Annotated in this window: 41 protein-coding genes (2 of these 41 only partly in view); 17 read left to right on the top strand and 24 right to left on the bottom strand. The window is 40.6% G+C overall.

Translation table 11 applies throughout. The features are described 5' to 3' along the window. The 3 genes in view from ACU696_RS07475 to ACU696_RS07465 are tightly spaced (at most 13 nt apart) and all read left to right on the top strand, a layout consistent with a single transcriptional unit that may run on beyond the window. Positions 1-658, top strand: partial view of a co-chaperone YbbN gene (locus ACU696_RS07475; RefSeq protein WP_004913567.1) — the 3' portion only. It extends 200 nt beyond the left edge of the window; the window shows 658 of its 858 coding nt (coding positions 201-858); its start codon lies beyond the left edge, outside the window; it ends in the stop codon at positions 656-658. Positions 659-671: 13 nt separating this feature from the next. Then, the gene (locus ACU696_RS07470; protein ID WP_109912071.1) at positions 672-1,616 is read left to right on the top strand and encodes an SPFH domain-containing protein; all 945 of its coding nucleotides are present in this window, start codon (positions 672-674) and stop codon (positions 1,614-1,616) included. Further along, the gene (locus ACU696_RS07465; protein ID WP_447343057.1) at positions 1,613-2,092 is read left to right on the top strand and encodes an NfeD family protein; all 480 of its coding nucleotides are present in this window, start codon (positions 1,613-1,615) and stop codon (positions 2,090-2,092) included. Before ACU696_RS07470 ends, ACU696_RS07465 begins: the two co-directional genes overlap by 4 nt. Here ACU696_RS07465 and cueR read toward each other — a convergent pair. Further along, positions 2,046-2,456: a Cu(I)-responsive transcriptional regulator gene (gene cueR / locus ACU696_RS07460; protein WP_123382358.1), complete on the bottom strand. Its 411-nt coding sequence runs from the start codon at positions 2,454-2,456 to the stop codon at positions 2,046-2,048. The genes ACU696_RS07465 and cueR overlap by 47 nt on opposite strands. 119 nt (positions 2,457-2,575) lie before the next feature. Here cueR and copA point away from each other — a divergent pair, with 119 nt between their 5' ends. The 5 genes from copA to ACU696_RS07435 all read left to right on the top strand — a co-directional run bounded on the left by copA (position 2,576) and on the right by ACU696_RS07435 (position 8,039). Further along, the gene (copA, locus tag ACU696_RS07455; protein ID WP_209102418.1) at positions 2,576-5,509 is read left to right on the top strand and encodes a copper-exporting P-type ATPase CopA; all 2,934 of its coding nucleotides are present in this window, start codon (positions 2,576-2,578) and stop codon (positions 5,507-5,509) included. Between the two features lie 192 nt (positions 5,510-5,701). Further along, positions 5,702-6,283 (top strand): HdeD family acid-resistance protein, encoded by a 582-nt coding sequence (locus ACU696_RS07450; RefSeq protein ID WP_004913580.1) that lies wholly within the window; start codon positions 5,702-5,704, stop codon positions 6,281-6,283. Between the two features lie 156 nt (positions 6,284-6,439). Beyond that, a complete protein-coding gene (locus ACU696_RS07445; protein ID WP_004913582.1) occupies positions 6,440-7,243 on the top strand; it encodes a TraB/GumN family protein in 804 nt (267 codons plus the stop codon). 21 nt (positions 7,244-7,264) lie between these two features. Beyond that, positions 7,265-7,738, top strand: coding sequence for a Cys-tRNA(Pro)/Cys-tRNA(Cys) deacylase YbaK (gene ybaK, locus ACU696_RS07440; protein WP_004913586.1), 474 nt, complete (start codon positions 7,265-7,267; stop codon positions 7,736-7,738). Beyond that, positions 7,710-8,039, top strand: coding sequence for a hypothetical protein (locus tag ACU696_RS07435; protein WP_123382361.1), 330 nt, complete (start codon positions 7,710-7,712; stop codon positions 8,037-8,039). The genes ybaK and ACU696_RS07435 overlap by 29 nt, the downstream gene beginning before the upstream one ends. Positions 8,040-8,099: 60 nt before the next feature. Here the strand turns inward: ACU696_RS07435 and ushA are convergent, their stop codons facing one another. Next, positions 8,100-9,764 carry a bifunctional UDP-sugar hydrolase/5'-nucleotidase UshA gene (ushA, locus tag ACU696_RS07430; RefSeq protein WP_004913593.1) on the bottom strand — a complete coding sequence of 555 codons (1,665 nt, stop codon included), beginning with the start codon at positions 9,762-9,764 and terminating at the stop codon, positions 8,100-8,102. A 258-nt stretch (positions 9,765-10,022) separates the two neighbouring features. Between ushA and ACU696_RS07425 the strand changes: the two genes are divergently transcribed. Then, positions 10,023-11,246 (top strand): MFS transporter, encoded by a 1,224-nt coding sequence (locus tag ACU696_RS07425; protein WP_004913594.1) that lies wholly within the window; start codon positions 10,023-10,025, stop codon positions 11,244-11,246. Positions 11,247-11,532: 286 nt separating this feature from the next. Further along, entirely contained in the window at positions 11,533-13,284 is a 1,752-nt protein-coding gene (gene ybaL, locus ACU696_RS07420; RefSeq protein WP_004913598.1) for a YbaL family putative K(+) efflux transporter, read from the top strand. Between the two features lie 124 nt (positions 13,285-13,408). Here the strand turns inward: ybaL and ACU696_RS07415 are convergent, their stop codons facing one another. The 4 genes from ACU696_RS07415 to ACU696_RS07400 all read right to left on the bottom strand — a co-directional run bounded on the left by ACU696_RS07415 (position 13,409) and on the right by ACU696_RS07400 (position 17,309). After that, entirely contained in the window at positions 13,409-13,759 is a 351-nt protein-coding gene (locus tag ACU696_RS07415; protein WP_198634975.1) for a DUF1937 family protein, read from the bottom strand. Between the two features lie 111 nt (positions 13,760-13,870). Further along, positions 13,871-14,647: a DeoR/GlpR family DNA-binding transcription regulator gene (locus ACU696_RS07410; protein ID WP_004913603.1), complete on the bottom strand. Its 777-nt coding sequence runs from the start codon at positions 14,645-14,647 to the stop codon at positions 13,871-13,873. Between the two features lie 35 nt (positions 14,648-14,682). Continuing rightward, positions 14,683-15,912 carry an NAD(P)/FAD-dependent oxidoreductase gene (locus ACU696_RS07405; RefSeq protein WP_109912067.1) on the bottom strand — a complete coding sequence of 410 codons (1,230 nt, stop codon included), beginning with the start codon at positions 15,910-15,912 and terminating at the stop codon, positions 14,683-14,685. Continuing rightward, complete coding sequence (locus tag ACU696_RS07400; RefSeq protein ID WP_164528510.1) at positions 15,909-17,309, bottom strand: NAD(P)/FAD-dependent oxidoreductase; 1,401 nt, start codon at positions 17,307-17,309, stop codon at positions 15,909-15,911. The genes ACU696_RS07405 and ACU696_RS07400 overlap by 4 nt, the downstream gene beginning before the upstream one ends. Before the next feature lie 241 nt (positions 17,310-17,550). On the opposite strand from ACU696_RS07400, the gene ACU696_RS07395 reads away from it, so the two are divergent. Further along, the gene (locus ACU696_RS07395) at positions 17,551-18,990 is read left to right on the top strand and encodes an FGGY family carbohydrate kinase (RefSeq protein ID WP_110732206.1); all 1,440 of its coding nucleotides are present in this window, start codon (positions 17,551-17,553) and stop codon (positions 18,988-18,990) included. A gap of 22 nt (positions 18,991-19,012) precedes the next feature. After that, complete coding sequence (gene eutH / locus ACU696_RS07390) at positions 19,013-20,263, top strand: ethanolamine utilization protein EutH (RefSeq protein ID WP_447343056.1); 1,251 nt, start codon at positions 19,013-19,015, stop codon at positions 20,261-20,263. Between the two features lie 339 nt (positions 20,264-20,602). Here eutH and ACU696_RS07385 read toward each other — a convergent pair whose 3' ends face one another. The 9 genes from ACU696_RS07385 to apt all read right to left on the bottom strand — a co-directional run bounded on the left by ACU696_RS07385 (position 20,603) and on the right by apt (position 31,041). Then, complete coding sequence (locus ACU696_RS07385) at positions 20,603-21,916, bottom strand: inosine/guanosine kinase (protein ID WP_004913614.1); 1,314 nt, start codon at positions 21,914-21,916, stop codon at positions 20,603-20,605. Positions 21,917-22,022: 106 nt separating this feature from the next. After that, entirely contained in the window at positions 22,023-23,141 is a 1,119-nt protein-coding gene (gene wzz(fepE) / locus ACU696_RS07380) for an LPS O-antigen length regulator Wzz(fepE) (protein ID WP_004913617.1), read from the bottom strand. Positions 23,142-23,264: 123 nt separating this feature from the next. Next, complete coding sequence (gene hemH / locus ACU696_RS07375; RefSeq protein WP_004913620.1) at positions 23,265-24,230, bottom strand: ferrochelatase; 966 nt, start codon at positions 24,228-24,230, stop codon at positions 23,265-23,267. Positions 24,231-24,411: 181 nt separating this feature from the next. Continuing rightward, positions 24,412-25,056, bottom strand: a complete 645-nt coding sequence (gene adk, locus ACU696_RS07370; RefSeq protein ID WP_004913624.1) for an adenylate kinase — start codon at positions 25,054-25,056, stop codon at positions 24,412-24,414. A 192-nt stretch (positions 25,057-25,248) separates the two neighbouring features. Beyond that, the gene (gene htpG, locus ACU696_RS07365) at positions 25,249-27,117 is read right to left on the bottom strand and encodes a molecular chaperone HtpG (protein ID WP_004913627.1); all 1,869 of its coding nucleotides are present in this window, start codon (positions 27,115-27,117) and stop codon (positions 25,249-25,251) included. 339 nt (positions 27,118-27,456) lie between these two features. Beyond that, complete coding sequence (gene recR, locus ACU696_RS07360) at positions 27,457-28,056, bottom strand: recombination mediator RecR (protein WP_004913633.1); 600 nt, start codon at positions 28,054-28,056, stop codon at positions 27,457-27,459. Further along, positions 28,056-28,385 (bottom strand): YbaB/EbfC family nucleoid-associated protein, encoded by a 330-nt coding sequence (locus tag ACU696_RS07355; RefSeq protein ID WP_004260403.1) that lies wholly within the window; start codon positions 28,383-28,385, stop codon positions 28,056-28,058. Before ACU696_RS07355 ends, recR begins: the two co-directional genes overlap by 1 nt. A gap of 48 nt (positions 28,386-28,433) precedes the next feature. Beyond that, the gene (gene dnaX, locus ACU696_RS07350) at positions 28,434-30,377 is read right to left on the bottom strand and encodes a DNA polymerase III subunit gamma/tau (RefSeq protein WP_004913639.1); all 1,944 of its coding nucleotides are present in this window, start codon (positions 30,375-30,377) and stop codon (positions 28,434-28,436) included. 112 nt (positions 30,378-30,489) lie between these two features. Continuing rightward, a complete protein-coding gene (gene apt, locus ACU696_RS07345) occupies positions 30,490-31,041 on the bottom strand; it encodes an adenine phosphoribosyltransferase (RefSeq protein ID WP_004913642.1) in 552 nt (183 codons plus the stop codon). Between the two features lie 142 nt (positions 31,042-31,183). Here apt and priC point away from each other — a divergent pair, with 142 nt between their 5' ends. Together priC and rsmS are read left to right on the top strand one after the other, a co-directional pair. Continuing rightward, on the top strand, positions 31,184-31,732 hold the full coding sequence (gene priC, locus ACU696_RS07340) for a primosomal replication protein PriC (protein ID WP_004913644.1): 549 nt from the start codon (positions 31,184-31,186) through the stop codon (positions 31,730-31,732). A gap of 18 nt (positions 31,733-31,750) precedes the next feature. Further along, a complete protein-coding gene (gene rsmS, locus ACU696_RS07335; RefSeq protein WP_004913648.1) occupies positions 31,751-31,927 on the top strand; it encodes a pleiotropic regulatory protein RsmS in 177 nt (58 codons plus the stop codon). Positions 31,928-31,932: 5 nt separating this feature from the next. On the opposite strand, the gene mscK is transcribed toward rsmS, so the two are convergent. The 3 genes from mscK to acrR form a co-directional block, all read right to left on the bottom strand. Then, the gene (gene mscK, locus ACU696_RS07330; protein ID WP_109912057.1) at positions 31,933-35,310 is read right to left on the bottom strand and encodes a mechanosensitive channel MscK; all 3,378 of its coding nucleotides are present in this window, start codon (positions 35,308-35,310) and stop codon (positions 31,933-31,935) included. Positions 35,311-35,416: 106 nt separating this feature from the next. Further along, positions 35,417-35,770, bottom strand: coding sequence for a DsrE/DsrF/TusD sulfur relay family protein (locus ACU696_RS07325; protein WP_004913652.1), 354 nt, complete (start codon positions 35,768-35,770; stop codon positions 35,417-35,419). 12 nt (positions 35,771-35,782) lie between these two features. Further along, positions 35,783-36,433, bottom strand: coding sequence for a multidrug efflux transporter transcriptional repressor AcrR (gene acrR, locus ACU696_RS07320; protein WP_123382367.1), 651 nt, complete (start codon positions 36,431-36,433; stop codon positions 35,783-35,785). 134 nt (positions 36,434-36,567) lie between these two features. Here acrR and ACU696_RS07315 point away from each other — a divergent pair, with 134 nt between their 5' ends. Further along, complete coding sequence (locus ACU696_RS07315; protein WP_004913654.1) at positions 36,568-37,755, top strand: efflux RND transporter periplasmic adaptor subunit; 1,188 nt, start codon at positions 36,568-36,570, stop codon at positions 37,753-37,755. A 15-nt stretch (positions 37,756-37,770) separates the two neighbouring features. Further along, positions 37,771-40,929 carry an efflux RND transporter permease subunit gene (locus tag ACU696_RS07310; RefSeq protein WP_447343055.1) on the top strand — a complete coding sequence of 1,053 codons (3,159 nt, stop codon included), beginning with the start codon at positions 37,771-37,773 and terminating at the stop codon, positions 40,927-40,929. Between the two features lie 108 nt (positions 40,930-41,037). On the opposite strand, the gene ACU696_RS07305 is transcribed toward ACU696_RS07310, so the two are convergent. Continuing rightward, positions 41,038-47,229 carry a TcdA/TcdB pore-forming domain-containing protein gene (locus tag ACU696_RS07305; RefSeq protein WP_209102415.1) on the bottom strand — a complete coding sequence of 2,064 codons (6,192 nt, stop codon included), beginning with the start codon at positions 47,227-47,229 and terminating at the stop codon, positions 41,038-41,040. Positions 47,230-48,194: 965 nt separating this feature from the next. On the opposite strand from ACU696_RS07305, the gene ACU696_RS07300 reads away from it, so the two are divergent. Beyond that, on the top strand, positions 48,195-49,124 hold the full coding sequence (locus tag ACU696_RS07300; protein WP_231136892.1) for a two-partner secretion domain-containing protein: 930 nt from the start codon (positions 48,195-48,197) through the stop codon (positions 49,122-49,124). Positions 49,125-49,241: 117 nt separating this feature from the next. Here the strand turns inward: ACU696_RS07300 and ACU696_RS07295 are convergent, their stop codons facing one another. The 5 genes from ACU696_RS07295 to relA all read right to left on the bottom strand — a co-directional run. Further along, complete coding sequence (locus ACU696_RS07295) at positions 49,242-50,627, bottom strand: DASS family sodium-coupled anion symporter (protein ID WP_004913667.1); 1,386 nt, start codon at positions 50,625-50,627, stop codon at positions 49,242-49,244. A 486-nt stretch (positions 50,628-51,113) separates the two neighbouring features. Then, positions 51,114-52,415 carry a phosphopyruvate hydratase gene (gene eno, locus ACU696_RS07290; RefSeq protein WP_004260453.1) on the bottom strand — a complete coding sequence of 434 codons (1,302 nt, stop codon included), beginning with the start codon at positions 52,413-52,415 and terminating at the stop codon, positions 51,114-51,116. Between the two features lie 65 nt (positions 52,416-52,480). Continuing rightward, positions 52,481-54,118 carry a glutamine hydrolyzing CTP synthase gene (gene pyrG / locus ACU696_RS07285; RefSeq protein ID WP_004913671.1) on the bottom strand — a complete coding sequence of 546 codons (1,638 nt, stop codon included), beginning with the start codon at positions 54,116-54,118 and terminating at the stop codon, positions 52,481-52,483. A 560-nt stretch (positions 54,119-54,678) separates the two neighbouring features. Continuing rightward, positions 54,679-55,473, bottom strand: a complete 795-nt coding sequence (gene mazG, locus ACU696_RS07280) for a nucleoside triphosphate pyrophosphohydrolase (protein WP_109912054.1) — start codon at positions 55,471-55,473, stop codon at positions 54,679-54,681. A 312-nt stretch (positions 55,474-55,785) separates the two neighbouring features. After that, positions 55,786-57,671, bottom strand: partial view of a GTP diphosphokinase gene (relA, locus tag ACU696_RS07275; protein WP_004913677.1) — the 3' portion only. Its footprint extends 346 nt past the window's final position; only the last 1,886 of its 2,232 coding nucleotides appear in the window; the start codon falls outside the window, past its right edge; the stop codon is at positions 55,786-55,788.

Here is a 57,671-nt window from a genome sequence, read left to right as displayed (position 1 = left end):
ACAAATGATCGCCAGTCAGTTTGGCTTAAAAGCGATCCCTACCCTGTATGTGTTGCAAAATGGTCGTCCTGTTGATGGCTTTGAAGGGCCACAACCCGAAGAGGTCGTACTGGAAATTTTATCTCGCGTGCTGCCAAGCCCAGAAGAAATGAAAGCAGCACAAGCCGCTGAATTAATAGCAGAAGGTAAAACACAAGAAGCGCTACCATTGTTAAAAGAAGCGCATCAGCTGAACCCAAAAAATAGCGAAATCACATTATTGTTGGCAGAAACCCAAATCGGTTTAAATCTTGTTGATGACGCACAAGCTACCTTAGAAGCAGTCCCATTACAGGATAAAGACAGCCGCTACCAAGGTTTAATCGCACAAATTGAATTATTAAAACAAGCTGCGGACACCCCTGAAATTCAGCAATTGCAAGATGAATTCAATCAAGATCCGCAAAATACAACGTTAGCTGTTCAATTAGCCCTAAAACTGCATGAAGTGAACCGCAACGAAGAAGCGCTGGAAATGTTATTCGGCTTTTTACGTACCGACTTGGGTGCAGGTGACGGCGCAGTGAGAAAAACTATGATGGACATTATGTCTGCCATGGGAACCGGTGATGCCATTGCCAGTAAATACCGTCGCCAAGTATATTCATTACTTTACTAATTAAGGGTTAAATATGGACTTGTTCGCCTTTGGTGCAATACCGATTATCATTTTTGTCGCTGTCGTTATTGTTTTTACCTGTGTTAAAACAGTACCGCAAGGCTTTCAATGGACAGTTGAGCGCTTCGGTCGCTATACCCGTACGTTACAACCAGGCTTGCATATTATTGTGCCATTTATGGACAAAATTGGCCGTCGTATCAATATGATGGAACAAGTCCTTGATATCCCATCCCAAGAAGTTATTTCTCGCGATAATGCCAACGTCACTATTGATGCGGTCTGCTTTATTCAAGTCGTTGACCCAGTACGTGCGGCCTATGAAGTCAGCAACCTTGAGCTTTCCGTACTAAATTTAACCATGACGAATATTCGTACCGTATTAGGTTCCATGGAACTAGACGAAATGTTGTCGCAACGTGATTCCATTAATAGCCGTTTATTACACGTGGTGGATGAGGCAACTAACCCTTGGGGTGTCAAAATTACCCGTATCGAAATTCGTGATGTGAAGCCACCAAAAGAATTAATTAGTGCGATGAATGCGCAGATGAAAGCTGAACGTACCAAACGGGCTGATATTCTTGAGGCTGAAGGTATCCGCCAAGCAGCAATTTTAAAAGCTGAAGGTGAAAAACAGTCACAAATTCTCAAAGCTGAAGGTGAACGCCAATCCGCATTTTTACAAGCCGAAGCACGCGAAAGAGCTGCGGAAGCGGAAGCAAAAGCAACACAAATGGTATCTGAAGCGATTGCCGCTGGTGATATGCAGGCGATTAACTACTTTGTGGCGCAAAAATACACCGATGCACTGACCAGTATTGGTTCTGCCGAAAACAGCAAAGTCATCATGATGCCATTAGAAGCCAGTAACTTAATGGGCGCAATTGGTGGAATTACTGAGCTAATCGGTGAAAGCAAGAAAACCGGTGCCATAAAAAAACAGGTAAAAGAATGATAGAGCTTATCAGTGCTCAACCCGCATGGTTTTGGCTGTGTCTTGGTGGGCTATTGCTGATTGGTGAACTTCTTGGTACCGCAGGCTATCTTTTATGGTCGGGTATTGCTGCGGTGCTTGTTGGGGTTATCGTTTGGGCTCTGCCATTCATCGGTTGGGAGTGGCAAGGGATCTTGTTTGCCATTTTTACCGTTGTCTCTGCTGTGTTATGGCGCAACTGGTTGAGGAGCAAGCAAAAAAATAAGGCAGATAACGTCAATCAAATCAGTCATCAACTGATTGGTGTGAAAGGCCGTTTGTTGTCAGATACCGAAGAAGGCTTTAGCCGAGTACGCCTTGCAGATGGTAGTTGGCGCGTGTATAGCGACACGCCATTAAGCGCCAACACAGAAGTGGTGGTCATCGCAGTAGACGGTATCACCTTGCAGGTTAAACCTTCTCATGATGACAACACCCACGTGCCAAGTGGTCAATAATCGGGCAATCTGCGCCATCATCCCCAGGGCATACGTCCACGAGCTCTTGTAATGTATCTCGAATGGCAGACAATTTAACGATTGTCTGCTCTATTTCATTTATCTTAGCTATCGTTGTCGCCTTTACATCAGCACTATGTCGGATTGGGTTGCGAAATAAACCTAATAGTTCGCCACATTCATCCAAGGTAAAACCCACATCTTTTGCCTGTTTTAGCAATACGAGTTCGTTTAGATGGCACTCCTGATAATAACGGTAGCTATTTTCCCCTCTTTCAGGTGGTGTAATTAGCCCTTTGTCTTCATAAAAACGAATAGCTTTTGCAGTTAGCCCCGTTTTTTTGGCAATTTCACTAATATTCATAATTCCTCTTGACCTTAACCTTGCTGGAAGGTGTAACCTTTGTTCATTGTCGAATTATAGACCTAATTGTAGATAAAGTTATAGACCCAATACATCAAACGGGTTTTGGAGGCTGCAAAATGAGTAACATGATTATTTTAAAATTACAGGGGCTAAGCTGCATGCACTGTGTCGGCTCAGTCACTAAAGCGCTCGAAGGGCGCGGTGATGTCACTAACTTAAAAGTCACTATCGATTATGCCGTAATGGAAAGTGATGCCAATGTGGCTGACTTAATTAAAACCATCGTTGACGCAGGTTATGAAGCTGAAGTGGCTACAACCCCTGATATCGAGTTACAGCTTTCTGGCCTCAATTGTATGAAATGTGCAGGTAAAACACAAAAAGCACTCGAAGAGGTTGATGGCGTTGCTGCTGCCGTTGTCGATACCACCAGCGCCAAAGTATACGGTTCTGCTGATGCACAAGCGTTAATCGCCGCTGTTCAACAAGCGGGTTACAACGCAGAACTAGCTCAAACAAAAGCGATCACTTTAGCCCTTTCGGGTCTAAGTTGCATGAAATGTGCCGCTAAAACACAGCAAGCACTAGAAGCAGTCGATGGTGTTGAAAGTGCAACTGTCGATACCCAAACCGCTGTTGTCCAAGGTACGGCATCCGCAGAATCCCTAATTGCTGCGGTTCAAGCCGCTGGCTACCAAGCAACTGTGGGTGAATCTCACCCAAAAACTGAGCCGCTGAGTACCACAACTGAACAGCCGGAAGCTGATTCAGCGGCAATCTGTGAGATCCCGGCACAAGAGTCTGATTTAGGTGAACAACCTGAAATTAGCCCAATGGATGACAGTGTGCAGTTACTGCTTGATGGCATGACCTGTGCCAGTTGTGTCAACAAAGTCCAAAAAGCCTTAAATAGCGTACCAGGCGTTGAAAATGCACGTGTCAACTTAGCTGAGCGCAGTGCTTTAGTCACCGGAACTGCTGAGCCGAATGATTTAATCGCCGCGGTTGTTAAAGCAGGTTATGGCGCGGAAATCATTCAAGATGAAGCTAAACGCCGAGAGCGCCAACAGGAGGTCGCGCAAGCCAATATGCGCCGCTTCCGCTGGCAATCAGCATTAGCACTTGCCCTTGGTATCCCTGTGATGGTGTGGGGGATGATGGGCGATAACATGGTGCTGACTGAGCAAAACCATACCATTTGGCTCACCATTGGTGTATTAACCCTTGCGGTCATGGTATTTGCAGGTGGGCACTTTTATCGAAATGCATGGCAAAGCCTAAAAAATGGCAGTGCGACCATGGACACCTTAGTCGCGCTAGGAACAGGGGCGGCTTGGCTCTATTCTATTGTAGTCAATATTTGGCCTGAATGGTTCCCAGACCAAGCCAGACACCTTTATTATGAAGCCAGTGCCATGATCATCGGTCTTATTAACCTAGGTCATGCCTTAGAACAACGAGCTCGCCAACGCTCATCCAAAGCCCTTGAACGCTTGCTAGACCTGACGCCGCCAACGGCCCGTGTTGTCACAGAACAAGGCGAAGTGGATATGCCGCTGGAGCAAGTCAAAAAAGGAATGGTTTTACGCTTAGCAACGGGTGACCGTGTCCCTGTTGATGGTGAAATTATCGAAGGCGAGGTTTGGTTAGACGAAGCCATGCTAACGGGTGAACCGATCCCTCAGCAAAAAAGCAAAGGGGATCAAGTCCATGCGGGAACTGTTGTACAAGATGGTACCGTACTATTTCGTGCCGCTGCTGTCGGCAGCCAAACGACTTTAGCGCGCATTATTCACCTTGTTCGCCAAGCACAAAGTAGTAAACCACAAATTGGCCAGCTTGCTGACCGTATTTCTGCTGTGTTTGTACCGGTCGTTGTGGCTATTGCCTTAATTTCAGGTGCAATTTGGTACTTTATTGGGCCTGCACCACAAATTACTTACGCACTCGTTATTACCACAACGGTATTAATCATTGCGTGTCCTTGTGCGCTAGGCCTTGCAACGCCAATGTCGATTATTTCTGGCGTGGGCCGAGCGGCTGAGTTTGGCGTATTAGTGCGCGATGCGGATGCATTACAGCAAGCAAGTGAGTTAGACACCATTGTCTTTGATAAAACAGGTACATTGACTGAAGGTATGCCACAAGTTACGGATATCCATGTATTTAATGGGTTCGAACAAGACACCGCCTTACAGTTTGCCGCTTCATTAGAAAATGGTTCTAATCACCCACTGGCTCGCGCTGTTTTAAATCGCGCAAAAGGCTTAACACTGCCCGCTAATCAGCAGTTTAGAACCTTAGCAGGGTTAGGTATTAGTGCAATAATTGATGGAAAAACTATTTTATTAGGTAACCAAAAACTGTTAGCACAAAATAATGTTGATACCCGTGATATTGAAGAAACACTACACCAACAAGCCACTCAAGGTGTCACTCCCGTCTTACTGGCTGTTGATGGTAAAGTTGCCGCGCTGTTATCTATCCGTGACCCATTACGAGAAGACAGCATAAGTGCGCTGGCGCGGTTGCACAAACAAGGTTTCCGTTTAGTCATGTTAACCGGGGATAACCCAGTAACAGCTAACGCGATAGCCAAAGAAGCGGGTATTGATGAAGTGATTGCAGGCGTTATGCCAGACGGTAAATCCGCCGCAATTGAAGCCTTGCAAGCCAAAGGGCACAAAGTTGCAATGGTGGGTGATGGCATCAATGATGCCCCTGCTCTAGCCCGAGCTGACGTTGGTATTGCGATGGGTGGCGGCAGTGATATCGCGATTGAAACTGCATCCATTACCCTAATGCGCCAAAGCTTACATGGTGTTGCCGATGCGGTGTCTATTTCAAAAGGAACACTGCGTAATATGAAGCAAAACCTATTTGGTGCCTTTATTTATAATACGTTAGGTATCCCGATTGCCGCTGGTATTTTGTACCCAATAACGGGAACATTACTAAACCCTGTCGTTGCAGGTGCAGCAATGGCATTATCATCGATTACAGTAGTCAGTAACGCAAACCGTTTACTACGCTTTAAACCTGAAAAATAATAGCTTAAAGTGGGAGGAACTGATGTTCTTCCCACTTTTTAATGATTGATATTGTTCATCTCTAAACCTTCTCTCTACAACACTTCATTTTCATACTAATACTAAGTAAAAATTGTATTATCTTATATGTCATTAATATCAAGCTAAGTCTATACTAGTAAATAGTTAGTTATTTCATATTTGGAGAGCAAAATGCTTAATATTGATCGTGAAAAACTTGCCAAACTTGCGGGTGAAGAGTTTAAAAAACAACGTACATTTTTGGTGATATTATCCATTTTATTATTAGCGGGCGGAATTTTTTGTATCATCAACCCAATGATATCGGGTATCGCTGTCAGTACCGTACTGGGTGTGCTCCTGATTATTGGTGGCGTTGGCGCGATTGTGAGCATTCTAAGTACCGTGATCTATACCGGTTGGTCTCGACTGTTTGGTTTTATCATTGGTCTTATTTATATTATTGTCGGCTACTCTTTCATTAAAGACCCGTTGCAGAGCCTAGTCGCGTTGGCTATTTTAGTGGCGGCTTTATTTATCATCGGTGGGGTTATTCGGTTATATGTCGGCTTCCAACAAATTAGCTCAGCCGGCGGCTGGTTACAAATCATCATCGGGCTGTTAGATTTCTTCATTGCTTATTTACTCATCGGTAATGGCCCAATTACATCAATTACTTTACTGACAACCCTAATTGGCATCGAAATGGTGTTTAGTTCTTTTAGTTTATTCACGTTGCTCAGTGTATTTAAAGGTATTAGTAAAAATAATTAATCCTATCATGCCCCTTAATAGGGGCATTTTTTTACATTATTTCACCTCCGCGATGACACCAATCGGCTAAAAAATGCGTAATCGACGATGAGCATTCGCAAATTGCGGTAAGATTGTTTACCCTAAGAAAATGAGAAATAACGCAGGAACGAAATCGTGGGTAACTTGTTTGAAAATTTAAAGAATTGGCTTCATACAGAAACTGCTCCGGTTTACCCTTACCCTGCTGTTGATATTCGGCTATCAAAAAAACTGAAATTGCACATTGTGGGTAGCATTCACATGGGAACAGAAACGATGTTTCCTTTGTCTGCCACATTATTAGACAAACTTAATCTCGCAGATGCCTTGATTGTTGAGGCGGATATCACTGAAACCCACTCTCCATTTCCTAGCGATGATATCGCTGAGCTTCTTCCTGTTGAACAACGGCTAACTCGCGATGAATATCACCTTTTTCAACAATATTGTTTAGAGCTCCGCCAATCCCCCGAGCGTTTTGATACCTTACCCTCATGGCAAATTGCCCTGATTTTGCAAGCGACCCAAGCCCAAGAACTCGGGCTAAGAGGCCACTATGGCATTGACTACCAACTTATCCGTAATGCGCAATCACAACTCAAACCAATTATTGAACTAGAGGGCACTGCCTCTCAAGTTGAATTGCTGCTTTCTTTGCCTAATAATGGGTTAGCGTTATTACAAGACTCGCTGAACCACTGGCGTGCAAACGCGCGCTCGCTACAAACGATGATAGGCTGGTGGTTAGACTACCAACCCAATAATCGTACCGCTTTACCCAATACCTTTAGCGAAGACATTTATCAGGTATTGATGAAGCAACGAAATGCGAATTGGAACGAGCAGCTTAGATCACTCCCTGATGGTAACTATGTGGTCGCCGTTGGTGCGTTACACCTGTTTGGTGAAAATAGTCTGGTAGAATATTTGCGAAACTAAGTTATAAATAGAAGGCTCAAAATGACCCCAGCCGTAAAATTACTCGAAAAACAAAAAATTTCCTTCACATTACACCCCTACGATCACGACCCAAATGAAAGTAACTTTGGTGATGAAGCAGTACGAAAACTTGGGTTAGATGCCAAGCAAGTGTTTAAAACCTTATTAGTCGCACTCAATGGCGATCAAAAAACATTAGCCGTGGCCGTAACACCTGTTTCAGGGCAACTAGATTTAAAACTGGTTGCTAAAGTGTTTAAAGTCAAAAAAGTTGAAATGGCAGACCCACAAATCGCTCAAAAAACAACGGGGTATTTGCTTGGGGGCATTAGCCCATTAGGTCAAAAAAAGCGCTTACCAACAGTCATTGACGACCAAGCTCAGCAATATGCCAGTATGTTCGTTTCAGGTGGAAAACGTGGTTTAGATATTGAACTTGCTCCTAACGATCTCGCCAAAGTACTGAATGCAACCTTCGCTGAAATACGTAAATGATATTAAACCCGTGACAGTCGCAGCGACGATTGAATGGTTATCGTCTCAAGAAGGTGGTAGGCAACAGCCGCCAGCAATTGGGACTTATTATGCTGTTGCTCGTTTCAGCCTCAAACCCGATGAATCTTGGAGTGTGATATTCCAGCTAGCGTTTCATTTACGCAATAGCCATAATCGACAAGTAAGCCGAGGAACTGTGCGTTTTCTTGTTGATCATGCGCCTCATGAATATTTATTACATTATCATTCATTTGATATTTATGAAGGCCCTCATTTAGTCGCTCATGCTTTTTTGCTCTAAATAATGACGATAAAAAGCCCCACCGCGAGCGGTGAGGCTTTCAAGGTAATAATGATTTAATTATTTATTATTATAAATAATCTCACCTTTTGGTTCATAATCTGCCGCTTTCAGCGGGGAATGTTTTTCAATATACCCTTTGAGCACTTCCGCATCGACAAAGCCGGTATTAACGTAGTTAGGATGGTTGTCAATTTTCGGGTAACCGTCACCACCAATCGCATTGAAATTCAACGTTGCCATACGATAAGTTTTGGCTGGGTCAACAGGCTTACCATCAATTTTGACATCACTAATCGTGCCATCTTTATTCAGCGTTAAGTTCACGTTGTAGAACTGGCCATACGCACCTGCATCCGGTTTCATATTCGCAACTGCGGTCAGGTATGGGATAACTTCATCCCCTTTGAAATCGACATAAACTAACTCATTAGCAAACGGCTGAACCTTGAGCACATCTTTATAAGTGATATCGCCACTTTCGATAGAGTCACGAACACCGCCGCCGCTCATAATCGCAAAATCAGCCCCTGCGCGTTCTTTTTGTGCGGCTAACAGAAGGTGCCCCATATTTGTTTGCACAAAACGCACTTTACTGCGATCACCTTCAAGTTTACCTTCAACTGAGCCCACTTTAACACTCAATTGCTTGTCACCTTTTTCTTGATAAGGTGTCAATAATTTCATCATGTCAGGGTTATGAGCAATTTCTTGCGTATAATAAACACGCTCGCTAGTCCCATCTTCTTTTGTCACTTTTTTCTTCAAGTTAATTGGGATTAACTGGTAGTGTTTCAGCGTAAACTTGCCATTTTTAAATTCAAAATCTGCACGACCAACATATTTACCCCATTCATGGGCTTGCACAATCCAAGTTCCATTTTGGTTATCTGGCGCACACGGTGTACCTGGTACATAATCCTCTTGTTTGTAGTTTTTCTTTTCTTGAGACATACAAACAGGGTCTTGTGAGTGACCACCCACTATCATATCTAAATAGCCAGCAGGTAAGCTGCGCGCCATTTCTACATCGCCCGGAGCATTTGAACCATGATTACCATCATCATAGTGCCCCATATGAGTTGCTGCGATGATAATGTCTGGTTTTTCTGTTGCGCGAAGCTCTTCAACCACTTTTTTGGCTTCGTCCGCAGGCACACGGAATTCGACATCAGGGAAATTGGCAGGGTTACCGATACGCACTGTGTCGTCGGTTGTCAGCCCCATAACAGCAATTTTCACACCTTGTTTATCAAAGATTTGGTAAGGTTTGAAAAGGCGTTTACCTGTGCTGCTTTGATAAATATTGGCAGATAAAAACGGAAAAGTTGCCCATTTTTCTTGCTGACGCAACGTCTCAAGTGGGTTATCAAACTCGTGGTTCCCTAATGCCATTGCATCGTAACCGACTAAGTTCATTCCTTTAAAATCGGGTTCTGCATCTTGTAAATCAGACTCTGGTACACCGGTATTAATATCACCACCAGAGAGCAGTAAAACACTGCCGCCTTGTTTAGCGACTTCGTCACGAATTTCATCAACTACCGTTTTTTGCGCCGCTAAACCATATTCACCATGGTCGTTATGCCAGAAGTGGCCGTGATGGTCATTGGTATGCAAAATGGTAATATTGTATGTTTTGTCTTTTTCCCACGCATTTGCCATAGTTGCGGGTATTAACGCTAACGATACCGTTAATGCGCATGCCTTAAATGCAAACTTCATACATTTCTCCCTGCTGGTATAGGAATTTTTATACAGTCATATTAGATTATAGTTTGTCACTACCTGCTGTCTTATAGCATAAAAATATGAGCAGGATTTGATACCTATTGCAGAATAAGAAATTCGTTTCATAAAAATGAGATCGCCATCAAATAATTTACGAACACTAGTTATTCACGTGATTTATTTATTTATTTAAATAAATTGTATTTCAGTTATATTGATAACAATTATGTAACACATAAAGTTGATAATGACATGAGTGAGCAAACCACAACACCCAACAACCCAAGCCCGTCAAAGCCATTAAATAAAACAGGGAAAACGGTCTTTAGTATCCTAACCGCGATCAGTGTCTCTCATTTACTTAATGATATGATCCAGTCACTAATCTTAGCGATTTATCCTTTATTACAATCTGATTTTTCACTGAGTTTTGCCCAAATCGGGATGATAACCCTTACTTATCAGATTACTGCATCACTGTTACAACCGATTATTGGCTACTATACGGACAAACATCCACAACCTTATTCCTTGCCAATAGGAATGAGCTTCACGCTAACGGGGCTAATCTTGTTAGCGATGGCAGAAACTTTCCCGACCATATTACTTGCAGCCGCATTGGTTGGAACCGGTTCTTCTGTCTTCCATCCTGAATCTTCTCGTGTGGCGCGTATGGCTTCAGGCGGTCGTCATGGTCTGGCGCAATCCTTTTTCCAAGTCGGTGGTAACTTAGGTGCCTCCCTTGGGCCACTACTTGCAGCACTGATTATTGAACCATACGGAAAAGGCAACATTGGTTGGTTCTCGCTTGCAGCCCTGCTTGCGATTGTTATTTTATTGCAAGTTAGCAGCTGGTACAAACAACAACACCGCGCTGCAAGTAAGAAACCACTCAATTCAGGGAATGTTAAAGTCTTACCACGAAAGACAATTATTGGCTCTTTGGCGGTACTGTTAATTCTGATTTTTTCAAAATACTTTTATTTGGCGAGCATCAGCAGCTATTACACCTTTTATTTGATCGATAAGTTCGGTGTTTCTGTGCAAAATGCGCAAATTCATTTGTTTGTTTTCTTATTTGCCGTAGCCGCTGGTACTATGATTGGCGGGCCAATAGGCGACAAAATAGGGCGTAAATACGTTATTTGGTTCTCAATCCTTGGAGTTGCACCATTTACCTTAATTTTACCCTATGCATCCCTCTATTGGACTGGGGTACTTACCGTCATCATTGGTATGATTTTAGCCTCCGCATTTTCGGCTATTTTAGTCTACGCACAAGAGCTGATCCCCGGTAAAACCGGCATGGTATCAGGGTTGTTCTTTGGATTAGCATTCGGTATGGGAGGTGTTGGTGCGGCAGTTTTAGGCCATATCGCAGACCAGACCAGTATTGAACAAGTTTATCATTATTGTGCTTTCTTACCATTACTTGGGATTTTTACAGTATTGCTACCAAATATTGGTAACAAATAGATTTATTTTCTTATTTTACCCATACTTACCTAAAAATAAGTATGGGTCTTTCCTTCCATAATCTCGATAAATTTCAGATAAAAATCTCACAAACACAAAGCTTGTAACGATTTAGCTCCTTTAACCTGCATTTTTTTTAAAAACATTTCATTTTTTTAAGGAAATTTATCTCAAAAAAAGTTAGAATATAAAAACATGCAATTTGCATTTTAAAATGAAGGCCTCATTTTAAAAGTCAACGGCATGTACCCACCTTTCTATTTTTATACTAACCAGAGGAGACTAAATGGAGCATTCAACGCCCTTAATCACAACCATTGTTGGTGGTCTCGCCCTTGCATATTTGTTAGGTATGATCGCACAGCGATTAAAAATTTCCCCTTTAGTTGGCTATCTTGCAGCCGGTGTCCTAGCAGGCCCATTTACCCCTGGATTTGTTGCTGATGCAGCACTGGCACCTGAACTTGCTGAAATCGGTGTTATCTTACTGATGTTTGGGGTAGGCCTACATTTCTCATTAAAAGATTTACTTGCTGTTAAAGCCATCGCCATTCCCGGAGCTATTGCTCAAATCGCAGTAGCAACCTTACTGGGCCTTGGCCTGTCGATGTTATTTGGCTGGGGAATATTTACAGGCGTTGTATTTGGCCTATGTTTATCAACTGCCAGTACCGTCGTATTACTTCGTGCATTAGAAGAACGTCAATTGATTGAAAGTCAGCGTGGGCAAATTGCTATAGGCTGGCTGATTGTTGAAGACTTAGCGATGGTCTTAACACTCGTTCTACTGCCTGCGGCGGCAGCTATCATGAACACGGATGATGCCAGCTTCAGTGAGCTCGCATTAGGCCTTGCATGGACAATTGGTAAAGTTGTTCTATTCATATTTATTATGATTGTCGTGGGCCGTAAAGTAATCCCATGGATTTTATCGCGTACCGCATCAACAGGTTCTCGTGAGCTATTCACTCTTGCTGTTCTCGCACTCGCATTAGGCATTGCCTATGCTGCTGTGGCTATTTTTGATGCTTCATTTGCCCTTGGTGCGTTCTTCGCAGGAATGGTATTAAATGAGTCTGAACTCAGCCATCGCGCCGCACAAGACACTCTGCCACTACGTGATGCCTTTGCCGTACTGTTCTTTGTATCAGTTGGGATGCTGTTCGACCCAGTCGTATTAATTGAGCAGCCTCTGGGAATTTTAGCCGTTCTCGCCATTATCATTATTGGTAAATCCGCAGCTGCCTTGGTACTTGTTAGGATGTTTGGCCATTCACGACGAACCGCATTAACTATTTCAGTTAGTCTTGCGCAAATTGGTGAATTTGCCTTTATCTTAGCCGGAATGGGGTTAACCCTAGGTGTCATGGATAAAGACGCGCAAAACTTGGTGTTAGCGGGTGCAATTGTCTCTATTATGCTGAACCCTGTGTTATTTAGCTTATTAGATAAGTATCTTGAGAAAACCGAAACTATCGAAGAGCAACTGCTGGAAGAGACTCTGGAAGAGGAAACCCAAGTTCCTGTCGATATCTGCGGCCACGCCATCATCGTTGGTTACGGCCGAGTAGGTGGCATGCTTGCAGACAAACTGCGTAGAAGGGAAATTCCGGTTGTCGTTGTTGAAGATACCCGCTCTCGGTTTGAAGAACTTGCTGAAAATGGCTTTAGCGCAATCTTAGGTAATGGCGCCAATAGAGAAATTATTAGCCTTGCCCGTATTGAATGCGCCAAAACATTGCTCTTAACTATCCCTAATGGTTATGAAGCCGGTGAAATTGTCGCAACCGCGAAAGAAATGAACCCAGATGTCACTGTGATTGTTCGTGCCCATTATGATGATGAAGTCAGCTTTATTAAAGAACGAGGAGCAGACCATATCATTATAGGTGAACATGAAATTGCAAAATCCATGGCGACACTCATGTGCAATGATGTGGAAGAGTTCGGTTGTTCTATCGATGATATGATTGATGGTGACAATGATAAAAAAGGTGAAGGCAAAAGTTTAGATGATTATCTAAAACCCGCTCATTAACCTCTATTTCCATTAATAAAAAAAGGAAGCCATTGCTTCCTTTTTTATTACATTGAAATTTATACGCTTATTATTTCTATCCACTCTAGATAGTTTATCTTCGGTTTTTACTTTCCCTCATCGTTCACTCTAAATAGTGAGCGATAAACTCATCCCCAGTCCAAACTGGCAGCCCTTGGTCTTCAAAAAACTGAATTTCAGCTGCAACACCACCACTTTTTTCCCAGCCAGGTAATGTCAGCACAATTAAACCATCACACCGCTTTAGAAATTCCATATCAATAGAAGACCATGCGACTTTTTGTCCTTGTGAGGCTAAGTATTGGTTAATTGGATGAGTCATTGTGATTTGGCTATAGGTAGCGATACCTTTAAGCGCCAGTTCTGCTGCAAATTTAGTGCATTCAGCAAAGCGCATTTCTACAACATTGCTATCGGGGTCTGAATAAGGGCAAGCAATAAAATAAAGGCTCATAATCTTTCCTAGGTGTTGTTAATTTTCGATGAACATTTTTTAGTTAAAGCAACCCCATGAAAAATAATTAATTATTTTCCACAGGGAGTGTTTAATTTATAGAATTAAAACTTATTCAACGTCCGCAACAATAATTTTCGTTTTAGGATGTTTTTTACTTTCAGGTAATTTAAATTCTTTGCTGGTTGTCACTAAATAATCAATATTGTCCCAACTTGTCACAAAATTAATCGCATGTTTATTCGCTTTCGTGCCATCCGCTAACACCATTAATTTATCGCTGTTTTCCATCATCTTTTGTGCGATTGCCGCTTCATCGACGTGCTGATCCATCACGCCATGCAATGCGTGTATCGCCCCTGCCCCAATGACTGCATAATCAGCAAAAAACTCAGCAATATTTTTTAGTGCAATAGCCCCTAAGCACGCATTTTGCGCTGCGTTAAATTGCCCTCCAATCAAAATCGTTTCGATAGTTGAGTTTTCTTGTAACGTATTTGCCAATAACGGCGAATTTGTAATAACGGTTAAGTTATCAATCAATTTGATTCTTTGGCTAAATTCAAAGGTGGTTGTGCCAAAATCAATAAACAATGTGTCTCCAGGTTTAATCAGCTCAGCCGCTTTCGCCGCAATCGCTTTTTTCTCATCAACCGCGGCTTGTGCTCTTTCCGTAAAATTACGCTCAAATTTTGATTGAATATTGACAGCCCCACCATGGACTTTTTTCAGTAACTTCTGTGTTTCAAGCTTACTAAGGTCACGACGGATGGTTTCTTGCGCGACATTAAAATGTTTAGCAAGCTCCTGTACGTAAACCTGCCCTTGAGTAGAAAGCAGCTCAATGATGGTTTGATGACGTACTTTTGAGGAACGTCCCTCACACATAGTTTAATCCTTCTTAACCATTTAACTTTCCAGCACTATACAACAGTGATACTAATTTCAGTAGCTTCCTGCTGTATTTTTGTTAAATCAATATTTTTCAGTAAAATACGTCGTGTTGGTAAACAGCGATGGCGTTTTTCATATAACAGGGTATCCCCTGCCATAACACGAATAGTTCCGTTCACTGGCTGTTCAACTTTGATATTAAAATCAATTTGTCGCACTGATAAATTATCCATATCAATACACGCTGGAACACTAAAACAAATTTTCTCATTAACTTGTACAGGAATACGCTGGGTAACTTTGACATGTTGTTGGTGATGATTTGCTAATAAATCGTCTGCAATATATCCGCCAGTTATAAGACCTTCTTGGTAACATTGGTCACCCATATCGGCTGGATGCAACATATTGCCAGCGGCATAGTAGCGAGTATCAGAGCAACGCCCATATTGGTCTGTTACCGGTTTTCCTGTCGCCGCATCAAAGCTCAAATGGCTTTTACGGATTAGCGTATTTTCACCCACAAATTGCCCCGTAAAAATGACCGAATCACACATGATTTTGTGGCTTTTACCTTTCGTTTCAACAACCACATATTCCACACGATCTAAGCCACCAATTTCAGTAATTTTACTATTTAAATAAACGGGGGTTCCCATCGCTTTAGCAAATAAAGTCGCGGGTTTAAAAGCTAAAATCCGCTCACCACTTTCAATCATCGCTTGGGCTTTAACGCCTGCGTTTTTTAGTGTCCATAGCGCAGAAAAACTCACTAATTCACTGCCTACAATCACGGGATTACGGCAAGGCTTCTTGCCATTTAAATAAACAAATTGCTGTAATGCCCCTGCGGTTAAAATTCCTTGTGGCCGCAAGCCTGAAACTAAGCGCGGATGGCGAGGTGTTTCTCTTACCCCTGTCGCTATCAAAACCCGTTTAGCTTGCATTTCAACAAGACCTTCTGGTGTTGAAACGGTTAATTTCCCATTAGGTTGTAACGCAGTCACCGTGCTACGGGTAAAAATCGGGGTATCTCCCAATTGATTAACAATTTTTTCAGCAAATTGGTTGCCTTTCATCGGCCGTTTAAAAGCTAAAATGCCAAAAGTTGGGTGCTGGCAGTGACGTGGAACGCCACCAGCATGGGCTTCACGCTCAATGATGGCGATATTTTGTATACCACGACGACGTAGTGCCTGTGCCGCAGCGACACCTGTAGGGCCCGAGCCAATGATAATAACATCATAATTTACACTCATTTTACGGCCTCCACTGCCAATGTGTGGTCGAAGCGACCATTAATAATTTCAGCCACCTGACTACTACAATAAAACCCATTACAACGCCCCATCATCACTCGCGTTCTGCGGCGTAAAGCCCCTAAACACTCAGGAGGAATATCCGAATCAAATGCGGCTTCAATCTCCCGCTGGGTCACTAATTCACAATGGCAAACAATACCGCCATTACTTTTACATTGGTAATCCCGTTGATGATATTCAGAAATCATTGGCATAGTTGGCCAAATCAGTACTTCTGGTGGTGATAGCTCAAAAAGCGGTGTGAAATTCTCTTGGTACAATTTACCAAGATAGCTTGCCACCCCTAAGGCCGAAGTTAAACCTGTGGAACGAATTCCCCCTGCACATATCCACTGTTTTTCTGGATAGTCATTAATGCGGTAATATTTTTCTTCTGTAGCAGGGCGTAACCCCGCATAGGTTGCGGTCACACTGTAATTGTGCAATGAAGGTAACATGCGAGAACCTTGGGCAATTAAGTCCTCAAGCACTTCTTGTTTTACCTCTGCTTTCCAGCGGTCATCTTGTTCTTCCGCTGTAGGGCCAAGCAAGAGGTTGCCGAAGATGGTTTTCGATAGCAATACACCTTTTGTGATAGCAGTCGGCACTGGTAGGATAATCGCATTGATATCCGCTGCTGCCGCTTTGTCATAAACAAGAAATTGCCCTTTACGTGGCTTTATTTGGAACGGTGATGGGTGGCAAATTGATTCGACAATATCCCCATTAATTCCTGCACAGTTAATGACTAAACGGGCAGAAAACTCACCTTTTGATGTGGTTAAATGCCATAGTCCATCATGGAGTGTTCCACCATTAACCTCACAATGAAAGCGGTACTCAGCCCCATGCTTCACTGCTTGGGTTAAATACGAAAGTGGCGTACTCCATGGGTCAATAACCGCTTCACCTGGCACAGAAACAGCTGCAAGTGCCCCGGGTGCTAAATGGGGTTCTCTGCGATATAGCTCTTCTTTATCAATAATTGCCACATCTAATACGTTGTTAGTATGTGCTTGTTCTACTATCGCCGGTAATTTACTGAGTTGCTCATCATTCCATGCAACCACTAATGCCCCCGTTTCAAGAAGAGGTAAATTCATTTTTTCTCTGATTGCAATGAATTCACGATACCCTTCTTGCATGCACTCAAGTTCTAGACTCCCTGGTGTGGCGTCAAAACCTGTGTGTAATAGCGCACTATTTGCCTTACTTGCTCCCGAAAGGATGTCACCTCCACGTTCAAGTAACAACGTGTTGGCACCCATCAGTGTGAATTTACGTGTCACAGCACAGCCAATGACACCACCGCCGATGACAATGACATCCCAAATTTTTTTATTATTAATATCCATGGCTGAGATCCTTAACTTAAAACTTGCACACATAAAACCACATAATTCCCACAATCACAATAATTAAAACAACACAAAGCACAGCAACAACCAAAAACTTACTCACATTGTTACTTTATTGTGATTTTTGTCACATTAGTGAAACTTACTGTGAGTTTTTTGTGGATTTTATTTCCGATTAAACGATAGTAAGCAAAAAAACAGACCTATTTACAACATTTATAACACTGGGAATACTGTGATGCTCAATCAACGTTATGCGGCTATCGATCAGGGAACAACGGGAACCCGGGTCGTTGTCTTTGAAGAAGGCGGCCATTACCACTCCCCTATGAGTATTCCTCATAAACAAATCACGCTGAATAGTGGTTGGGTTGAACATGACCCAGAGGAAATACTGGCAAACATCATTAAATGCTTACATAGCTGCGAAGTCGTTGATGCTATTGGGCTTTGTCACCAAGGTGAAAGCATTGTCGCATGGGATGCGGATAGCAAGCGCCCTTTATACAACGCAATTGTTTGGCAAGACTTACGGACAGAAAAAACCATCTCAATGCTCAAGGAAGCAGGGTTAGAGCCGCTGGTACAGTCTAAGTCAGGCTTACCTCTCGACCCTTATTTTTCCGCCAGCAAAATGGGCTGGATTATTAACAATGTTGTCGGTGCGAAAACATTAGCGGATAAAAATAAATTACGCATCGGTACGATGGATGCTTTTTTTCTCGACCGGTTATGTGGCGTATTCGTCACCGACTATAACTCGGCATCTCGAACTTCATTACTCAATATTCATACGCTAGAGTGGGATCAAGAACTATGTGACATTTTTGGTGTTCCCATCCATTGCTTGCCGCCTATTAAAGATAACATTGGTGACTTTGGCGCTATCAACCTCGATGGGCACCTCACCCCAGTCACCGCCATTATCGTTGACCAATTTGCTGGCACATTCGGCCATGGCTGCCGTGAAAAAGGTGATGCCAAAATCACCTTCGGTACCGGCGCGTTCTTGCAAGCACTAACTGGCACTGATATTCCACAAACTCATGACAGCGGTTTATTGCCCACACTCTGTTGGAAGTTTCCCAATCAACCTCCTGTATTTGGTTTAGATGGCGGCGTCTACAACGCAGCATCTGCCATCAATTGGGCTCGCAAAATCGGTTTATTTGACTCATTCGATGAACTCGGGGATTTCAGAGCTGAATCCGCTATTAAACGCGGCCTAGCCTTTGTCCCTGCATTATCCGGTTTAGGATGTCCATATTGGGATCGCAGTGCTGCAGGCCTTTGGGCGGGTCTTTCATTAGATACCGACAAAAAAGACATGATGCAATCGGTTTTGGAAGGCATAGCCGCACGTTCCGCTGAAGTTATTTTTGCAATGGAAAAAATTTCACCACTAGGCCAGTCAATCTCAGTCGATGGAGGGCTCTCTTCAAATCAATATTTTAAGCAATTTTTAGCCAATTTATTACAAAAAAACATTGAAGCACCAGCAAACCGTGAAGTAACTGCACTAGGCGCCGCCTTGTTAGCTCGCAAAGGTCTCGGGATCACTCATGAAATGGCGGTAAGACGCAATGCAACTGTGACACATCCTGATGGAACGAATATGCAAGGTGTGATGGAACAATATCGCGACATCATTGCCCGTTCTCGCCAATTAAGACACTAAAATAATAAAAGGAAACCCTACCATGGCTGAATTCGGAAATTACATTATTTATTTAATTATGTGTGGCGCCATTATTGGTGCTGTCGCATCCATTGTTAGACCCGCCAGCGAGCTTGGAAAAGAGTTTGTTAATGGGATCTTTTCTATTGGTCCCGTATTTCTCGCTCAAGCCGGGATCATGGCTGCTGTTCCGCTACTCTCGCAATTAATCTCTTACATTCTTGGCCCCGTCTTTTCCTCTGTCGGCTCAGACGTTTCTATTGCAGCCTTATCGATTATTGCCGTTGATATGGGCGGCTACCAACTTGCCGATGCACTAACGACTAATCGAGATATGTGGATCACCGCAATGTTGATCGGTTATACCTCTGGAGCCACTATTGTTTACCTGATCCCTGTAGGGTTAACAATGTTAAATCGTAAAGATCATAAATACCTTGCACTTGGTGCGATGGCAGGGTTGATCTCCATACCATTTGGTGTATTGGCTTCGCTGCTATTAATTACCTTCAATAATATTCCTGTAAGGGACATTATTTCTACGAACTCACCAGCGGCACATCAATTAACCTTAGATTTCTTTACCATGTTGCAATACCTGATGCCGTTGTTTGTATTCTGTTTTTTATTAGCCGCAGGGCTAAAATATCGCCCGATGTTAATGGTAACGGGCTTCCTGATTTTTGGTAAAATTATGGATGCATTCGTCAAATTAGTCTTAGCATTTTCCATTGTTGAACACTTTACTGGTGTATTCACCAAAGTTTTCGGCGCATGGGGCTTTGACCCACTGTTTGCTGACCAAAATGAACTATTCCGTGCCATCGAAATTGCGGGTTATATCGGTATCATGTTAGCGGGCACATTCCCCATTTGTTATCTGTTCCAACGCTACTGCAAGCCTTTAGTCCGTGCATTAAGTAACCGTTTAAAACTGAGTGATACAGGTTCTTTAGGTTTTATTATGGTTATGGCAAACATTATCGCTACTTATCATTTATTCAAAGAAATGCGAGCGAGGGATAAGGTATTATGTGTGGCATTTGGTGTTTGCGCACAAGCGACCATCGGTGATCATCTTGCCTTCACGGCCAACTTTCAACCTACTCTCGTTTTACCTATTTTACTGGGCAAACTAGTAGGCGGCTTCTTAGCGGTATTTATTGCGATTAAAATCTCAGTACCACAGGCGATGCGTTATGAAGCTGAAGATGCAAAAGCAGCTGAAATAGTTAAAGAAGAAAGTAAGCTCACTGTTGCTAAACAACATTAATTAGCATTAACCATACTTATTTATTTAAAAATAATTAGCTGTATGCCAAATATGAATACTCCTAAAGTAGCATACAGCTTTTATTTATTAGTCTGAAATTAACTCAAACTCTCATCCATTATTAATATTACACTCACCATATGGATATCTATATTAGTCATCATTAAGCATTACATTATTTATAGATATATAATTTGAAGGTAAAAAAATCACCTCAATTAATAAAATTTAGTGACAACAATTCATCAGAATAATTGTTCGAAAAAAAGCACCTCAATAACAATTATATTGAAGTGCCTTAAAATTGACATCATTAATTCAAATGAGAATTATTTCGCTTTAACGTTCCCAATAAGACTCTTCTAAACTATCTTCTTTTTCAGGTAAGCCACGACTCAAACGAGGTGAATGCTGAGTTAATACTTGATAACTCACACGGTTAGCATATTTGCATACTTGAGCTAAAGAGGAATATGTTAAGTATTGGCGTTCATGTTTACTGGAATTCGGTACATTTGAACGATGGTAAGAATTGGCAGTAATATCGTGAAGTAATGCCGATAACGCCCCATCTCCCGCCCCATTCGTGTTCATTATTTTTTCAGGCCCGCCCATATAAGGCTCAATATGAGAGAAAATACGTAATGGAACTTGGCAATCTTGTTGGCGCATTGCTCGGCTAAATTCATATAAGTTAAATTCTGCAATCGCACCCGGTAATAGTGGGTGCTGCGTCGTACGTTTATAAGCGTCTTCGGTGTAGCCGGCCATATATAGGCCTGATGGGCCCGCTGTACATAAAACTAAATCGACCCAGTCTAATGCCATATTAGAGGCGAGTAATGGGTCGCTCAGCCCTGTCAGTTCCTGCGCTTCGTCCTCATTCATTGCAACGACTGAAATATGTTCCGCTAAGAAATCACGCCAGAATTGAGGGTCTTGAGCGATGACAAATTTTGTTCCAAGCGTCAACACAACGGGAACATTGTGCTTTTTCGCATACGCAATAGCCTGCATAGTCGCATCAGGCATGGTTTCTCCGGGTTTACAACGGACTAAATAAGCCGTTAAAACCAACGCAGAAGCACCCGCAATGATATCCTCTGGAATACTATTTGGGTGCAAGCGATTCATATGGCCAGGGCTGATAGCAAAAGTTCGCTCGCCATTTTCAGTGATCAAGGTAAAACAGCGCCCAATAGGCCCATCCACACCTTGTAGAAAATTTAAATCCATGCGGCTTGAGGTATGGCACAGGTAGCGATATGCATAGCTACCAATTTGGATGTTATTACACATTGTGCCCAATAAAACAGACCTGTCATCCGCTAATACCGAATAATTGTGCAAGGTATTGCCAATCGTTCCACCTGCAAATTCATGAGTAATCAATGCATTATCTGTGAGCTCTTTATACAAAGCTTCGGCGGCATCATCTTCAATAACCAGTGAATGCCCCTTACTCAACTGGTAGCGCTGAATAAAGTCGTCATCCACTTTCGCTTCAATATCGACTAATGTTTGGTCGATACCAACGATATAGGACTTACAATTCTCATCATCTGCCAAGGTTTCTTTTAAAGGCTGTAATAAAGGATCTCTGAGACTAACAGGAAAATAGTGTTTCGATTTGCGCTGACCGGGGAATTTCATAATTAGAAGATTAACAATGGAACATCGCCCTATTCTAACACGATAAAATAAAGCCAGCACCTGCAAAGAAGGCACTGGCTTCATTGTTTGTCATTTGGCGGTAATTTTACTGATTTTGATATTTATAATCGCGATAAAGCTCCCGACTTAACACAAATGCACAGCTCAAAATTAAACCTAATATGGCGCTCAACGCAACAATTAACGCTGATTTAGGCGAATCTTTATGCAATGGTAAGTCTGGCGTTAAAATAAATTTAACTGGCGTAAAATCTAACTCTTTACTGGTTAACTCTTGTAAATCATCAATATAAATCTTACGGTTTTGTAGGTTTTCGCTCATCAATGCTAAATCACGATTTTGAGTTTCAATCAGTAATTTTTTCTCTAAAGCTTCAGTCCCTAACGCAATAGGGTAATCAGGGTCATCATTGATAGCAACAGATTCGCTGGCGATCGGTTTTTCAATTCCAGCGGCTTTTGCAATATCAACAGCTCGTTTAAGCCTTTCAACCTTAACATCGTATTCAGTTTGAATTTTGCTGACTTCGCGTTTTAGTGACTCACTGGCATAAATAAGTTTCTCTGAAATCATATTATCGATTTCAACTTTTAGCTGTTGCCTTACTTTCGATGCACTATAACGAATATAGCCTTCTAGTAAATCTTGGGCTTCAGTTGGCAACGGAGCAGTGAAGCTTAAAACAATATCATTTGAAGTACTGTTTTTTTCTTTTGACAGATCTTGAATTTTAATATCATTTGAAATGATTGAATTCACTAGCCTTTGCTGAGCGATAACATCATCTTTTGGGTCAATTTTCTCTGCAAGGTTATGATAATACTCAGTACTTCTCACATAACTTTCTTGATTAACTTTCGAACGATATTGGTCAATAAACGCAGTAAAAACACGTTGAGCACTTAGATCAACAGGAACATCTAATACATCCAATTGCGCTTTAAATGCATTAACTTCTTTGAGCTCTTCAGATGCGGGGGGAATAACAATAGCAGTACTGCTCCATTTTTGAGGTAATAGTTTAACAACACCAACACTCACCGCAATACAAACAATCGTAAATATAAGAATCAAAAATTTATGTTTTAACAAAATGGAAAACAAGGCCATTAAATCAATCTCATCGTTTTGTTGTATATGAAATTGATGAGCAGAAGACGGCTTCTGCTCTATATTACCTTGTGGGGGCTGCTTATTGCTCATATTAATTCCAAAAGACATAACATTTATTCAATCATTTATAATTTCAGATAAGTGATTATAGTCCATAATGAGCCTATTGATATATCGATAAGCAAACTTTTCTTCATTAATTTGCTGAATTAGTTATTTTAGTACATCTTGAATTATTGAATTAATCATATGAATGCTATTTGGATTATCATTTAAAGCCGGTATGTAATTATATTTATCACCGCCACTACTCATAAAAAATTCTTTATTTTGTTCGCTAATTTCTTCTAATGTTTCTAGGCAATCAACTGAAAACCCTGGACAAATGACCTGAACGGATTTTACGCCTTGGGAGGGTAATTCATGCATAGTTTTATCCATGTAAGGCATCAACCAAGGCTCACGTCCAAAACGTGACTGATAGGTGAGCATGACTTTATCGCTTGGGTAATTCAACGCCTCACGGAGTGCCTCTGCCGTTTTTTCGCACTCTTGCTGGTAAATATCACCTGTATCGCAATAACGCTGTGGAATGCCATGGAACGACAATATTAGCCTATCGGGTTCACCATGCAGGGCAAAGCTTGCTTCTATCGAGGCCACTAAAGCTTGAATATAAGCAGGATGTGTCGCATAGCTACGAATGAATTGCACGCTTGGAATGGTACGTCTACTTTCAAACGCTCGGGTTAATGCATCATAAACCGCTGCAGTTGTCGTGCAGGAATACTGTGGATACAGTGGAAGAACCACTAAGTCGGTAACACCTTGGTCTAGCAAACTATCTACCGCACTTTTAATTGAAGGCGAACCATAGCTCATGCCTATCTCTACAGCAATATTAGGCAATAACTCTGCTAACTTTTGTTTTTGACGCAAAGAATAAACCAGTAATGGTGAGCCACCTTCTAACCAAATAGACTTATATAACTTCGCCACTTTAGAAGAGCGAAGAGGCAAAATCGCCCCATGTAAAATCGGCTTCCAAATCAAGCGCGGTACATCAATAACGCGTTTATCACTAAGAAATTCGGCTAAATAGCGTTTCACTGCTGAGGTTGTTGGGGCATCAGGGGTTCCTAAGTTTGCTAACAAAATGCCGTATTTTTTTTCTGACATGAAACAACTCCTAATTGATAATTATTCCCAACTTTAGCACAGTTAATTAACGATTTTTGTCACCAAGTGGTATAAAAAAGAAAGGCAGCGATCATCGCTGCCTCCATATAATACCTTATACTTAAAATAATTCGAATTGCAGTTACAATTACTGCAACACAAAGCATAGTTAGTACAAATATTAACCTAAAATTTTCGCCAGTTCTTCACTAACTTCAGACACTTTACGTGTACCATCTAATTTGAAGTACTTGGTGTTCCCTTGTTTAGCTTCATTTTGGTAATACGCAATTAAAGGTGCAGTTAATGCATGATATTCAACCAGACGCTTACGCACGGTGTCTTCTTGGTCATCTTTACGGATGGTTAGTTCTTCACCTGTTACATCGTCTTTGCCTTCAACCTTTGGTGGGTTAAAGTTGATGTGATAAACACGGCCTGATGGTGCATGTACACGACGGCCAATAATACGCTCAACAATGATTTCGTCTGGTACATCAAACTCCAGTACATTATCAACAGTGATGCCCGCTTCTTTCATCGCATCCGCTTGTGGGATTGTACGAGGGAACCCATCCAACAAGAAGCCATTGCGGCAGTCATCTTGTTTGATACGCTCTTTAACTAATGCGATAACTAATTCATCAGTAACTAATTTACCGTTATCCATCAGCTCTTTAGCTTGTAAGCCGAGTTCGCTCCCTGATTTAACAGCGGCACGTAACATGTCACCTGTTGAAATTTGAGGGATCCCAAACTTTTCCATAATAAATTGAGCTTGAGTGCCCTTACCAGCGCCTGGAGCGCCAAGCAGAATGATACGCATTGCGTAAACCCCTTGCTATTTAGATTTTTATAATTTGAAAAGAAAACAAGCTACCATACCATTAGCATGCTGCTTTACTCAAGAACACACGTAAACGATTTCGCATTTATCTTTTTTCGCAAAAGAAAAAAACCACGCTAAAGCACAAGCAAAAGCGTGGTTTATGCTCAATATCGAAAATATCAAATTAAATTACTTTAAAAGTAATTCATTGATTTTACGTATAAATAGGTTTGGATCTTCCAATGTGCCACGTTCGGCTAACAGTGCTTGATCCAACAAGACATCCACCCAATCAGCAAACACGGATTCATCTGACACTTCTGCAGCTTTTTTCACCAATGGATGCGTTGGGTTCAATTCGAAGTTATATTTTACTTCTGGTGCGGCTTGCCCAGCTGCTGCAAACAGTTTCGCCATTTGTGTACTCATTTCATCCACGTCTGTTGTGACAATGGCAGGCGTATCCGTTAAGCGATGCGTGAGTTTAACGTCTTTAACGCGCTCACCAAGGAATGACTTAACGCGTTCAACAAATGGCTCTAATTGCTTATCCGCTTCCTCTTGTTCTGCTTTGTTTTCATCCGCTAGCTTATCTAATGACTCGTCTGCTTTACTTACGGATTGGAACTGTTTACCGTCGAATTCAGACAGATAGTTCATCATCCATTCGTCAATACGGTCAGATAACAGCAAGACTTCAATACCTTTTTTACGGAATAACTCAAGGTGTGGGCTACCTTTTGCCGCTGCATAGCTGTCTGCAGTGATATAGTAAATTTTATCTTGGCCTTCAACCATGCGGCTAACATACTCTTCTAGAGAGACGTTCTGTACACTGCTATCGGTATGAGTCGTCGCAAAACGCAGAAGTTTAGCAATAGTTTCGCTATTTGCCATATCCTCTGCAGGACCTTCTTTCATCACTAAACCAAATTGTTGCCAGAAAGTTTGGTATTTTTCTGCATCAGATTTGGCCAGTTTTTCCAACATTTGCAGAACACGTTTGGTTAATGCGCTGCGTAAACTACGAGTTAATGCGCTATCTTGCAGTATTTCCCGCGAAACGTTCAACGGTAAATCATTGGAATCCAGCACCCCACGAATAAAGCGCAGGTAATTCGGCATGAACTGTTCCGCGTCATCCATAATAAATACGCGTTGAACATAGAGTTTCAAACCATGCTGTTGGTCACGATTCCATAGATCAAACGGGGCTTTAGACGGCACATACAGCAAGCTAGTATATTCTTGCTTACCTTCTACGCGGTTATGTGTCCATGTCAGCGGGTCTGCATAGTCATGGGAGATATGTTTATAGAATTCTGCGTATTCTTCGTCTGAAATTTCAGATTTACTGCGAGTCCATAATGCTTTCGCTTGGTTAATTTTTTCCCAAGTTACCGTACCGTCTTCTTCATTTTTTTCTTCGATTTCAACGGGTAAAGCAATATGATCAGAATATTTGCTAATCACTGAGCGTAGGCGCCAGTTATCGAGATATTCTTTTTCATCATCACGTAAATGCAAGGTAATTTCAGTGCCGCGCTCCGCTTTTTCAATATCAGCGATGGTATATTCACCTTCACCAGCAGATTCCCAGAACACACCTTCATCGGCAGGAGCACCCGCCGCACGACTACGTACCGTCACTTTATCGGCCACTATAAATGCGGAATAGAAGCCGACACCAAATTGACCAATCATTTGGCTGTCTTTGACTTGGTCGCTACCTAATGACTCTAAAAATGCTTTCGTGCCTGATTTTGCGATAGTTCCAAGGTTTTCAATCACCTCTTCACGGCTCATACCGATACCGTTATCACTGATGGTCAATGTACCTTGGTCTTTATCGGCACTAATACGCACACGCAACTCACCATCGTTTTCATACAATTCTGGTTTAGATAATGCTCGAAAACGCAGTTTATCTGCTGCATCTGATGCGTTGGAGATCAATTCACGTAAGAAAATCTCTTTATTCGAATAAAGAGAGTGGATCATTAATTGGAGGAGTTGTTTAACTTCTGATTGGAAACCACGCGTTTCCTGTCCTTTCATACTCATTAATCGCCTCTATTTCATCAATCTAATTGGATAGGTTTGACTTATCGATGCAGATTAGTTGGGGGCGAAAAACAGAAATTCAAGCGAAAGGGATAAAAAATTTAGCAGACCAAACTCAAAAGCCAATGATTAGAAAGAAAATAATAACAACCGCAATCATTTTAAAGGTAGTTAATGAAAGGAATAATTTTACTCATCTCCAATCATATCCTCTAAATAATTTGTGCTGTAGCTAGGCGTCAAATACGTTAATCCCTAGGAGCATACACCAGTATGTGACTAGGGTTAACGCATGAAGACAACAACGCTACAGTGCAAAGTATGACGAGGATATCAAAGTTTAAGGCGGCCGGAGAGCGAATGAGACAACGTCGTACTATCGACTAACTCTAACTCCCCACCCACTGGCACACCGTGCGCAATTCGGCTCGCCGCCACCCCATATTGAGCACACATTTGCCCAATATAGTTTGCCGTCGCTTCTCCTTCAACCGTTGGATTGGTTGCTAAAATCACTTCAGTGATAGTCTCGGACGCCAAACGCTCTTCGAGTCTATCAAGGCCGATATCCATTGGGCCGATTCCATCAAGTGGGGACAAATGCCCCATAAGGACAAAATAACGCCCGGAAAATTGCCCGGTTTGTTCTATTGCATAGATATCTGCTGGACTTTCAACAATACAAATCAAACCATTTTGTTGACGACGTGGGTTATCGCAAATATTACAGATATCTTGTTCTGTAAATGTTCTGCAATCACGGCAATGACCTATTTCAGACATGGCTCGAGTGAGCGATTGCGCTAAACGCATTCCCCCACTTCGGTCACGCTGTAAAAGATGAAAAGCCATTCGCTGCGCTGACTTGGGGCCAACCCCCGGGAGACAGCGCAGAGCTTCCATCAACGATTCAAGAAGCGGACTTGTTTGCATTAGAATGGCATCTTAAAGCCTGGTGGTAATTGCATACCACTAGAAACACTCGCCATTTTTTCTTTTTGAGTTTCTTCGATACGACGTGCAGCATCATTAAATGCCGCTGCAATCAAATCTTCTAACATTTCTTTGTCGTCTTCGAGCAAGCTAGGGTCAATCTCAACACGGCGGCAGTTATGTGAGCCATTAATCGTCACTTTAACTAACCCTGCACCAGATTCGCCTGTAGCTTCTAGTTGAGCGATTTCTTCCTGAACTTTTTGCATTTTATCTTGCATTTGTTGGGCCTGTTTCATCAGGTTACCCAATCCACCTTTACCAAACATAGTTATCTCTCACAACTGAGGCTACAGCTTAATAATGAGACTGTAGCGTTAAACGGGGCGAATACTCTCTTCATCTAATTGCGCATCAAACATTGAGCGCAGTTTTTGAATCGTTTTATCCGCAATAATAGACTGGCGCGCTTGTGCCAGTTTTTCTTCATAAATCGCCTGTCGCCATTCTAACGGGGTTTTCACCTCGCTATTATCATCATGAACGATTTTCAGTTCAACAGTACGACCATATTGTTCACTCAGAGCTTCTTCCAACACTTTGTGGGCCGATGGTTTATCGAGGTGCTTCTGAGCTGAGCGCAAATGTAAAATAATTTGCGAATCACTTAATTCTTCTATATATGAATTCAAAGCTAATTGTTCAACCAGTTTGGGAATATTTAATTTTGCGATTTTCCCTGACCAGCTATCCCGAATTCGCCCTTCTTCAATAATTTTAACGGCTAATTCAGGCGTTTTTTCATATTCCAACGCCTCTTTGATTCCGCTTGGCGTTGTTACCGCTTCTTTTGGAGCCATCGACTCTTCATTTTGCGGTTTCCACTGGTACTGCTTTGGTTTTTGTGGTTTTGCTGCCTGAGCCGCTCTATTTTCCACATTTTGTTGATGTTTGCTGGTCACGGCGGCCAGCCTTTCCAGTGCTGATGCCGCCGGCTTAGCCCTTTCAGGCATCACCGGTTTAGCCTTTTTTGGGCTAGGATCCTCACTTTGGGGAGATTGTAACGCCTGCCTCGCCTTCAATAACTGTAATGTTGGGCTATTGTCTGGCAGATTTTCCGCTCGCACTTGTGTCGGAGGCACCCTTTGCGACATATTTGATGCCGCAGACGGTGCTGATTGAACAGCGGCTTGCGGGATAACCTGTGGCGGAGCTTCAATTTCAGCAATCACATTTTTAGGATGAAAAGCTAATGCACGTAATAGTGCCATTTCAACCCCCATACGCCGCTCAGGGGCATAGGGAAGTTCTTTTCTTCCGACTAATAACGTTTGGTAAAACAATTGGAGATCTGCAGGGGAAATTACCCTTGCAACCTGCCGTAACCGCCCCTCTGTCGAAGATGGGTCTGTTTCTTGCTCAGCTGGAAGCAGTTGGATCATTGCGATACGGTGTAATTGCGACAGAATTTCCACCAGCAAGTTTTCCCAATCTGCACCGCGACTAGCAGCTTGCTCTACCTGTTCCATCACCGCCATGCTATCGGCACGTACTAGTGCTTCAATAATGGCTAATGGCTGTTCGTCATCAAGAGTTCCTAGCATTTGGCTAACGATATCAGCCGTGACTTTCCCTTGCCCCATCGCAATGGCTTGGTCAGTTAAGCTTAATGCATCACGCAAACTGCCATCCGCTGCTCTTGCTATCAACTGACGAGCACGTTGATCATGTTCAATATTTTCTGCATTCAGGATGAGTTCAAGTTGCTCACTGATTTGCGTGACATCTAACGCTTTTAGATGGAACTGCAAGCAGCGGGACAAAATGGTCACAGGGAGTTTTTGCGGATCAGTCGTCGCCAACAAAAACTTCACATGTTCAGGTGGTTCTTCAAGCGTTTTTAATAACGCATTAAAACTATGACGAGACAACATGTGTACTTCGTCAATTAAATAAACTTTGAAGCGCCCACGTGCTGGCGCGTATTGGACATTGTCTAATAATTCACGAGTGTCTTCGACTTTAGTACGAGAGGCTGCGTCAATTTCAATTAAATCGACAAATCGCCCTTGCTCTATTTCAAGGCAGTTGGCACATTGCCCACAAGGCGATGCAGTTATCCCTGTTTCGCAATTAAGGCCTTTGGCAAACAGGCGAGCAATCGTCGTTTTTCCTACGCCACGTGTACCGGAGAAAAGATAGGCATGATGAAGCCGCTGATGCGTTAGCCCATTAGCGAGTGCAGTCAAAACGTGCTGTTGACCAACAACGTCTGAAAATTTTTGGGGGCGCCACTTACGGGCAAGTACCTGATAGCTCATGGATTCCACTGTCATTTAACATGGTACGTGAATATATATAATCATAGTACCATGCTACCACAGCCTCAACCTATACAGCGAGGCTGTGATAAAAATAGAGGGAAAATAAAGATTAGTGGCCTGGGAACTCAACAAGGCTATATGAAGAAACACCTTCTTTTTGTAGACGCTCAACACCGCCAAGATCAGGTAAGCTGATGATAAACGCAGCTTCAACAACATTAGCACCAAGCTGTTTGATCATTTTCACCGTTGCTTCCACTGTACCACCTGTCGCGAGTAGATCATCAACAACTAAGACGTTATCGTCAGGGTTGATGCTGTCTTTATGGATTTCAAGTGTATCCGTACCATATTCAAGGTCGTAAGTCATACTTAATACTTCACGTGGTAATTTCCCTTTTTTACGTACAGGGACAAAACCTACGCCTAAACGTAATGCGACTGGAGCACCGAATAGAAAACCACGTGCTTCAGTTCCTACAATTTTAGTGACGCCTTTATTTTGATAATGTTCGACTAACATATCAATTGTTGCTTGGTATGCAGCAGGGTTATTTAATAAAGTGGTAATGTCACGAAAAATCACACCTTCGATTGGATAATCTTGGATAGATGCGATACTTTCTTTAATCAATTGCAGTTGTTGCTCTTTAGCGGTCATAATAAAAGCCATGTAGTAAACACGAAAGTGTAGAATCTATGTAAAGTACCATAAAAATGCAATAAGAAGCCGTCAATTTGGCATCAGTTTTGTTGCTGAATATCAATATTCCGCTATTTTTGACACTTAATGAGAACAAAAAATGAAAATCCCCGCTCTTTTAGATGCGTTAAAAAAGCAGATTGATGAATTGAAAACTCGAGTGGCCCCCATAAAAGACCTTGAGTTTTCACATTCACGCTTCGACATGCAATTGTTTAGCCGCAAATCCACCCGTCTAGGGGATTGCCAAAATGAATTACAGACCTTGTATCAGCAATTGTGCCACAGCGTAACGTTAAACCACAGCGAGCAGGTCAATTTCCTAACGGAGAAAATAGTCCACCAAATACAAGCCATTTCTCGGGAGATTTCTACACAAGCTTTACGTGAGAAAGAATCCAGTTTTACTAAGAAAAAGGAACAGATTGATTTATATGAACGTTTATCACAACACCAAGACTATGAACGACGCTTACAAGCGATGGTGAGTGAAAAAGAGCTTCATTTAAGTGAGCTAACTGACCACCGTCTTCAACACCAGTGCCAAAAAGAACTCGCTGTACTTGCAGGGCGTTTGTACCGTTGCCGCCAAGCACTTTTGCGTATTGAGAAAGCCATTGAACATCAAGAAAATCAATATTTTGATTAAATATTGGAAGGAATCAGTATGAGTTCACTCAAAGATGCTCCACAAGAAATCCAACTTGCTGTTGATTTAATCTACTTATTAGAAACCTCTGAGATAGACACCGATGTGGTTCTCAAAGCACTTGAAATTGTGAAAAATGATTATATGTCAAAACAAGTGCAAGCAGCACAAGCTACCTGCACCAAAGAAACTTAACGGGTCTAGTGCGTTTCACCATCACTATCTTTAGGTCTTCGCTTCACTTCTTGCACTTCATCACCTTTATTATTATGCAAATGAACCTCTAACTGGTTGAATGCAATATCAATGTCATTTTCTCGACATAATTTGTCTATCGCGCGGTTCACTTCATCACTTGTCACGCCACGGTCACCAATTTGCCGCACATAAAAACGTAATTCATGGTCTAACGTACTGGCGCCAAAACTGGTGAAATAAACATTGGGAGCGGGTTCGGTCATCACCTTGTTATTGCTGGTTGCTGCCGATAATAAAACCCGCTTCACTTTATCCAGATCAGAACCATAAGCCACGCCGATCGCAATCGTGATGCGCGTGACGGTGTCTGATAGCGACCAGTTGATCAACCGCTCAGTCACAAAAGCTTTATTCGGAATGATCACTTCTTTACGATCAAAATCGACAATAGTGGTTGCCCGGATACGAATTTTACTTACCGTTCCTGAGTAGGTGCCAATCGTAACAGTGTCTCCAATACGGATCGGCCGTTCGAATAGTAAAATGATCCCTGAGACAAAGTTGGCAAAAATTTCCTGTAAGCCAAACCCTAACCCGACGGTTAAAGCAGCGGCTAACCATTGCAATTTGTTCCATGTCACGCCAATCATCCCTAACGAGGCAATCGCGCCAATCCCCACGATAATATAAGTTAATATTGTCGTAATAGCATAAGTAGAACCCTGACGGAGTTTTAACCGTGATAACACCAATACTTCCAGTAACCCAGGGAGATTTCGAGTCATCACCCAAGACACAATGATGATCACAAGAGCCAATATTAAATTCGCTAAGGTTACGAATTGTAAAATATTTCCCCCTTCTGCCGATGTGGCGGTGTAGCTCCACAAGTTCACGCTATCTAAGAAAGAGAAAATGGTGATAAAGTCAGACCAAATTGCATAAAACGCTAACGCAAAGATAATAAACAACACCATCGTTGTCAGGCGTAGCGATTGCTGGCTAATCAACTCGATGGTCATGGGTGGCTCTTTAATGGGTTCGTTTTCAACATCTTCTTGCTTCAACATCGCACGACGTTCTATAGCACGTTGATATGCCAACTTACGAGCCACCAGTGTTAGTCCCCTTAAGCAAGCATTGTAAGTGATATACCACAGGAGTAGAAGATAGAGGCTATCTAACCAACGATTGGCCAAACGCAATGTGGTGTAGTAATACCCCGCCATCATTAAGCCCACTAAAATTAATGGCGAAAATGTCAGTAATGTCATGACAATACTGCGCGTTAAGTGACTACCTTTCTCTTGCCAAACCTGTTTACAAAATGGGATTGTAAAAATACACAACAGTATAAGAGAAACTAGCACAATTAATTGGCCAATCACGTCCTCAGACACTTTCAGTGGGTTGCTAACGCCATAAGTGGAAAAGAAAATAAGTGGCACCAGAGGAATCGATAGCCTAATCATTCTACGTCGTGTTTGAGATATTTTCTCTTTTTCAATACCAAAATGTTTTTGTGCAATACCTTGGGGTTTCAACACACGAAACGTCAGCTCAAATAACGCCCAAAATATCGCTAACTGTTGGCTGAACTGCCAGAAAAATGGGCCTTGTACATTCCCTGTTTTCAAAAACCAGTAACCAAATGCGAGTAAAAACAGTGAAATAGGCAATGTTTGCATTAATGTCAGCAGAATCGCAAATGGCGTACTTAGTACGCTATCATTGCGCAAACTTGAAAGCCGTTGGTCAATATCTTGCAATCGGTTATTAATTTTACGATTAAACCAAATAAACAGTAGCGCGACCAAAACAAGTGGAATAACCACTAACAGTGAATTACTCACGCCCCGTTTAATGCTGCGGTTTGATAAACTAAAATCAAAGCTATTAATTTGTGTCGCTGCGGCTTCAGGAAAAGCTTTCACCCATTCCAAATCAATCGGTTTATTACTATTCACCCAAAATATTTGCTGTGCCAAGGTATTTTCAAGCGACCCCACTACACTCAATAATTGGTTTTGATCCAGTTGTAGGTTGATTGCTTGCGAAATTTGCCCGCCAAGCTGCTGGTTAAGTTCATCTAATAACCCACGACGAACTTCCAATAGTTTCAATAACGTGGATTTATCTTCCGTTGATAATAATGTGCTATTGGTAAGCTCATCCCCAGTTTTTATCTCAAATTGCTGTTCCAACTTCGTAATATAATCATTAGGTTGGTAAAGTTCATCACGTTGTTGGTTAACATCAAATTGTTCAAGCCGCAAATCGGCGATCGTTGTGGGTAAATTTTTCGTTAGAATATCAGGTGGTAAGTCAATTTGTTGTTGAAACAAAATTCGTGAAAGCAATAAGCTACCGCGTAATACATTAATTTGTTCTTTTAAATTTCGTTCTGACTGTGTCGCTCTTTCAAGCCAGGTTTTTACACGGATACCATTTTGAACCAATTTATTGCTATTTTCTGTCACTGTAATTAACCGGTCGCTCAGCGCATTATTAATCGCAATTTCTTTTTGAATAAGGGGATTTTGTTGAGCTTTGATATCGGTTTCAGAAGTACTTAATGCTTCACGCACCGTTGATTGGGAGTCATTTAGGCGGCGATGACTAATAGCATTTTGTACTTGCTGAATATGATGTTCCAATTGTTCAATATATGCTGCGGTATAATCACGCTGTTTTTGCAGTACATCTTGTAATTGAGTGTTAGCCTCTAGAATACGTTTTTGATATTCATTTTGCTGCTGTAATAAGTACTGTTCAACTTGCAGCATTGTGATTTGAGTCGGCCTTAAATTCACAGATTCATTTAATGAACTATTTAGCTCATTACGAATTTCCTGCAATCGTCTCGCATTTTCCAACATCATCGCTTGTGCCCTTTCAGGCTGCGTTTGTAAGCCAATTAATTGGCTACTATAGGTTGCGAGGTCATTTTGTTCTGTTTGCAGATTTTCTAAGTAAGAGGTTTGTAATGCTTTTAATTGTGAAAGAGAGCTATCTTGTATTTTTCGTAGGAAATTTTCGGTGAGTTGTTCATTTTCATTTTTTATTTGCAACAAACCTTGTGCAGCTTGTTTTGATTCTTCACTCGCGCTACTGAGTTTTTTTTGCAGATCAGCCGTTCGTTGTTCGAGTTTATCCAGTTCGTCATAAAAATCTGAGGTTTTTTCCAGATCGGCGAGAACAAGTTTATCTTCCTCACTGAGTGAGTTTTTTTTATTCAATGCATTGAGTGCACTTTTAATTTCATTCTTATCAGGTAAGTTATTTGACGTTAGTGCCGTAATTGAGCTGGAAAAAGATGCGATGAAAAAGAACAGTATGATTGATACTAACTGCTGCCACTTCCATTGTTGTTTCATCATAATGGCATTCCTTTATACGAATAATACGTTGCTTAATTAAACAAAGTGCCGATAACAGCCTATCAGCACCTAATTTTACCTAACCAAACACATTTTACGTAGAATATTAGAAAGTTAATACTTTATCAGCCGTTAATGTCCAGCTTGCAAGCTCGACCAATGTACCAACTTCAACACCATCAGCAAGGGTTAATTCACTCACACCACGGGCATCTGTACAAGTTTTGCATAATTTAACGGGAACATTTTGTGCCGTTAAAATCTCTAACATTTGTTGAAGGTTGTAGCCTTCTTTAGGCTTTTGAGCCGCTAAACCTGCTGTCACTGCATCTGACATCAGAAAAATTTTTAAATCTAACTGTGGCTCTTGCTCTTTTAACGTTATCGCTAATCGCAATGAGTTGAACAATGTTTCACTGCCGTAAGGTGCTCCATTGGCAATAATCAAGATAGAGGTCATGTCGGACTCCACTTATTCAGTTTGAATGGGTTTTAACCGGATCGCGGTATTACATTTTAGTGTTTCTAATAGTGTATCAACCAATGTAATTGTATGTTGATTAATATTAAAATTTTCTGATTGGAGTAGCCAGTTTTCTAACAAACCAGACGTTAATGAACGGATCATAATCGCGGCACACTCCACATCAAGGTCTGCTGGAAGCTGCCCCGCATCAATACAGGCAGTCAAGTTATCCACAATTCGGCATTGGCTTGCGACGTAATTAGCGCGTTTAAAATCAACTAACTCTGCCATTTCGCCAACTAATTCGCACTTCAAAAAGAAAATTTCCATCAAAGCGCGGTTTTTAGGGCTTTCAATAAAATCAGTCAAAATATAAACTAATAATTCTCTTAGTATTGAAAGTGGATCGTTGGTATATTTAGAACGATAATATTCTTCGGCTTGTACTATTTGGTTATCACCAAATTCACAAGCTTGATAAAAGAGATCAACTTTGTTTTTGAAATGCCAATATATTGCACCTCGGGTAACCCCCGCTGCTTTTGCAATATCGGCTAATGATGTGGCAGAAACTCCTCGTTCAGAGAATGTTTTGATGGCAGCATCTAATATTTCCTGACGGGTTTCTTCAGCCTGTTGTTTAGTTTTTCGTGCCATTGTGACCCGTTTCTATCGAAAGCTGATTTACATACATTCGTGTATGTTTGTACTATAGCACAGTGATAAATCATATTGTTTACCATTTTTCTTATTTTTGTTTTGAACTCATATTGATTAATTGAGGTTAACTTATGCGAAAAAACAGAGGGGTGTTACCTCTGGCTCTGTTAGTTCTTTCAGGTGGATTGGCTCTATCCGGTTGTAACGATGAACAACAAGGTGGCGGAGAACGCCCGGCGCCTGAAGTAGGAATTGTTACGCTTAAAGCCGAACCTCTGACGCTCAAAACCGAGTTACCAGGCCGAACATCCGCATTTCGTGTTGCTGAGGTTCGCCCTCAGGTTAGTGGCATCATATTGAAGCGCAACTATAAAGAAGGTAGCGACGTAGAAGCAGGGACATCTTTATACCAAATTGACCCGGCACCATTCCAAGCAACCTATGACAGCGCAAAAGCGGAGCTAGCAAAAGCACAAGCTAATGCGAATCTGGCTGCATTAACGGTGAAGCGTTATAAACCATTGTTAGGGACTAATTACATTAGTCGTCAGGAATACGACCAAGCAACGTCAACCTATGCGCAAGCACTCGCTGCCGTCAAAGCGGCTGAAGCGGCGGTTGAAACTGCACGTATCAACCTGAATTATACCAAAGTGACTGCACCGATTAGCGGCCGTACTGGCAAATCGAATGTGACTGAAGGGGCTTTAGTATCAACAGGGCAAACCACTGAATTAATGCGTGTTCAGCAACTTGATCCTATCTATGTTGACGTAACACAATCAAGTGACGATTTCTTACGCCTCAAAAATGAGATAGCGAAAGGCGCTGTACAGCGGGAATCAGGAAAAGCACCTGTCAGCTTGATCAACAACAACGGTCAAGAATACGCACAAAAAGGTGTTCTGGAATTCTCTGATGTCACTGTTGATGAAACAACAGGGTCTATCACGATGAGAGCTATGTTCCCTAACCCGAACAAAGAATTACTTCCAGGTATGTTTGTTCGTGCTGTATTAGAAGATGGTGTTATTGATAATGCGATTCTAGTTCCGCAACAAGGTTTATCTCGTACGGCTCAAGGAACTTCTCAAGTCATGGTTGTTGACGCTGAGAATAAAGTTGAAGTCAGAAAAGTTAAAGCAGGACAAGCAGTTGGCAACAAATGGCTGGTAACTGAAGGTCTAAAAGCAGGTGATCGTGTCATTGTCATCGGCTTACAAAAAATCAAACCAGGAATTGTTGTGAATCCTAAGGAAGCAAACTTAGAAACGCAATCCATAGACAATCAGGCAAAACCTGAAGAAAAGTCTAAATAAGGGAGCGGCTGATTAATGCCTAAGTTTTTTATAGAAAGACCAATTTTTGCGTGGGTAATTGCTATTATCACCATGCTTGCTGGTCTGTTGGCAATTATCCAGTTACCTGTTTCGCAGTACCCGACCATCGCGCCACCGGCTGTTTCTATTTCAGCTAACTATCCGGGAGCGGATGCTGAGACGGTACAAAATACAGTAACGCAGGTTATCGAACAGAACATGAACGGTATCGATAACTTGGTATATATGTCATCGAGCAGTGATTCATCAGGTTCTGCTAGCATTACGCTGACATTTGAAGCAGGAACTGATGGTGATATCGCGCAAGTACAAGTGCAAAACAAATTGCAACTGGCGATGCCATTGTTGCCACAAGAAGTTCAGCAACAAGGTATTAGTGTCGATAAATCAACTAGTTCATTCTTAATGGTTGCGGGTTTCGTTTCTAACGATGGCTCAATGGGGCAATATGATATTGCCGACTATGTAGGGTCAAATATTAAAGACCCACTTAGCCGAGTTAACGGTGTAGGTGAAACTCAACTGTTCGGTACCCAATATGCAATGCGTATTTGGCTAAAACCAGAGCAACTTGTTAAGTACAACATGACCACCACAGATGTCATTAATGCGATCAAGGTTCAAAATAACCAAGTCGCAGCAGGACAACTCGGTGGTTCACCATCTGTAGCAAATCAGCGTTTAAACGTTTCTATCATTGCGCAGACACGGTTAAATAGCCCTGAAGAATTTAGCAATATTTTATTACGTGTAAACCAAGATGGTTCACAAGTACGTATTAAGGATGTTGCTGAGGTCCAATTAGGTGCTGAAAACTATAGTACGATTGCCCGCTTTAATGGTAAGCCAGCAGCAGGTATCGGTATTAAACTGGCAACGGGAGCGAACGCATTAGATACGTCTAATAACGTTCGTGCCGCGCTTGAGGAAATGAAACCTTTCTTCCCTCAAGGGTTAGAGATTGTTTATCCATACGATACAACCCCATTTGTTAAAATTTCAATTAACGAAGTGGTTAAAACGTTAGTAGAAGCAATCATGCTGGTTGTTGTTGTAATGTATTTGTTCCTACAAAACATCCGTGCAACACTGATACCAACGATTGCAGTACCTGTCGTATTGTTAGGTACCTTTGCTATCTTGTCGGCATTTGGTTATTCCATAAACACGTTGACCATGTTCGCGATGGTACTCGCCATCGGGCTTCTCGTCGATGACGCCATCGTTGTTGTTGAGAACGTTGAGCGTGTTATGCAAGAAGAAGGCTTATCACCAAAAGAAGCGACCAAAAAATCAATGGGTCAAATCCAAGGTGCGTTAGTCGGTATTGCAATGGTGCTGTCTGCGGTATTTATCCCTATGGCCTTCTTTGGGGGTTCTACAGGGGCAATTTACCGTCAGTTCTCAATTACCATTGTATCCTCCATGATCTTATCAGTACTGGTTGCGATGATCTTAACGCCAGCACTGTGCGCCACCATGTTGAAGCCAATTGAAAAAGGCAGCCATGGTAGCCAGAAAGGGTTCTTTGGGTGGTTTAACCGTACATTTGAAAAACAAGCACACCACTACACCGACAGTGTAAGCCGTATGCTTAACGGTACTGGTCGTTATCTCGTCATTTACCTGCTGTTAGTGGTTGGTATGGCGTTCATGTTCGTTCGCTTACCGTCTTCCTTCTTACCGGCGGAAGACCAGGGGGTATTCTTGTCAATGATCCAATTACCACCGGGATCAACGCAAGAACAAACCCAAGCGGTACTAGATGAAGTGAATAACTACTACCATACCGAAGAAGCTAAAAACGTTGAATCGGTCTTTACCGTTGGGGGCTTTAGCTTCGCAGGTCAAGGACAAAATATGGGTCTTGCCTTCGTCGTTCTGAAAAATTGGAGCGAACGTAAAGGTGATGAAAACCACGTTGATGCGATTGTACAGCGTGCGAATATCGCACTGTCAAAAAAACAAGAGGCATTGATTTACGCCTTTAACCTACCCGCAATTGTTGAGTTAGGTACCGCAGACGGGTTTGACTTTGAGTTAGTTGATAAAGGTAACTTGGGGCATGATAAACTAATGCAAGCCCGTAACCAGTTGCTTGGATTGGCGGCTCAGCACCCAGAAATGCTTCAAGGTGTTCGCCCAAATGGTCAGGATGATACCTCGCAATACCGTATTTATATTGACCGACAAAAAGCACAGGCTCAAGGTGTCGCTATCAGTGATATCAACGCAACATTGAGTTCTATGTTTGGTGGAAGCTACGTGAATGACTTTATCGACCGTGGTCGTGTGAAGAAAGTTTACGTACAAGGTGACGCAGAAAGCCGTATGTTACCTTCTGACATCAGTAACCTGTATGTTCGTAATAACCAAGGTAAAATGGTTCCGTTCTCTGCATTTATGGACGAATCCAAAGATCCTTGGAAGTATGGTTCACCACGTTTAGAACGTTATAACGGTGTCCCTGCGATGAATATTCAAGGCCAAGCAGCTCCGGGACAAAGTACGGGTGATGCGATGCTGTTAATGGAAAAACTCACCACTGAAAACCTGCCTGAAGGAATTGGTTACGAGTGGACGGGTATGTCTTATCAAGAACGTTTAGCAGGTAACCAAGCCCCTGCACTGTATGCGATTTCTTTGATAGTGGTATTCCTGTGTCTGGCTGCTCTATATGAAAGCTGGTCTGTTCCATTCTCAGTTATGTTAGTGGTTCCATTAGGTATTATTGGTGCGTTATTGTTCACCAGTGTTCGTGGTTTAGACAACGACGTTTACTTTAAAGTGGGCCTCTTAACCACCATTGGGCTATCGGCGAAAAACGCAATATTGATTGTTGAATTCGCCAAAGACTTGATGGAAAAAGAAGGCAAAGGGTTAGTCGAAGCAACACTGAATGCAGTTAAAATGCGTTTACGACCAATTCTGATGACATCTCTAGCATTTATGTTAGGTGTTATCCCACTGGTATTTAGTAATGGTGCAGGTTCTGCATCCCAGAACTCAGTAGGTACTGGTGTTCTTGGGGGTATGTTCGCAGCAACCTCGCTGGCTATCTTCTTCGTTCCTGTATTCTTCGTGGTGATCCGTCGCCGTTTCTCGAAGAAATCAGAGGACATTGAACACAGTCACCCACCAACAGCTCAATAAACGCTGATGAATGACAAAAAGAGCCACTAAATGTGGCTCTTTTTTTATCTAAATGCTGATTCCTATAATGCGCTCTAATACATCATCCCAGTGGACAAAAATAAAAAATCAAGCCAAATTAATTTGGCTTGATAAGCCAATTGGTATAAGTTCAGTTCGTTCATTTTTTCCGTCTAGCATAATATCTACATTTAATTGTTCTATGTGACGCATAAAATTTATTCTGTCCGTTAATAAATCTATAATATCGGTAGAGTCTGACTGTCGTTTTGCTCTTTCATTAAAATATGTCGATAAATACATTAATCCGTAATTTTCCTTTAGCTTGTTAACTAGATTATCGAGTACTATATAATCATGCTCCTGCGCTATTTTAATCATCAAGTGGCGATAAGACTCAGATTTTGAACCATAGACTTCACGTAATATTAACGATGTGTCATTATGGATATCTGTAATAATGAGATCATTACCTTGCCGGTTAATGAACATCTTTCTCCAATTGTCAACTGACGGTATAATAATATCATCTACAGCATTATCTTTTGCGTTATTATCAATAATAATGGCACGATAAGCTTTCCAAGCATCTACACTAAATTCATATGTATCCCCCCCTTCTCCACCACTTAATATTAATGTATCAACATGAGCTATTTTAGATGGATTAATGATATCTGCCTCATGCGTTCCTTTAATTACAAATGAAGCACCTATCTTGTTCGATTCTTTTGTTCCATTGTCAGGCTGATAAAGTATTTCGTTCTTATCCGTTAGCATCATGAAGCCATTATCAATTTTCTTAATATTTTTAAATACTAACTCTGGGTATATTTTAATGCTATCAGCTATATTATTATTTGAACTCATATAGGTATTAATAACACCGAATGAATGTCGCATAGTATCAATATTAACAACTTGCTGACTATATAATTTACCGGTATTTCTATCAAATATAAATCCGTTTTGATTATCTGAATCAAATCCTAAAAATTGTAGCTCATGTTCTGATAACAAAGAGTGAGCAATAATAAATTTGCGATCAAAGTACCATGCAGGAATGATACTCTCATCTGAGCGCCTTAATCCCAATAAAGCAATTGCCTGTTTTGTTCCATTATAGTTGTCGTCAAGCTTTGATAACCAATTAGATGAATCTAATGTTTTTAACCAATGCTCATTAAATGCGACTATATCTATACTACCATCCGCATTAACTTGCTGTATCTTTCCTGACTTTCTTATAACAATAATATTTCCATTCCAATTAAAAACAGTGTTTATTTGTGTAATCGGGATTGAGTGTCCGTATATTTCTTGTGTGATAACCTTTGTTGTTGGATTATTGATATCAAATACATCTTGCCCCAAGCCTTCTTGACGATATAATCTATCTTTTTCTTTACTATAGAAAAAAAACACTTCCGTTTCACTGTCGTCAATTAAACTACCAACAAGTGTTAAATCAGCAGGGTTTTCAACAACCTTTGTATATTTATTTACACCAAGGTTAACCTTAATTAAAGTATTTGTGTCACGACGTAGCCAATAACGACGATTGATACCATTTTCATCTTTACCATCAATAGTTACTATCTTTGCAAGATTTAACGTAGAAAAATCTAACTTATCAGATTCTACTTCGCTAAGATTTTGACTGTAACGATCATTAGGTACATTATAATACATTTTTAAAATATGGTATCCCGAACTATTTATTTTTGTTGGTGAATTCGCTAAATATTCTAACAGCTTACTACTATTAAAAATATTAACGAGTTCAGATTTTTTTCCATCTATTTTATATTTAGTGAAAATTTCGTCATTATTATCATGATGAGTTAAACTAAAATAAATATTTTCATGCTCCCTCCATAGCTTATGTACTTTAAACGGTGATGATTTCTCATCAGCTAAATAATAATTATTATCGAGTTGACCACCATTATTAATATTGCTCCGCCAAATAATATTTTCTTCCTGAGAAAAGAAATAGGCATACTCTGCATCAATAGTTCCGAGTGTAGGCAAATGATAGATTTTATTTATTGAATTAGTAAAAAGCATTCTTTTTGTTGCGACCTCATAAAAAGCTCTCCCAACATTTTTCTTACCATATATATAATCATCAACTACAATAAAGTTACCGTGCAATTGGTGTTTATCAGCCAATTCATTTAGGTGCTGTTCAATTGACTGGCCTTTATTACTCCACTGTCGACCATCCTCTCTGATAACTTGAATGAGTTTATTTTTAAAATCTACCTCACGAACTTCATGCTCTGAATTAACTAAAATAACTTGATCAGATAAGGCACTTGGATCAATATTTATATTTAAACTGCCAATTCTTAGATAACCATCATTAACTTCTACTGTAGGATCACCGCCATCAATCAAACTTGTATCAATAACCCATTTTGAATTATGCTTAAAATTTGAATCATTTATTAATGTAATATTAACACCATGGTTAATACTAATAATATATTCACCACCCGCTCCGCTAAGGTTATAAGATAGTTTCCCATACCATTCACTGGATATTTTAGGCACGGCAATATGTGCTTTATTTATGGGTAAAATAATATTTGTTTTGGTACTGACATATTCATGATAAATTCTAGTTATAATATACTCACCAGGAAAAGAATAAAAATCATAATCAAATTTATCTGTTTCTTCTAATCTCCGCAAAACATTAAAACCATAATCATAACGAGTCAATGCACCTGGAAATAGATTAAAAGAATAATTAATATATGACTTTGGCACCCCTGGTAAAATAACGGTATCTGTCTCTTGAAATGGAATGTCATGCTTGCTCTGATAACCAAGTCCTTCTCGAATATTAATGGCTTGTTTTTTATCAACCACCGAATAGGGAAGATACGCTGCCCAAGCAATATAATCTTTGCGCCCACTACCATTTCCACTGCGATGGGGCTGTGTACGGTAGAGATACTGGCTATCAAAGTTAATTTTTTTTGAGCGTAAGTCAATACGATCAAATACAGCCAAAGGACGTGGAACTAAGATCCGTTTACCACTTTTATTATCTATTTGATAATCAAATCCATTCCCACTATACGCATCATCTAAATGTTGGAAGTAGACCCCAACTTCTTTCGCATGCTCGCCAATTTCAGCATATGCACGTGCTAGTCCCACAATTCCAATTCCGAGGCCACCAACAATCACACCCACACCACCAAATACAGCAGCTGCCTCTGTAGCTCCGACAATACCTGCACCAATTGTTGCACCACTTAATAGTAAACTTGCTGAATCGAATGCCAGCTGAGTTCCAAATACAGCCTTTTGTGGATCATTTTCTGCATGTGTTAATTCATAAATATCAAACCCAACCATTGCGCCTTGAAAAGCAGTACCGATCCCTTCATTAGCTACCCGGGCAAATGATGATGAAAAAGTCTTCATCGCAGAGTGGGTAATTCCCGCCTCCTCACACCAAAGCGTTTTAACTAACTTTACAACCTTTGTCACATCATTTACTGCACCATGCGCCATCATACTATAAGTGACATAAGCATGAATTTTTAATGCTTCCGCTAAATTTGATGACATGCCACTGCTTATGTTTTGTCTATTTTTATTCGCAGCCCACTGAATTAATGCGTGAACGGCCATTCCCATGTTCATTCCATCAACATGTTCCGCATTACCTATGCCACCTCGGCGCCGTAATTCAGAATGGTGAAATTCGTAGCTTTGTTCAAATGTATTTATATTTTCATTAAAGTACTCTTTAAATTCCATCAAAGTACTATCTGTTGTTTCAATCCAGCGCTCTCGAAATGCGATGTCTTTATTAATAAATTGAATGCGGTATTTTCCCTCCTCAGTCATTTCTATACTAGAAAAATTAGGTAACCATGTTTCATCTAATTGATACTGTTCAGATATCTCATTAAATACTCTCTCAATTTTGTCCCCCCATCGTTCAGCGGTCAAAATTGTTAACGATGCTTTTATATTTAACTCTTTAGTAATTTGTATTTGATTTTCAATAAATTTAATCGTATTTTTACGCCTTTCAGCAACAAGATTCAAATCATCTGTATTGGATAAATCTGATACGACTAATCCCCCGCCCACTGCCACATTTCTCATCCCGTCAACATCAATAGAAATTAATTCAAAAATAGGTTTCGAATCAGAGCCTAAAGCAACATATAATTTAGCCATTTTTTTATTTATCATAAACTTATTTAGAGCTGAAAAAAGTTTATGACTACTTTCAAATGTAAATATACCGAAATTAGGATCGTAAAAATAATAGGTTACACTATCTTCATATACAATTTTCCCCAACATCATCGCATGCTTCTGGCTATTTAAGGCATACATTTTCGTTGCATTCCCCTCAGTTAATCTAGCCTCAATAGCATTTAAATCTAGGTTACCTTGAGAACTCGAAGACTGTACCGCTTCAATATTTGAATGAAGCCTTATTAATGATTTTTTTAATAGAATTGAGCTGTTATCTGTTGGTGATGCGGCAGCTAAAAAGAGTTTGTCGAGTAGTACATTACTACCATTTGGCCCATTCTCCTCTAATGCAACAGCCATAGCTCTAACAAGCGGATAACAGCGACCATCTGACATATCTCCCATTAAAGGTAAATAAAAATCTTGGGGGGATAGCCTAGAATTTATACTGCCCTCTCTCTTAAATAATTCATTTATTTCCCTCGTATTTTCTAAAATTTGATGACGACCTTCGTTATCTATCGTATTTTGAATATGCCTATACAATGCGCCACGTTCTGTCACGCTCAATTCAGGATTTAAATATAGAGCCATCATCTCTGATGAAGTCATTTCTTGATTAAAGCCTCGAATATCAGTTTTATTATAGTTATCATAACCTTCATTAAATTTATCATTAGCAATATTACGATCTCGCATCACCGCCAATTTATATTCTTTATTTAGCGCTATATTCGTAACACCGTTACCAAGTTCTTCATTTACGACTTGAACAACAGAGTCAATTCCAGTCTTATTTTTTATTTGTAGCCATAACCTGCTTTTTTCTACAGATAATGACTCAGTTAATATCGATAAATGTTTTTGAGAATAGTAATCTTTAATAATTTTTTTTATTTCCAGAATTGATATTAATTTATCGATCCTTATATTTTCGTCATTACTTCGTATTGACTTACTCTTTAGATTGCTTAATTCAACTTTAAATTCATCAATTTGTTTAATTAATTGATTGATTTTATCATAAATTTTATTTTTAACCTTGCCATTTAAATCAACCCATGATTTTATTGCTGAGTTCTCCAGCGAAAACCCCCCATCAATATATTCACCTTCTGAAACCTGGTCCGTATTTATACCAAATTCTTTTGCTATTTCTTTTAATTTATTCTGTGATGCATGGCGATATCGATTGAATTTTTCTAATTGTTTCTCGGAAAATTGATTATCAACATAATAACCTATCATAGAACTTTCGTTGTTACGTAGCTTAGGAATAGGTGTTCCATTGATCAATTCATATTCTTGCTTTTGTAATAATAACCGCCAATGGCCATCCTTAAAATACATATACGCCATCGCAAGGCCTTCATCTGAGCCTGGAACTTGGTAGTCCATATAATCAAATGCCATTACAACGTTATCATACAATATAGAACTATTCACACGGCCATCATGATAAACACGATAGGTTGTTTCATTCAGCTTAGTAACAATAACGGAGCACCCTGTTAAAGAGCCCGTGAATAAAAAACTATCCTCAGCAGCCTGAATAGGTATATCAACATAAGCAGGCGTTGCACTGGACTGATTAGCCCCGTTATAACCTAAAAAATAAGCATGGAATGCTAATGAAGGCGAGATGCTTGAAGGCTCATATCTATATTCAACCGCATAACTATTCGGACCAATTTTAACTAAGTGTGCACGTCCATAAGGTGGTATTTTACCCATTGTTGTCATGCTATCCCCACTAATCGCATGCAAGCGGGTAAACGATAATGTGTCTGCAAGAAAGTTCTTAACATCAGGACTTGCTGGACTATTTTTAAGTGGCATACTGCCAAATAATCCAGATTTTAAACGACTATCACGCAGTACTTGTGCAACTAAATTAGAGTTAACTGTATCATAGCCCATCTCTTGCACTGTTCTCAGTAAAATTTGTTTTATTTGGCGAATTATTAATAATGATTCTTTATTAATAATTAGAAAATTATTATTTTTTTTAATTTCATCCATTTTATAAATGGAATTTTTTAATAAACAACTATTATTAAACATATAATTAAATCCTTTTATTTACCTATGTTATATAAGAGCATCTCCACATATCAAGAATTACATTTTATAAAAAATAATTCCATTAACAATCATTAAACAAATAATAAAATAAATATAATAGCTATCATTATCTTTTACAGGGATTATATAAGCAATAAGAATACAACTTTCTAAACTTAATATCTTAGCCGATAGAACTGGGGGAAAATACCAAGCTATTAGGCCGGTTCATTTCATTTGAGAGCTATCAATATCAGTGTCAAGACAGTTTTCTTTAGCTTCAAAATACCATTGATATCAAGGTGCTGGTACAAACAATGAATTTTTCATTACGTGGCGACGGTTATTTTGTAATATGTAGCACAGATAAAATACAGATAGGGGAAAATCAATTTAGTGATATTTCTAGTTTATTCTCAATAGCCTATTAGATTTACTACCAAACATAATATGTTCGGTATCAGTCTGATACCGGTCATTAGACTAGCATTTTTTATTTGGTAATCTTTGTAATCTACGCCATCACTACATTATCAAAAGGAATCGAACTATTAATTCTCCCATCATGATAGACCCGATAAGTTGTTTCATTTAGTTCAGTAACGATCACAAAACTATCAGAAAGTGTACGTGTAAATAAAAATTTTGCTTTAGATGAGTACTTGGGTATATCGATATAAACGAGCGATTTTTTACCTGATGATTGCCGTTATATCCTAGTAAAACGAATTGAACATCAACTTTATTATAAATTGTAGGAATGTGACTTAAATGATTTAATATCTACACTTGCAACTCTATTTGTTACACTTACCCAACTAATCGTTGTTGATTTTAATTTTGCATCATTAAAATTTAAAATAATTATTTTTATAGCATCCATGTTAAATTTTAATATACTAATGAAAAATAAAATAGATTATATTTAATTACACCTATTAGGGTTATTATTACAAGGAAACGTAATGAATAAAAAAATGCAATTTATCTTTCTAACAAACTCTTTTTTATCATGTTTGAGTTTTTCTTCCTTTTCTCAAGCCGATGTATCTAAAGCAAAATTAATTAATATCGAAGCTCCTCTAAAAAATCATATTTCATTTAACTCTTTTGAGAGTTTATCTTCTAATGATCATGGTCTCATTTTTAATAATGATATTAATGATAATAATCAACTTGCAAACAAAGCTGCAAAACTAATATTGGCTGAAGTGACAGGAACAGAAGAAAGTAAAATTAAAGGTGTCCTCGGTATTAAAGGACAAGCCGCGAACCTAATTATTGCTAATCCCAATGGGATCTCATGGGCTGATGGCTCCATAAGTAATATTAATAGCTTATCTTTAATTGCAGGTAAGTTAGAAAAACAATATGTTAAAAATAAAGAAACGAAGCAGCTTGAAGCAAAAGCACTAGATGAATACAGTCAATTGAAATTCTCAGTTAGCCCCGCAAGCCAAATCAACATCAGCCAACAGCATGCCAGCCCGTTACAGCTTTCTAAACTGAATGTGTTCGCCGATCGAATAAAACTACAAAATGCACTAAATATTACGGCTGCGGTTCAAAATTATCTGAGTACATCCGGAAGTGCTTCAATTTCCCCACGAGAAGCAGTCATTCACTCAGGCTCTAAATTTAAAACGGATACACCTTATAGCCAAGGCAGCCACCTAGAACTGGGAGAAAATACCAAGCTATTAGGCCGGCTTATTTCATTTGAAAGCCATCAATATCAGTGTAAAGACAGCTTCCTTTGTCCTCAAAATACAATTGATATCAAAGGTTTGATACAAACAATGAATTTTTCATTACGTGGCGACAGTGATTTTGTAATGCACGGCACAGGTAAAATACAAATAGGGAAAAATCAGCAAGTGCTTGTCGCACAGTAATGAAAAACGGGCTCATTTTTAATGAGCCCGTAGGTCGTTGGGAAAGTGAAATAAAAATGTGTTTCTCTCACTTTATACTTTTAGCTAAAATCAATTTAGTGATTTTTCTTGTTTGCTTTATAGCCAAAAGAACCAAGCAAATAGAGAGATAACAATAATACATGCTACGTTCAGAACTGCACCGACCCGTACCATTTCAATTTGCCTGATATAACCAGAACCAAATACAATCGCATTTGGCGGAGTCGCAACAGGCAACATAAACGCACAAGAGGCACCAATACCAATAATCATAGTTAATACAATAACTGGCATACCTAATGCTTCCGCAACAGTAGCAAAAATAGGAACTAACAGGGCGGCACTTGCAGTATTACTCGTAAATTCAGTCAGGATGATAATAAAGGTTGTCACCGCTAAGATAATCACAAACCAATGACTTGTCCCAAATGTCATCTGCATCCAGTCAGCCATAATTTTACTAGCGCCTGAAGAACTTAAAATTGCACTGAGAGTCAACCCCCCACCGAACAGCATCAATACGCCCCACTCGGTATTTTTTTGGATTTGTGACCAACTAGCAACCCCTGTTATACCAATCAAAATTGCAGCAATCATAGCAATAATGGTGTCGAGATCCTTCACACCACCAAGTGCTTCACTAATAAATGTACTGGTGATCCAACAAACTACCGCAAATAGGAAGATCCCCATTGCTGTAATACGTTTGCCATTCCATTTAACATGCTCTAATTCAATTTCAAAACGGTGTTTCAGATTTGGGCGTAACATCATGTACATCAATACAAACATCATCGGTAGTAAAACTACCATGATTGGAATGCCGTATTTCATCCACGATAAGAAATCTAAACCTAATGCAGCAGCGGCAATTGCGTTTGGTGGGCTACCCACAATAGTTCCTAGACCACCAATACTGGCACTATAAGCAACACCTAATAAAACAAACACAAACGTATTACGTTCATGACGTACATCGAGATTAGATAAAATACCTAATACAAGGGGTAACATCATTGCAGCAGTTGCTGTGTTACTAATCCACATTGATAGCAGCGCGGTAACACCAAACAACAGTAATACTGCGACTGATAAACGACCACGTGCAGCCATTAGTAAGCGGTTAGCAATTAGACGGTCTAAGCCTTGAATATGCAAAGCCGTCGCTAAAGCAAAGCCACCGAAGAATAGGAAAATAATTGGGTTTGCGAATGATTTAAGCGCTTCCCCTGTATTCATTAATCCAAGCCCAACCGCTAAGATAGGAATACAAAGTGCAGTAATAGTGACATGGATAGCTTCAGTTAGCCAAAGCACACCAATGAAAACCATCATTGCAAGGCCTGCATTTGCCTTGTCATCAAAAGGCAAATATTTTAAAAGTAAGATCAGTAGAACAATATCAACCGCTAAAATGATCCAACCCCGTTTATTGGATGGGGTCGGACTGACCGCTGGTTGTAGGGATTCGGAAGCGTCCATGTAAACTCCATTAGCTCGGAAGCAAATTATTTTCGAGTATTATTGTTAATATTTTTTTGCAAGAGCTGGAATATAAAGTTAATTGTATGAAATTAAAATGTGGAGGAACTAAAAGTGCGATCTACACCGTATAATTTCATCGTTTTTCATGTAAACTCCAAAAAACCTACCCATTCACTCGTAAAAATCGAAGAATTAAATACTAAAATAGCTACTATAAATTAGCATATTATTTCTAAAGAGACGTATATCAATCAACTATCTAATTGATTGATTTTAAATTGATTATTAAATATAAAGTGAGTCAATAAAAGGCTGATCAATCATTAAGCTTACTAAAAATCCAATCAAATTTATTATGATACATTAGAGATAATCATAAATTACTGGGAATATATAGTGAAAATGGCTTCCTCAGCAAAGGTTTCAGTCGAAAAAAAGGAAGCCATCGGCTTCCTTTCGTATAAATTGGTTAACGAACTAAAATTACGCTTGGCCTTTAACTTCTTTTAAGCCATTGAATGGTGCATTTTTACCTAATGCTTCTTCAATACGAATCAGTTGGTTATATTTAGCAACACGGTCAGAACGGCTCATTGAACCCGTTTTGATTTGGCCTGCAGCTGTACCGACTGCTAAATCTGCGATAGTTGCATCTTCAGTTTCGCCTGAACGGTGAGAGATAACAGCTGTATAGCCTGCATCTTTCGCCATTTTAATTGCAGCCAAAGTTTCAGTTAAAGAACCAATTTGGTTGAATTTGATCAGGATAGAGTTAGCAATGCCTTTATCAATACCTTCTTTCAAGATCTTAGTGTTCGTTACAAACAGGTCGTCACCAACCAGTTGGATTTTGTCACCAAGAACTTTAGTTTGGTATGCGAAACCATCCCAGTCAGACTCATTCAGACCATCTTCAATAGATACGATTGGGTACTGTTTAGTCAGTTCTTCTAAATAGTGAGTGAACTCTTGTGAAGTGAAGGTTTTACCTTCGCCTTTCAGCTCATAATTGCCTGTTTCTGCGTTATAGAACTCAGATGCTGCACAGTCCATTGCCAGTGTTACGTCTTTACCTAATACATAACCTGCTTGCTCAACCGCCTCTTTAATTGCTGCTAATGCCGCTGCGTTTGACTCTAAGTTAGGCGCATAACCACCTTCATCACCTACAGCAGTGTTCATACCTTTAGATTTCAGTACTTTTGCTAAGTGATGGAAAATTTCAGAACCCATACGAACAGCTTCTTTCAGCGTTGGTGCGCCAACAGGCTGGATCATGAATTCTTGGATATCAACGTTGTTATCTGCGTGCTCACCACCATTGATGATGTTCATCATAGGTAGAGGCATAGAGTATTGACCGTGAGTACCATTCAGGTCAGAAATGTGCTCATACAGAGGCATACCTTTCGCTGCCGCAGCTGCTTTAGCATTTGCTAAAGATACAGCCAGAATTGCGTTTGCACCAAATTTAGATTTGTTCTCAGTGCCATCGAGATCAATCATGATTTTATCGATGTTAGCTTGGTCTTTAGCATCTTTACCGATCAGCGCTTCTGCGATTGGACCATTAACAGCAGCAACTGCTTTCAGAACACCTTTACCCAGAAAACGTGCTTTATCACCGTCACGCAGTTCCAGAGCTTCACGAGAACCTGTTGACGCACCTGATGGTGCTGCAGCTAAACCAACAAAGCCACCTTCTAAATGAACTTCAGCTTCTACAGTTGGGTTACCACGAGAGTCAATGATTTCACGACCGATCACTTTAACAATTTTGGACATTAGGTTTTCCTCAGTACAAGTTAAATTTTGGGAAGTTGGTGCACCTGCGCCGACTTCCCCATATCTTATTTCAACTCACCTTTCTGGTACTTACCAGCGGCTTTAACAAAACCTGCAAACAACGGATGACCATCTCTTGGTGTAGAGGTGAACTCTGGGTGGAACTGACAAGCCACAAACCATGGATGATTTGGGTTTTCAATAATTTCCACCAGCTTGTTATCTACTGAACGACCTGCAATTTTCAGGCCCGCATCTTCAATGCGTTTCAGCAGTAAGTTGTTCACTTCATAACGGTGGCGGTGACGTTCAATAATGGTTTCTGAACCATACATCTCACGTACAAGGCTACCATTCACTAGGTGGCATGGTTGACTACCAACACGCATTGTTCCACCAAGGTCGCTCTCTTCTGAACGCACTTCAAGGTTACCCTCTTCGTCACGCCATTCTGTAATCAGCGCAACAACTGGGAATTTACAATCCGCTTTAAATTCTGTTGAATTTGCATCTGCCATATTGGCCACATTACGTGCAAATTCAATCAATGCAACTTGCATACCCAAACAAATCCCTAAGTAAGGGATCTTGTTTTCACGTGCATATTGAGCAGTCAGAATTTTACCTTCAATACCACGCTCACCAAAACCGCCTGGCACTAAAATAGCATCTAAATCTTTTAGTAACTCAACACCACGCGTTTCGATGTCTTGTGAATCAATCAATTTGATATTCACAGTTAAACGGTTTTTCAATCCACCGTGTTTTAATGCTTCAATTACAGATTTATACGCATCTGGTAACTCAACATATTTACCAACCATTCCAATGGTGACTTCACCTGCAGGATTAGCTTCTTCGTAAATAACTTGTTCCCACTCAGATAAATTAGCTTCTGGCGCATCAATGCGGAAACGGTTACAAATGTACTCATCCAAACCTTGTGATTTTAACAAGGCTGGAATTTTATAAATTGAATCAACGTCTTTGAGAGAAATAACCGCTTTCTCTGGCACATTACAGAACAATGCGATTTTTGCACGTTCATTTGCTGGGATCACTCTGTCTGAGCGACAGATTAACACGTCTGGCTGGATACCAATTGACAGCAATTCTTTCACAGAATGTTGAGTTGGCTTAGTTTTCACTTCACCAGCTGCTGCAAGGTAAGGCACTAATGTTAAGTGCAAATATAAAGTACGCTCACGGCCGACTTCTGCAGCCATTTGACGAATCGCTTCAAGGAATGGCAATGATTCAATATCACCCACTGTACCACCAACTTCAACCAAAACAACGTCATGGCCTTCGCCACCACGGATGATGCGGTCTTTAATTTCATTAGTGATATGAGGGATAACTTGAATTGTAGCGCCTAAGTAGTCGCCACGGCGCTCTTTGCGCAGAACTTCAGAGTAAACACGCCCAGTCGTAAAGTTATTACGACGAGTCATTTTAGTACGGATGAAGCGCTCATAATGACCCAAATCTAAGTCAGTTTCAGCGCCGTCTTCTGTAACGAAAACTTCCCCGTGTTGGGTTGGGCTCATTGTGCCTGGATCTACGTTGATGTAGGGATCCAGTTTCATAATAGTCACATTGAGTCCACGGGCTTCGAGTATAGCCGCCAAAGAGGCTGCGGCAATGCCTTTACCCAGAGAGGATACGACCCCGCCGGTCACAAAAATATAATTAGTTTTCATGCTGAACCTGAAAGTTTAGGTTTAAAAGATGATGGATATAACAGGACGGGAAAACAGTATACCCGAACCTTAATTTCGCTACAAATGTTCTAAGCATAATAAGGCTAAATTTCATCAATACTCTAATATTATCAGCAAGTTAAAAGCGAAAATTATTTATCGCTTCAAAATTAGTCATCTTTGTCTATTTTCATAGATTAACACAGTTCAAATGCAAAAGCTAAATCCTTTCAGCTCATTGTATGGTATAAAAAATGCGATTCTGCACTAACTTTGATTTTGAATAACTATTTACTCTACTTGTCGCTATTTAACACCTCAATATTTCACGTCACCCATTATTTTTGAAGCTTTGTTTGGTGCTATTGAATGAAGTGCTTTTAGAACAAACCAACAACCGCCAGATTTTAAAACAACTAATGGTTTAAACAATTGCAGACAAGGTTCGCATTACAGCTAGGCGGCAAGAGAGGATATCTTCGGGGAGCATACACTAAGTATGTGACCCGAGTAGCCGAACGCAGCCAACAACGCTGTAGTGCGAAATATGACGAGCCATTTTATTCTTGGCTCTTAACCTGCTGCCAAAGCGCCTCCATCTCATTAAGTGTAGCACTTTCTGTCGTTTTACCACTTTCCGCGAGGCTTTTTTCGATTTGGCGAAAACGACCTTCGAATTTGTTACACGCTTTTTGCAACGCTATTTCAGGTTTATAACCTAAATGGCGTGATAAATTCACGGTTGCAAACAATAAGTCGCCAATTTCCTCTTCTAAGCGCGACTGGTCAACAACCGCCTGAGTGGCTTCTTCCATCACTTCTTCAAGTTCTTCATGAACTTTACCAACAACAGGGCCTAGCGTATCCCAGTCAAAACCAACTGACGCACAACGTTTTTGAATTTTATAGGCTTTCATTAGTGCTGGGAGTGAATTTGGAATATCATCTAGCACAGAAAATTGCGATTTTTCAGCTCGCTCTTTGGCTTTTCGTTTTTCCCATCCCTCAATCACTTCTGTGCTACTCAGTGTATTATTTGCATCGAAAATATGAGGGTGGCGATGTTCGAGCTTATCACTAACAGATTGGCAGATATCGCTAAAATCAAAGAGTGATTTTTCATTCGCCATTTGCGCATAGAAAACCACTTGGAATAATAAGTCTCCCAACTCACCTTTTAAGTCGCTAAAATCTTCACGTTCTATCGCATCAAGCACTTCATAAGTTTCTTCAAGCGTATAAGGCGCAATAGTTTTAAATGTTTGTACCTTATCCCATGGGCACCCTGTTTGCGGATCTCGAAGCTGCTTCATAATTGATAATAAACGTTCGATTTGAAGATTTGTCTGACTCATTGTATTAACCTTTAATTTTTTTGTTTCTAGTTGTCCTTTATCCCAAACTTATCAGAGTTGATGAGCAATCGACAAATTTTTCCCAAAAAAATAAATTTTTGCTAACTAACTCATGAAGAAACAGAAGTTGTATAGAAAAGAATAATTAAAAACATGAAGAGAGGGATTTTTAGAATATAAATATACCGATTTTCAAAATAGTTTGAATTGTAGGTAGGCGGCAAGCGAAGATATCTCGGGGAGCATACACAAGTATGTGACCCGAGTAGCTAAGCGCAGCCAACACCCCTACAACTCAAAATATGAAGAAAATCACTGAGAATGACGCTTTGCTTCTATAACATCCGCCAACTGATTCAGCTTAGCTAACACCCGACTCAGCACCTCAATGTTATACAGCTCAATAGTCATATCTATCGTTGCCAGTTGCTGTTTTACATCGCTGCGGCTACTGACACCAAGCACATTGACTTTCTCATTTGCTAATATTGTCGTGATATCACGCAGCAGGCCGCTGCGGTCATTAGCAATAACTCTAACCACAAGAGAATAACCACTCGAGTAGTTTTCTCCCCAAACTGCATCTATTACGCGTTCTGGTGCATGGCTTTGTAGTTCAGCTAATTGTTCACAGTCTGCACTGTGAATGGAAATACCTCTTCCTTTCGTGATAAAACCGACAATTTCATCCCCTGGAATTGGCTGGCAGCAGCGTGCAATATGGTGCATTAGGTTACCAACCCCTTCAACCACCACTCGGCCGCTACTATGAGATGGTGCTCTTGGGAGTGAAGACTTACTTTCTAATGTCTTCATTGCCGCACGGTCTTCTTCTTCGGCAGTGGCTTTGTTAAATTTGCTCTGCAGGAAATTCACTAATTGGTTGATACGGATATCACCGCCGCCAATTCCTGCCAAAACCTCATCCAATGAATGAACATTGTAGCGTGCGATTAGCAGTTTTTCTGCTTCACGAAGGCTAATATCAAGCTGTGATAGTTCGCTATCTAAAATTTGACGCCCTGCAAGGATATTTTTGTCTCTATCTTGTTTACGGAACCAATTTTGGATTTTAGCTCGCCCACGGCTGGTTGTGACATACCCTAAGTTAGGGTTTAACCAGTCGCGGCTTGGATTTGGATGCTTTTGAGTAATAATTTCAATTTGATCGCCCATTTGTAATTGATAGCTAAATGGGACAATACGCCCACCTATTTTTGCACCAATACAACGGTGGCCGACATCACTGTGAATATGATAAGCAAAATCAAGCGGTGTCGAGCCTGCTGGTAAATCCACCACATCCCCTTTTGGGGTAAAGACATACACTCGGTCATCAAACACTTGGCTACGAACTTCATCTAGCATTTCGCCAGAATCTGCCATTTCTTCTTGCCATGCAATCAGCTTACGTAACCATGCAATGCGGTTTTCGTAACTACTGCCTTTACCAATGCCAGTCGCGCCTTCTTTGTATTTCCAATGGGCCGCAACTCCCAGCTCTGCATCTTCATGCATTTGGCGGGTACGAATTTGAATTTCAAGCGTTTTGCCGTTTGGTCCTAACACCACTGTATGAATAGATTGATAACCATTAGGTTTCGGGTTCGCCACATAGTCATCAAACTCATCGGGAAGATGGCGAAAATGGGTATGTACAATCCCTAACGCGGCATAACAATCTTGCAAACGTTCAACGACAATACGCACCGCTCGCACATCAAACAGTTCATCAAATGCCAATGATTTTTTCTGCATTTTACGCCAAATGCTATAAATATGCTTAGGCCGGCCATAGATATCTGCTTGAATATTCTCTTTTAACATGTACTTACGTAAGGTTGTTACGAAAGTATCTATATACTCTTCACGGTCAATACGACGTTCATGGAGGAGCTTTGCAATTTTCTTATATTCATCGGGATGCAAATAACGAAAACAGAAGTCTTCTAACTCCCATTTTAACTGCCCAATTCCTAGGCGATTTGCTAAAGGTGCATAAATATTTGAGCACTCTTTTGCCGCTAAAACGCGCTCATCTTCAGTGGCATCTTTGACTTCACGTAAATGTGCAATTCGTTCCGCTAGTTTAATGACAACGCAGCGGAAATCTTCCACCATCGACAATAGCATACGGCGAATATTATCGACTTGTGTCGAGCTCGTTTCACTCGATTGCGTGGCTTTGAGTTGACGAA

The sequence above is a fragment of the Providencia sp. PROV_01 genome, assembly GCF_053098325.1.
This window is presented reverse-complemented; position numbering and strand designations above follow the sequence as displayed.

Bases quoted from the DNA above. Each gene is read 5' to 3' on its own strand.
- ACU696_RS07470 (WP_109912071.1), top strand. From the start codon at position 672: ATGGACTTGTTCGCCTTTGGTGCAATACCGATTATCATTTTTGTCGCT.
- ACU696_RS07465 (WP_447343057.1), top strand. From the start codon at position 1,613: ATGATAGAGCTTATCAGTGCTCAACCCGCATGGTTTTGGCTGTGTCTT.
- cueR (WP_123382358.1), bottom strand. From the start codon at position 2,456: ATGAATATTAGTGAAATTGCCAAAAAAACGGGGCTAACTGCAAAAGCT.
- copA (WP_209102418.1), top strand. From the start codon at position 2,576: ATGAGTAACATGATTATTTTAAAATTACAGGGGCTAAGCTGCATGCAC.
- ACU696_RS07450 (WP_004913580.1), top strand. From the start codon at position 5,702: ATGCTTAATATTGATCGTGAAAAACTTGCCAAACTTGCGGGTGAAGAG.
- ybaK (WP_004913586.1), top strand. From the start codon at position 7,265: ATGACCCCAGCCGTAAAATTACTCGAAAAACAAAAAATTTCCTTCACA.
- ACU696_RS07435 (WP_123382361.1), top strand. From the start codon at position 7,710: ATGCAACCTTCGCTGAAATACGTAAATGATATTAAACCCGTGACAGTC.
- ushA (WP_004913593.1), bottom strand. From the start codon at position 9,764: ATGAAGTTTGCATTTAAGGCATGCGCATTAACGGTATCGTTAGCGTTA.
- ACU696_RS07425 (WP_004913594.1), top strand. From the start codon at position 10,023: ATGAGTGAGCAAACCACAACACCCAACAACCCAAGCCCGTCAAAGCCA.
- ybaL (WP_004913598.1), top strand. From the start codon at position 11,533: ATGGAGCATTCAACGCCCTTAATCACAACCATTGTTGGTGGTCTCGCC.
- ACU696_RS07415 (WP_198634975.1), bottom strand. From the start codon at position 13,759: ATGAGCCTTTATTTTATTGCTTGCCCTTATTCAGACCCCGATAGCAAT.
- ACU696_RS07410 (WP_004913603.1), bottom strand. From the start codon at position 14,647: ATGTGTGAGGGACGTTCCTCAAAAGTACGTCATCAAACCATCATTGAG.
- ACU696_RS07405 (WP_109912067.1), bottom strand. From the start codon at position 15,912: ATGAGTGTAAATTATGATGTTATTATCATTGGCTCGGGCCCTACAGGT.
- ACU696_RS07400 (WP_164528510.1), bottom strand. From the start codon at position 17,309: ATGGATATTAATAATAAAAAAATTTGGGATGTCATTGTCATCGGCGGT.
- ACU696_RS07395 (WP_110732206.1), top strand. From the start codon at position 17,551: ATGCTCAATCAACGTTATGCGGCTATCGATCAGGGAACAACGGGAACC.
- eutH (WP_447343056.1), top strand. From the start codon at position 19,013: ATGGCTGAATTCGGAAATTACATTATTTATTTAATTATGTGTGGCGCC.
- ACU696_RS07385 (WP_004913614.1), bottom strand. From the start codon at position 21,916: ATGAAATTCCCCGGTCAGCGCAAATCGAAACACTATTTTCCTGTTAGT.
- hemH (WP_004913620.1), bottom strand. From the start codon at position 24,230: ATGTCAGAAAAAAAATACGGCATTTTGTTAGCAAACTTAGGAACCCCT.
- adk (WP_004913624.1), bottom strand. From the start codon at position 25,056: ATGCGTATCATTCTGCTTGGCGCTCCAGGCGCTGGTAAGGGCACTCAA.
- htpG (WP_004913627.1), bottom strand. From the start codon at position 27,117: ATGAAAGGACAGGAAACGCGTGGTTTCCAATCAGAAGTTAAACAACTC.
- recR (WP_004913633.1), bottom strand. From the start codon at position 28,056: ATGCAAACAAGTCCGCTTCTTGAATCGTTGATGGAAGCTCTGCGCTGT.
- ACU696_RS07355 (WP_004260403.1), bottom strand. From the start codon at position 28,385: ATGTTTGGTAAAGGTGGATTGGGTAACCTGATGAAACAGGCCCAACAA.
- dnaX (WP_004913639.1), bottom strand. From the start codon at position 30,377: ATGAGCTATCAGGTACTTGCCCGTAAGTGGCGCCCCCAAAAATTTTCA.
- apt (WP_004913642.1), bottom strand. From the start codon at position 31,041: ATGACCGCTAAAGAGCAACAACTGCAATTGATTAAAGAAAGTATCGCA.
- priC (WP_004913644.1), top strand. From the start codon at position 31,184: ATGAAAATCCCCGCTCTTTTAGATGCGTTAAAAAAGCAGATTGATGAA.
- rsmS (WP_004913648.1), top strand. From the start codon at position 31,751: ATGAGTTCACTCAAAGATGCTCCACAAGAAATCCAACTTGCTGTTGAT.
- mscK (WP_109912057.1), bottom strand. From the start codon at position 35,310: ATGATGAAACAACAATGGAAGTGGCAGCAGTTAGTATCAATCATACTG.
- ACU696_RS07325 (WP_004913652.1), bottom strand. From the start codon at position 35,770: ATGACCTCTATCTTGATTATTGCCAATGGAGCACCTTACGGCAGTGAA.
- acrR (WP_123382367.1), bottom strand. From the start codon at position 36,433: ATGGCACGAAAAACTAAACAACAGGCTGAAGAAACCCGTCAGGAAATA.
- ACU696_RS07315 (WP_004913654.1), top strand. From the start codon at position 36,568: ATGCGAAAAAACAGAGGGGTGTTACCTCTGGCTCTGTTAGTTCTTTCA.
- ACU696_RS07310 (WP_447343055.1), top strand. From the start codon at position 37,771: ATGCCTAAGTTTTTTATAGAAAGACCAATTTTTGCGTGGGTAATTGCT.
- ACU696_RS07305 (WP_209102415.1), bottom strand. From the start codon at position 47,229: ATGTTTAATAATAGTTGTTTATTAAAAAATTCCATTTATAAAATGGAT.
- ACU696_RS07300 (WP_231136892.1), top strand. From the start codon at position 48,195: ATGAATAAAAAAATGCAATTTATCTTTCTAACAAACTCTTTTTTATCA.
- ACU696_RS07295 (WP_004913667.1), bottom strand. From the start codon at position 50,627: ATGGACGCTTCCGAATCCCTACAACCAGCGGTCAGTCCGACCCCATCC.
- eno (WP_004260453.1), bottom strand. From the start codon at position 52,415: ATGTCCAAAATTGTTAAAGTGATCGGTCGTGAAATCATTGACTCTCGT.
- pyrG (WP_004913671.1), bottom strand. From the start codon at position 54,118: ATGAAAACTAATTATATTTTTGTGACCGGCGGGGTCGTATCCTCTCTG.
- mazG (WP_109912054.1), bottom strand. From the start codon at position 55,473: ATGAGTCAGACAAATCTTCAAATCGAACGTTTATTATCAATTATGAAG.